Raw genomic sequence first — 57,671 nt, 5'->3', positions numbered from 1 at the left:
CCGAGCAGGAACACCCGCCGGTCGCGCCACCGCTCGGCGACGAGGTGGTGGAACGTGTAGACCACGGCACGCGTGACGGTGAAGCGGTCCGGGTCGACGTAGGGCGCGACGAGCCGGGCGACCGTCGCGGGGTCGGTCATGGCGGCCGGCTCCTCGCCCGGGCGCAGCATGAACTCCAGCCGGTAGGTGTCGAACGCGCCGGGGGAGACGAACGCGGGCCGCCGCCAGTCGCACACGAACGTCGTGTGCGGCACGCGCACCGCACCGGGCGCGACGTCGCCGGAGACCGCCAACCACGGTTCGGCGTAGGACGTGCCGGTGAGCGTGATGCCGGCCGCGACCCGGGTGGTGCTGCGGGCACCGTCGCACCCCAGCACGTACCTCGCGCGCACCGGGGTTTCCTCGCCGGTGTCGAGGTCGCGCAGGACGGCGGTGGCGGCCTCGTCGTCCTGGCTCAGCCGCACCAGCTCGACGCCGGTGCGCAGCGCCACGTGCGGGAACCGGTCGAGCCCGGCGCGCAGGGCCGCTTCGAGGCGTGGCTGGTCGAAGAAGTGCAGGGGACCGCTGCCCAGGCCGAAGTCGACCTCGTCCAGGGCGATGGTGGCGAACGCGCGGCCCTTGGCGTTGACGTACTCGGCCCGCCGCGGCGCGTGCATGTCCCCGGCGACCTCGTCGAGCAGACCCGCTTGCTGGTAGATCCGCAACGCCTCGTCGTCGCACGAGAACGCGCGCGGCTGCCGGTGCGGCGCGGTGTCGCGTTCGACCACCAGGGTTCGCACGCCCCTGGCCCCGAGCAGGTTGGCGGTGAGCGCGCCGACCGGCCCGCACCCGACTACGACGACGTCGAACTCCATGCGTCCTCCTCCTGGTGTCGGGTGACATGCCAGCGGAGCGCTGTTGGAGTTCTGTGGGATCAGCGTGGGAAGCGCGCCCTCACCAGGTGCGCGCCCTGCGCCTCGGCCAGCCGCGCACCGGTGTCCAGGTCGGCCGGGTCCTCGACGGCGAGGCCGCGCACGCGGTGCAGCTCGGCGGCGACGACCCGTTCGCCGACCTCGTCCGCGAGCGCGAGACCTTCGTCGGCCAACGCCGCCGCGGTGGTCCGGTCCCCGGCGACCAGATGCGCGTCCGCCATCGCGGCGAGGGTGATGGTGCGGGTCGAGCGCAGGCCGAGCCGGTGGACGCCTTCGCGGGCCGCCCGCAGCGCGGTGAGGCGGCTGTCGTCCCCGCCGCGCGCGGCGGCCCACTCGGCGACGAAGTCGGCGGTCGTGACGAAGTGCGGCATGTGCCGGCGCGCGCCGATCTCGCGGCACCGGCGGGCGGCTGCCCGGGCGGCGGCGACGTCGTGCTCCTGAAGCGCGGTCCACGCGGTGAACAACGCGGCGTTGGCCCGCCCGTACGGGTCGTCGGCGCGTTCGGCCCGGGCGCGCGCGGCGGCGAGGTCGGCGCGTGCCGCGTCCGCGTCACCGCGCAGGGAACGCACCAGGGCGCGGAAGTCGTGGGTCGCGAGCGTGGGCAGGCGACCGACCTGCCCGACGAGGTCGTGCGGGTCCAACCGGTCGATCGCGGCGGTCAGGTGGTCCTCGGCCTCGGCCAGGCGGCCGGTGAAGTAGCCGACCACGCCGAGCAGGTAGTGGCCCGCCGCGCCGATCACGCCGTCGGCCGCGGCGAGGCGTCCCGCCAGGTCTTCGGCGATGGCGAACTCGGCGCGGTTGCAGGCCAGTTCACCGAGCACCCACAGGGCGGGGCGCACGTCCGTGCCGGGCTCCACCAGCGCCAGCAGGTCGCGGGCGCGTGCCGCGGCGGAGTCGACCGCGTCGCTGCCGATGCCCACGGTGATCTGGAGCAACGACGTGCGGTGCAGTTGCACGGCCAGCGCCCGTTCGGGCTCGGTGAGCAGGGCGGCGGCCCGGTCCAGATGCGCCAGGGCGTCCTCGTAGGCGAGGCGGCGGGTGGCGTCGTCGGCGGCTTCGAGGGTCCAGCGCAGGTGGTCGTCCTCCCGCCCGCGCGCCTGTCCGTAGTGGTGGGCCAGTTCCGCCGGCGTGAGGGTGCCCCCGCCGGTGTCCGCGAGCCGGGCGTGCAGGTCCGCGCGACGGGTGGGGGACAGGTCGGCGTAGGCGGCCTCGGCGAACAGCGGGTGCCGCAACCGCACCACGCCGGCGGCGGGCTCGGTGACCAGGTGGGTGACCGGGCCGGTGAGCCGGACTTCGGCGGACGTCACGGCTTCGAGCAGGTCCACGTCCAGGTCCCGGCCCGCGACGCTCAGCACGTCCAGCCAGTCGCGGGTGCCCTCGTCGAGGGCGTGCAGCCGGCGGCGGACGGTGTCGCGCACGCTCGGGGGCGGCGCGCCGGTTCCTTCGGGGGAGGTCAGCAGCTCGGTGAGGAAGAACGGGTTGCCGCCGGTGCGGGTGAGCAGGTCGAGCACCAGCTCGGCGGGTGCGGGCGCGCCGGTGTGCTCGCGGACCAGCGCGGCGACCGCGTCGGCGTCCAGGCCCGCCGGTCTCAGCTGCCGGTGGCCGGGGCTGCGGGCCAGGTCGGCGAGCGTGGCCACCAGGGCCGGGTCGTGCTCGTACGGGCGCAGGGTGGCGATCACCAGGGCGCGGGAGGCGTGGACGGTGGTGGCCAGGTAGCGCAGCAGGAGCAGCGAGTCCGCGTCGGCGGCGTGCAGGTCGTCCAGCACGAGGACGAGGCCGCGGGGACGGGCGGCGGCGTGCACCAGCGCCGAGACGGCGTCGTAGGTGCGGAAGCGGGCGCCGGGGTCGATGTCGGTGCCGGTCGTGCGGCCGTCGCGGAAGCCCGCCAGCGCCGGGTCGTCCGCCTGCGGCGCGAGGGCGCGCACCACCTGGGTCCACAGCCAGAACGGCGGGGCGTGGCCGAGGTCCGGGCAGCGTCCCCACACGACCGGTACACCGGCGGCGGTGGCCCGCCGGGCGACGGCGCCGGCCAGGCTGGTCTTGCCGATGCCCGCTTCGCCGACGATCGCGACGAACCGGCCGCCGGTCCGGCCCGCCGCCCCGAGCAGGCCACCCAGGAGGTCGATCTCCTCCTCGCGGCCGACCAGGCCGGTCCCCACCTCCGGCGGCCGCTCGGGCGCGGCGGCGGCGATCGTCGGCACCGAGTGCGTCAGGACCCGCCGGTGCAGGTCGCGCAGCACTCCGCCCGGCTCCACGCCGTGCTCGTCGGCCAGCACCCGGCGGCCCTCGTCGTACACCGCCAGCGCCTCGGTCTGCCGACCCGCCCGGTACAGCGCCAGCATGAGCTGCGCGCGGGCGTTCTCCCGGTCGGGGTGGGCGGCCACGAACTGGCGCAGCTCCGGCAGCACGGCCAGGTGCCGACCGGCCGCCACCGCGGCGGTGAAGCGGCCTTCGCCGGCCGCCGTCCTGGCCTCCGCGAGCCGTGCCGCGTCCGGGCGCACGGCGCTCAGGTCGGCGGCGGCCACCTCACCGCGCCACAGGGCCAGCGCGTCGGCGTAGTGGCGCTCGGCCGCCTCCCACCCGCCCTCGGCGAGCGCCCGTGCGCCGTGACCGGCCAGGGTCGTGAAGCGGACGGCGTCCACGGCGTCCGGCGGCACGCTCAACTCGTAGCCACCGGTGTGACCGCGCACCAGCTCGGCCGGCGCACGCCGACCCCGCTCCGGTTCCAGGGCACGGCGCAGCACCGCGACGTACGAGCGCAGGGTGACCTGCGCACCGGACGGCGGCCGGCCGTCCCACAACGCGTCGACCAGCCACTCGGTGCTGACGAACCGGTTCGCGCGCAGCACCAGCAGCGTCACCAGGTCCCGCTGCCGGGGACCGCCCAGTGCCACCGGCTCACCGTCGCGTTCCACCCGCAACGGCCCCAGGACGCCGAACCGCACGGTGCCGAGCACCAGCAGAGGGTAACCGGGTGCGCCCGCCGTCCCGACGCGAACGACAATGTGGACATGACGACACCCCAGGTCGCCAGGCCCTCGATCCTCACCGTGGACGACGACCCGGGCGTGTCCCGGTCCGTGGCACGCGACCTGCGCCGCAAGTACGGCGAGAAGTACCGCATCGTGCGCGCCGAGTCGGGCCCGCAGGCGCTCGACGCGGTGCGCGAGATCAAGCTGCGCGGCGAGGAGGTGGCGGTGCTGCTGGCCGACTACCGCATGCCCGGCATGAGCGGCATCGAGTTCCTGGAAGCCGCGATGGACCTGTTCCCCGCCGCACGGCGGGTGCTGCTCACCGCGTACGCCGACACCGACGCGGCGATCCGCGCGATCAACGTCGTCGACCTCGACCACTACCTGCTCAAGCCGTGGGACCCGCCGGAGGAGAAGCTGTACCCGGTGCTGGACGACCTGCTGCGCGCCTGGTCGGCGGCCGACCGCGGGCCCGTCCGGCAGGTCCGGGTCGTCGGGCACCGCTGGTCGTCGCGGTCCTACGAGGTCCGCGACTTCCTGGCCCGCAACTCCGTCCCGTTCCGCTGGCACGCGCTGGACGACGGCGACGCCGAGGCGGGCCGGCTGCTCACCGCGTGCGGCGAGGACGGCGCGCGGCTGCCGGTGGTGGTCACCGCCGACGGCGAGACACTGGTCCAGCCGTCCGACGCCGAGCTGGCCGCCCGCGTCGGCCTGTCCACGCGGCCGTCCACCGACTTCTACGACCTGATCGTGGTCGGCGGCGGTCCGGCCGGGCTGGGCGCGGCGGTCTACGGCGGCTCGGAGGGGCTGCGCACGGTGCTCGTCGAGCGGCGCGCCACCGGCGGCCAGGCGGGCACCAGCAGCCGGATCGAGAACTACCTCGGCTTCCCCGACGGCGTGTCCGGCGAGCAGCTGACCGACCGGGCCCGCCGGCAGGCGCTGAAGTTCGACGTCGAGGTGCTGACCGCGTGCGACGTGGTCGGCCTGGAGGCGCGCGGCGCGGCCCGGGTGGTGCGGCTGGACGACGGCACCGAACTGGCCGCGCACACCGTCATCCTCGCCACCGGCGTGTCCTACCGGATGCTGGACGCGCCCGGCCTCGCCGAGCTGACCGGCCGGGGCGTGTTCTACGGCGCGGCCACCACCGAGGGGCCCGCCTGCGCCGGCGAGGACGTCTACCTGGTCGGCGGGGCGAACTCGGCGGGACAGGCGGCGCTGTACTTCGCCGCGCACGCCCGCCGCGTCGTGCTGGTCGTGCGCGGCGACTCGCTGGCCACGTCCATGTCGCACTACCTGGTCGAACAGCTCGCCCGGGTGGACAACATCGAGGTGCGCACGTGCACCGAGGTCGTCGACGGCACGGGGGAGCAGCACCTGGAGACCGTGACGCTGCGGCACAACAAGACCGGCGAGACCACGACCGTGCGCACGTCGTGGCTGTTCGCGTTCATCGGCGCCGCACCCCACACCGACTGGCTGGCGGGCACGCTGGACCAGGACGAACGCGGCTTCGTGCTGGCCGGGCCGGACCTGGTCGCCGACGGCGCGATGCCCGACGGCTGGGACCTCGACCGGCCGCCCTACCACCTGGAAACCAGCCTTCCGGGCGTGTTCGCGGCCGGTGACGTGCGCGCGGACTCGGTGAAGCGGGTCGCCTCGGCGGTCGGCGACGGCGCGATGGCCGTGTCGCTGGTCCACCGCTACCTGGAGAGGTCCTGACGTGGAGAACCTGGCGGTCGACGACCTGCGCGGGCTGTTCCTGTTCGAGCACCTGTCGGAGGCGCAACTGGAGTGGCTGGTCGCCCACGGCCAGGTGGAGACGCACGCGGCCGGCACGCAGGTGCTGCGCGAGGGACAGCCCGCGACCTGCTTCTTCGTGCTGCTGGACGGCACGGTCGCGCTCAGCCGCGTCATCGGCGGCCAACGCGTGGAGACCAACCGCACCGACCACCGCGGCGCGTACTTCGGCGCCACCCAGGCGTACCTGGGCGCCGACGCGGAGGCCAAGACCGCCTACCAGATGACCGCCGACGCGGTGACCGACGTGCGGCTGTACCAACTGCCCGCGCACGACTTCGGCGCGATGTTCCGCTCCTGGTTCCCGATGGCCATCCACCTGCTGGAAGGCCTGTTCTTCGGCATGCGCAACACCGAGCGGATCGTCAGCCAGCGGGAACGGCTGCTCGCGCTGGGCTCGCTGTCGGCCGGCCTGACCCACGAGCTGAACAACCCGGCCGCCGCCGCGGTGCGGGCCACCGGCGCGCTGCGGGAGCGGGTGGCCGGGATGCGGCACAAGCTCGCGCTGCTGGCGAGCGGGTCGATCGACCCGGCCACCCTGCCGGTGCTGGTGGAGCTGCAGGAGAGCGCGGTCGAGCAGGTGGCGAAGGCGCCCAAGCTCGGCCCGATGGAGACCGCCGACCTGGAGGACGAGGTCGCCGACTGGCTCGACGCGCACGGCGTCACCGGCGGCTGGGACCTGGCGCCCGTGCTGGTCGCGGGCGGGCTGGGCGTCGAGTGGCTGGACCGGGCGGCGGCGCTGTGCCCGCGGACCGCCACCGAGGCCGCCGTGCGCTGGCTGGCCTACACGGTCGAGACCGAGACGTTGATGAACGAGATCGAGGACGCCACCACCCGGGTGTCCACACTGGTCGGCGCGGCCAAGCAGTACTCGCAGGTCGACCGGGCGCCGTTCCAGGTGGTCGACGTGCACGACCTGCTCGACTCCACTCTGGTGATGCTGGGCGGCAAGCTCCGCGACGGCGTGCGCGTGGTCAAGGACTACGACCGGACGCTGCCGCCGCTGCCCGCCTACCCGGCCGAGCTCAACCAGGTGTGGACGAACCTGGTCGACAACGCGGTGGCCGCGATGGCCGGACTCGGCACGCTGACCGTGCGCACGTCCCGGGTCGCTGACGACCTGGTCGTGGAGGTCGGCGACACCGGAACCGGCATCCCGCCCGAGGTGAAGCGGCGCATCTTCGAGCCGTTCTTCACCACCAAGGCGGTCGGCGAGGGCACCGGGCTCGGCCTGGACATCTCGTGGCGGATCGTGGTCGAGCGCCACCACGGCGACATCCGGGTGGAATCCGAGCCCGGTGACACCCGCTTCCGGGTCCACCTGCCGCTGACGCCGCCGTCAGCAGTGCTTGCGCAGGACGGCGCCGGAGGTGCCGGCTAGCGAGACCTCGGTGACCGACGTGCCGCGCTCGGTGACGTGCCCGCCGTCCAGCGGCACGGTCACGGACCGGCTGTCGGTGCGGTTGGCGTTGACCACGACCGTGCCGCACGCGAAGTCGCGGACGAACAGGTTCGTGCCCACCGACCGGTACGGCCCGGACGGCGCGCCGAGGTCCCAGTCGTACTCGGCGTGCCACGGCGTCGGGTCGCCGTAGCCGTCCGTCTGCTCGATGCTCGCGATCGCGGCCAGGTCGCCCGCCGCCATCAGGTAGCTGGCCAGCGCGAACCGGTACGCCCGGTCACCGGCCTCGCTGTGGTGCGGCTGCACCAGGGTGATCTTGCCGCGGGCCTCGTTGTCGGCGATCTCGGCCACCTGCTTGCTCCACCCGTCGGCGTACTCCGACAACAGGTTGTCGTCGTCGAACGCCAGCCACCACTCGTCGAAGCCGCCGTCGAGGTACTCGGTGTAGGTGTTCCAGGCGTTCCCGTGCAGCCGGGCGTTGGACAGGTTCGCGACCGTCTTCAACCCGGCCGAGACGAACTCGTCGCGGGTATTGGCCAACATCGACACGTAGGCGTCCTGCAACGCCGAGTCGGTCGGGTACTTCGCCGGGCACACGCCGGGGTGGTAGGCGTCGCACGGGAACAGCGCGTTGTCCATCCACACGCCGTCGAACCCGGTGGCGACGCTGCTCTTGACCACGTTCGCGGCCCAGGCGTCCTGGTAGGCCGGGTTGCCGACGTCCATCTGCCAGTGCCCGGGATAGCCGTCGTACTCCATCCGGTTGCCGCCCTGGTCGAGCAGGAACCACTCGGGGTGGTCGCGCTCGGCCGTGCAGAAGCCGACGCCGGCGGGCAGGTCCGCGTCGTCGACGCCGTCGCGGCACGCGTACGAGCGGGTGGACGACAGGTCCTTGTAGACGAAGACCTGCACGGCGGGGTTCGCCGCCTTCAGCTTGGCGAGCAGGTCGCCCTGCCAGGCGTTGAGCACGATGTACGAGCGTCGGCGGGCCTCGGTGGCGAGCATCTCGTCGGTCACCGGTGTGTCGCTCATGTGCAACCAGAACGACTTCACCCGCCCACCTCCTCCCGCGTCCTCGCCGGTGCTCGCAGTGCCCGCGGGCGCGAGCAGCGCCGCCGCGGTGGCCACGGCGGCCAAGGTCGACAGCAGTATGCGGCCTCGGCCGCCGCGGGTGGGCCGGTGACGGCCGCGTTCATTCCGATGGGGGGACATGCCGGACTCCCGGTTTTACGGCAGGCGGCACCCACTGGGGATCACGACGGCAATGTCGCGCACAACGGGGAGAAAGGGGCGCGCCCGCCCTCGATTCGGTCGCGATGATCGCCTACCGGTCAGTAGGCGAATGCGCGACCGCAGTAAAACCGCTGGTCGTCCGGCAGGTCAAGTAACGTGCGCCACACTACGCACGAAATCGTCCGTCTCTATTGGTCGCGAGTATTCCGGTCAACTGGCGAGAAGATCATGGCGACGTCGTGCGCGCGGTCGCGGCGACCGGCGGCGCACCTCGGCGCACCCGACGATCGCCACACCCGCCAGCAGCGGAAGGACCACATCCCCCTCGACCGCCAGCGCGCACGTGAGTGCGATCCACAGCAGCAGCCTCATGGGAGAAGGTTAGAGAGACGCCGGTCACATTCGCACCTGATTTGGGCAAGACTTGAGGTAGGCGCCGGCCGTCGGGCGCGCTGCCGGTCGACCGGGTCGCCCAGGCTCCGGGCCGACGAGCCCTTCTGCGGCCGCGCTGTGGCGGTCAGGACGCGGCCGATCCGCCCGGTGCGCGCCATCGCCGCGTCGCGGCGACATCGGCGGGGCACCCGGCCGCACCGGCGGACCTCCCCGTGGCCCGACGGCCGCGCACCGGCACCGGTGTGCTGGGTCTCCCGTTGGCCTGCACGAACCTCACCGCGGGACGTCACGCCTCCGCGTTGCCGACACGTGGCGGCCCGGTCGGCCCGGGGCCGGGCGGGCACCCGTCCGGCAGCGGAGCGGCGGCGCCGGGGCCAACCCCCTTCCACGACGGGCACGGGGGCGGTGCGTACTCCGACGTCTCCTCGCCATGGCCGGGGTCGCCGTCGTCACGCTGATCGTCCACTGACGACACCCGGCCCGGAAGGCGCCGGACCGCCCGAGGAACGCGAGACGTGGTCCGAGTGGACGGTCGCCAGGACGTCCTCGACCAGCGGTTGCACCCACGTCGACGTTCTTCCGGCAGCGCGCGTCCGGTCACGGCGAGGCGACGAACCCGCCGATGCCGATCGTTTTGTCGGACCCGCTCGCTACCCTCCGCGCCACACCGTCGTGAACGACTCGCAGGAGGAACCGTGGGCTGGCTCGATGTCCGATCTCAATCCGGGCACGCTTCGGGGTACCAGGTGCGGCTCGGGGAGAACGGGCGCGTCCAGTGCCGCAACGGCAAGGGAAAGCTCCTGTCCTCGGTGCCCGCGTCGCTCAAGGACGACCCGGGCGTCGTCCAGTTGCGCCAGCTCGCCGAGTGGCTGGCCAGGCACCGGGCCGAGTGCCTGTCCGCCGTGGACGGCTGGATGGTGCGCTCGCTGCCCGTGCCGGCGGCGCTGATCGCCGAGGTCTGGGCGGACGCGGCGTGGGCCGAGGCGCTGCGCGACCTCGTCGTCACCGCCGACGACGGCACGGGCGCGGAGACCGGGTTCCTGCGCGACGCCGACCCCGAGCGCGGGCTCGGCGTGGTGACCCTCGACGGTGACACGCGGCGGCTCAAGCCCGAGGTGGTGTCCATCCCGCACCCGGTGCTGCTGGAGGACCTGGAGGAGCTGCGCGAGTTCGGCGCGGAGCTCGCCGTCGAGCAGAAGGTGCAGCAGCTGTTCCGGCAGACGCACACCCGCCCCGCCGGGCTCGCCGGCAAGACCTCGGTCGACGACTTCGCCGGCGGCAAGTTCGAGCAGCTCAACCACGCGCTCAGCCGCTGCCGCACGCTCGGCTACCCGGTGCGCGGGGGTGACGCGGTCTACGCCGCGTTCGAGGACGGCCGGGCCGTGGAGGCCCGGTACTGGCTCGGCTCGGACTACCCCGAGGGCGAGGCGTGGACGGGCGACCTGAGGTGGGCGCTGGCGGACGGAACCGCCCTGCCGCTCGCCGACGTCGGACCGGTCGCGTGGTCCGAGGGGATGCGCATGGCGGCGGCGATCCACGCCGGTCGCGTCGTCGAGGAAGCGGTGGTGGCCCCGTGAACGCCCTGAACCCGGAAGCGCCCAGCCCGAAAGCCCTGATCGCCGCGGGCGCGGTGCTGCCCGGCACCGCCGAGGTGGGAGACGACCGCGACACCGTCACCGCCCGCCACTACGCCCACCCCGGCCTGGACGACCGCGTCGTGGTGCGGCTCGTGCCCACCGTGCTGGGCCGCGCCGAAGACCTGACCTGCGAGTACCTCGGCTTCGACGCGCCGGCCCGGGTCGCCGACGTCGGCACCGGCAAGCGCAGCGCGATGGGCTTCCCCGCCTGGGCGCTCGTGCACGACCCCGCCAACGCCCACCACGCGCTCAACCTGGTCAAGGACGTCGAACGGCTGGCCCGCACCGCCAAGTCCAAGGCGGGCGCGGCGAAGGACGGCTTCACCCGGCTCGGCACCATGCTCGGCCGGTCCGCGCCGCACTTCCTGCCCACGTTCTACGAGCAGGCCGGGCGGATCTTCCTGGAGCACGGCAACACCACCTACGCGGCGAGCATGTTCGGCAAGGCGCGCGAGGCGGAGGAGGTGCACGACCTGGCGGTCGACCCCGAACGCACCCGCGAGGTGTTCCTCGAGTTCGCGTTCGCCGGCGCGTTGACCGCCAAGGCGCTGTCCGCGCACGCCAAGGGCCTGGCCCGCAAGCACGACCCGGAAGCGGCCTACGACCTGTTCTTCACCCTGTGCGTCGAGCGCACGCGGGGCGGCCTGCCGCCCTACACCGGGATGCCGGAGGACCTGCGGCGGTTGGCCAAGGTCGCCAAGCGCGACCTCGCGGCCGAGGACCGGCGGCTGCTGCGCGCGATCCTGGACACCTCCGCGATCAGCCGGGCGAGCGGCGCGTTCTGGAAGTCCTACCGCGCTTCGCTGGTGGCGCTGGCCACCGAGGACGCGCGGGTGCGCGGCCGGCTGCTGGCGTTCGTGCCCGACTCGGAGTCCGTGCTGGAGACGTGGCTGGAGATCCTGACCGCCTGCGGCGCCACGCGTGCCCTGATCGGGCCGGACGAGGTCGAGGCGAACCCGGCGGAGTGGCTGTCGTCGGTCCTGGCGGTGCGCGCGTCGGGGTGGCGCGGCACGGCGCGCTCGGTGCGGCTGCTGGAGCTGGTCGAGGCGATGGCGGACCGGCTCGTCGCCGACGCCGTGCCGGTGCGGGCGCTGCGCTACTGGCGCCAGGGCGACCTGGACGTGCTGGACCTGATGGTGTCGCGGAACGTGCCGCTGGCGGCCTCCGACCGGGACCAGCAGCTCGACGTCGGCGGCTGGCTGGCCGACGACGCACCCGGCGGGCGCGATCTCGCCGCGCTGGCCGCGTCCGAGCGGTTCGGCCGTTCGCTCGGCGAGGGCGTCGTCGCGCACGCCCGCTCCCACACCCGCTCGGGCGCGGTCGCCCTGGACGTGCTGTCGTCGGTGATGGCGGTGCCGGGCCTGCGCGGTGCGCTGAGCTCGTGGATCGGCTCGCACGTCGATCGCGTGGCGGTCACCGGCCTGCCGGACCTGGCCGACCACCTCGACAAGCTGAGCGTCCTGCGGGTGCCGGAGGCGTACGTGGACGTGCCGGAGGCGGCCGAGCGGCTGGCCGGCACCGACGTCGCCGCCGCGTTGCACACGACGCTGCGCGCGGGTCTGCTCGACGAACTGGGGTGGCCCGCCCTCGAGGAGGCCGTCGAACGCCTGGCGGACGCGGGCACGCCCAAGGACGACGGCGTGGTGGTGTGCGGCGAGGGGTGGCCCGCGCTCGTGCTGCGGCGCGGCGAGACGTTCGTGGTGATCGGCCCGGACGGCGTGCTCGCCGAGCACGTCTCCCGCATCCCGGCCGACGCCCGGCACCGCTGGGGTTTCGCGCCGAGCGCGTCCTGGTTCGACGGCGTCCTGCTGGTCCGCTGGCAGGGGCCGGACGGCGAGCTGGCGTACTGGAGCGACGCGCCGGACCAGGTCTTCGCGATGGGCGACAGCGACCGCAGCTACTACCGGCACAACACGCCGTCGGCGTCGATCGCGCAGGCCGACGGCGGCCGGACCGCCGGCGCGCGGGTCGTGCACCGCGGTGACACGGTCGTGCCGACCCCCGGTGAGGTGCACGGCGACGGCACCACGCTGTGGGCCGGCCTGTGGCACGACCACGCGTGGCGCTGGTTCGAGGTCGACCCGGCCACCGGTCAGCGCGGTCGGGCGAGCCTGCCGCGGTTCGTGGAGGACTTCGCCGCCGACGGCACGACGCTGGTCCTCGGCAGCTGCGACCTCCGGCCCGCGGTGGCCGGGACGGTGGGCAGCCCGCTCGGCGCGGCGGACGGCCTGCACGGCTGGCGGGTGCGCCGGGAAGCGGACGGCTCGCACGTCGGCGAAGGCGTCGACGGTCGCCGCGCGCGGCTGGCCGCCTGCCCGACCGGTGTGCTGCGGCTGCCCGGCGGCGCGGAGGTCGTGCTGACCGGCGGGCGCGAGTCGATGGTGCTGTTCGACCGGGACGGCACCCGGCTGGCCGCCGTGTCGTCCGCCGCCCAGCACCCGCCGTACGCGACGGGCACTCCGTTCGTGCCGCCGCTGGACTGGTGGCACCTCCTGCGGCCGCGCGACGAGGCCGGGTCGGCGGCGCTGCGCGGCGTGACGCGGGAGGCGGTGGAGCGGATGCTCGCCGCCGCACGCGCGGAAACGGGGGAGAAGCGCACGGTGCGCGAGCGGCTCAAGGCGCTGGTGCGCGGCGAGCGCGACGGCCTCGCCGGCGTCGTCACCGCCGCCCTGCCCGGCCTCACCCACCCCGCGCTGGTCTCCGGCGTGGTGGACCTCGTCCGCCGCGCCGCCGTGCTGGAGCGCTCCTTCCGGGGTTACGCCGACCTCGCCGCGGCGGCCCGCGAGGTCGACCCGGTCCTGGCCCCCACCGGCCCGGAGGTCACCGAGGACGAGGTCAACGCCGCGCTGAACTGGTTCGGCGGTTACCGGTCCTACAACTCGCGCGGCCCGGTGCCGACGGCGCTGCCCGCGCTGCTGGCCGCGCTCACCGAGGCGGTCCTGCGGCCCGAGGGCCGGTCCCTGCCGGTGTCGAACGCGCCGCGCTGGTTCGACGTGCTGCCGCACCTGCCCGCCCTGGCCCACCGCGCCGCGTCCCCGCTCACCCCGGACGACCAGCGGGCCGCGCTGGCGCTCGTGCTGCGGTCGATCGCGGACTGCGGCCTGGCCGACGCCGCCGGGCACTGGCGCACCGTCGCCGTGACCGTCCACAAGGGAGAGGCGAACCCCAAGGACCGGGTCACGCCGGTCGGCGACGGGTTCATCGCCCTGTTCGAGACGCGGTGGCGCCACGAGCCGGGCAGCCGGTTCGACGGCGTGCAGTTCAGCCGCACGCCGGGCGCGTTCGAGCTGCCGAAGGACTGGACCCTCGAGCGGTCGCAGGAAGTGCGCACGCCGTTCGGGCCGCATCGGGTGGCCCGGTTCCTGGAGGTGCTCGCCGAGCGCGGGCCCGCGCCGTGGTTCCCCGAGGCGGTGCCCGCGCTGGTGGAGCTCACCGGCCTGGGCACGGCCGAGGCGACCCTGCTGCTGGCCGGCATGCCCGGCGTTGACCGTCGGGACGCGAACTTCCTGGCCACCGCCGACCGCCGGCTGCTCGGCCTGTCCGCGGCGGGCGCCAAGGCGGCCAAGGAGCGGTTCCGCCGACAGGACGACGGCTTCCGGCTGCGGCTGGTCGCCGCCGCCGTGCCCGCCGACCCGGCGGAGCTGTGGACGACCGGGCCGAACGTGGCCGCGGTCGCCGAGGTGTGGACCGCCGAGTACGGCCACCGGGCCGCGGTGCCCGACGACGTGCTGGTGGACGCGGCGAAGCTGCTGAACCTGCAGAACGCGGGCGAGTACGTGACCGGCGTGGTCAACCCGGACTCCACCCCGTGGCTCGCCGTCGACGCCGACCTGACGTTCACCGGCTCGGGGTTGCAGGCCCGCAACCGGGACGGCTTCGACCGCACGGCGCTGTGGGCCGTGCCGCAGGCGTTGCTGTGGCTGGCCCACCGGCTCCCGGCGGGCTCGCCGCTGCGCGCCCGGCTGCCCGAGGCGTTGGCGATGGCGCGGCAGCGGGTCGCGCACCCCGGCTTCGCGGTGGACCTCGGCCGGTGGGTCGCGGCGGAGAGGCTCGCCGCGCTGCTCGGCGCCGACCTGCCCGAGGACGGCGGGCGCTACCAGTACGGCGAGTGGCTGGAGCTGGCCCGCGCGGGCGACGCGCACTTCCACCTGGTGCTGCGGCCCGGCCAGGTGGGGCCGGCCGACCGGGACCTGATGGAGGCCGTGACGGCGTTGAGCGGCCGGCAGGACGTGCTGCGGATGCTGGACCGGCTGGCCGACGACCGCCTCACCGCCGTGTGCGCGGTCCCGGCGCCGGAGGGCGTCGACCCGGCCGCCTACCACCAGGACCCGACCCTGTCCGTGCCCGAGCTGGTGGCGCAGGTCGCGACGCGGTTCGACCTGACCGAGGACGCGGCCGCGCTGTACCTGCAACTGCTGGCGCTGCCCGACCCCACCGACGCGAACGTGGCCCGGTGGACCGGGTGGAAGCCCGCCCGGCTGCGCCAGGCCCGCGCCGCGCTCGCCGAGACCGACCTGGTGCTCACCGCGAAGCGGGCCCGGGCCGGGCGGTCGCTGTTCCTGCCCGGCGGGTGGTTGGCGCTGGCCGCGCCGCACGTGCCGCTGGAGTCGTGGAAGGCACCGATGTTCGACCACACCCCCGACCAACCCGGCGTGATCGTGCCGCGGGAACCCGTGGCCGACCTGTTCGCCCGCGCCTGGCAACGGGTGCTCGACGGCGACGCGCCCGCCTACGAAGAGCTCAAGACCGGAGGACGCAGGTGACCGCACCCAGGCAGGTCGAACCGGCCGAGGACGCCCACCGCGAGGAGTTGGCGTTCCTGGCCGCCTACGACAGCGGCCCCCGCCCGCCGGGGTGGCGGCTCACGCCGCGGGCCGTCGTCACGTTCGTGATGGGCAGCGGTGAGCCGTTGGCGCTGCCCAAGGGCGTGTCGGTGGACGGCGTGCCGTCCCGGCTGGTCATCACCCCGAAGTTCGTCGGCGAACGGGCGCTGGTCGAGCGGGCCGTGGTGACGCTGGCCGGTGAGCGCGGGCTGCTGCTGGTCGGCGAACCCGGCACGGCCAAGTCGATGCTGTCCGAACTGCTGGCCGCCGCCGTGTCCGGCAGCAGCCAACTGGTCGTGCAGGGCACCGCGGGCACGACCGAGGACCAGTTGCGCTACGGCTGGAACTACGCGTTGCTGCTGGCCGAAGGCCCGAGCCCGCGTGCGCTCGTGCCGTCACCCGTGCTGACCGCGATGCGCGGCGGCGGCGTGGTGCGGGTCGAGGAGGTCACCCGCTGCCTGCCGGAGGTGCAGGACGCGCTGGTGTCCATCCTGTCCGACCGGCGCATCGCGGTGCCGGAGCTGTCCGCGCCCGAACTCGCGGGCCCGGACGGCGCGACCGTGCACGCCGCGCCCGGCTTCACCGTGATCGCCACGGCGAACCTCCGGGACCGGGGCGTGTCGGAGATGTCGGCGGCGTTGAAGCGGCGGTTCAACTTCGAAACCGTCGGGCCGATCGGCGACCTGGCCGCGGAGACGGAGCTGGTGCGACGGCAGGCCGTCGCCGCGCTGGACCGGGTCAGCGCGCCGTTCGCGGTCGACGACGTGGTGCTGGAGGTGCTCGTCACGGCGTTCCGCGACCTGCGCAACGGCGTGTCGGAGGAGGGCTGGGCGGTCGAGCGGCCGTCCACGGTGATGAGCACGGCGGAAGCGGTGTCGGTCGCGACCTCGCTGGGCTTGGCGGGCGCGTACTTCCCCGGCGATCGGGACCCCCTGTCGCTGCTGCCCGGCCACCTGCTCGGCGTCGTGCGCAAGGACGACCCGAGCGACGCGGCCCGGCTGCTGGGCTACTGGGACGGCGCGGTCCGGCGGCGGGCCGAGTCCGGCGCGCGCACCTGGCGGCGGCTGTGGGAACTCCGTGACGTCCTCGATGCGTGAGCCGGCCGACCACCGGCACCCGTACCTGATCGGGGTCCGGCACCACTCGCCGGCGCTCGCGGCGGTGGTGCCGGCCCTGCTGGACGAGTTCGCACCCGAGGTGCTGCTGGTGGAGCTGCCGCAGGAGCTGGGGGAGTGGCTGCCGTTCCTGGCCGACCCCGACCTGGTCACGCCGGTCGCGCTGTCCGGCGCGTCTCCCGGTGGTGAGCTGGCGTTCTACCCGTTCGCGGACTTCTCGCCGGAGCTGGCCGCGATCCGCTGGGCCCGCCGCAACGGCGTCGAGGTGCGGCCGTGCGACCTGCCGTTGGCGTTGCGGGGCGAGGGGCACCGGGCGCGGGAGCGGAGCGCGTCGCCGTTGACCGACGCGTTGCGCGGCGCGACGACCGGCCGTGACGGCGACGACCTGTGGGACCGGCTGGTCGAGGCCGCCGCGCCCGGCCAGACACCGGAAGCGGTGCGGCGCGCGGCGTTGCTGGTCGGCTGGGCGTTCCGCCAGGACGCCGTCGTCGACCCGTACGACCTGCGCCGCGAGGCGTGGATGCGGCGGGCCGTGCGGGACGTGGGCGACCGGCGGTGCGCGGCGGTCGTGGGGTCGTTCCACGCGGCCGCGTTGCTGGACGGCCCGGTGGACTCCGCGGAGCCGGGGTCCGCCGACGTCGTCACGTCGTTGGTGCCGTACGGGTTCGCGTTGCTGGACGAGAGGTCCGGCTACCCGGCGGGCATCCGCGACCCCGAGTGGCAGCAGGCCGTGCTGGAGGCGGCGGGCGACCCGGGCGCGGTGGAGGCCGCAGCCGCGTCGTTGATCGTGCGGATCTGCGCGCGGGTGCGGGAACTGGGCCACCCGGCCGGTCCCGGTGAGGCGCGGGAGGTGTTGCGGCTGGCGGTCGACCTGGCCCGGCTGCGCGGCCTGCCCGCGCCCGGCCGCGGCGAGCTGGTGGAGGCGGTGCAGACCGTGCTGACCCACGCCGAGCCGCTGGGCCGCGGCCGGGTGGTCGCGCGGGCCGCCGGTGACGTGCTGGTCGGGCGGCGGACCGGGGTGCTCGCGCCCGGCACGCCCCGGTCGGGCCTCGCGCCCGCGGTGGAGTCGCTGGTCGCCGCGCTGCGGCTGCCAGGCCCGGACTCGCCGGAGCCGGTGTCGCTGCGGCTGGACCCGTTGCGGTCGGAGCTCGACGCGCGGCGCGAGGTGGCGTTGCGGCGGCTCACCGTGCTGGGCGTGACCTACGCCGAGGAGACCGCGACCACGGGCGTCGGCGGGGGTGACGCGCTCACCACCCGGTGGACGGTGGCCTGGACACCGGCGACGGCGGCCACGTTGCCGGTGGCGGGGATGTGGGGCGCGACGGTGGAGCTGGCCGCGTTCGGCCGGCTGCGCGCGCGTCGCGGTGAGCGCGAGCAGACTCCCGGTGCGGTGCTGCGGGACCTGGTGGACGCGTCGCTGTGCGGGCTGCCCGCGATGGTGGACGTGCTGCTGGGTGACGCGGCGACCGTGCTGCCGTCGTCGGCGACGTTGCGGGAGCTGCTGGCGGCGCTGGACCTGCTCGACCGGTTGCGCGCCGGTCACGTGCCCGGGACTCCCGGTGACGTGCTCGACGGGCACCCGTTGCTGGCGCGGGAGCTGGAGACGGCGGCCGTGGCGCAGCTCGACGGGCTCGCCGGGTCGGACGACGTGGCGGACGCGCGGGCATTGGTGGAGCTGGGGATGCGGCCGGAGGTGCACGGGTTGCGCCTCACGGCGTGCCTGCGGACGTTGGCCGACTCGGGCGCGCCGCTGATCGCCGGCGCGGCGGGTGCCGCGCGGGTGCTGCTCGGGTTGACGCCGGCTCCGGTGCTGGGTGAGCGCGTGGCGTCCTGGGTGGACGGTGCGACGACACCGGAGGCCCGGGGCGTGCTGCGGCGGGGGTTGACCGGCGTGCTGGCGGCGGCCGGGCCGTTGCTGGAGACGCCGGAGGCGCTGACGCCGTTCCTGGACCGGGTGGAGGGCTTGGGCGACCGGGACTTCCTCGACCGGCTGCCCGCGTTGCGGGGCGCGTTCACGTCGGTGGGTCCGGCGGCTCGAGCCCGGGTGCTGGCGGTGGTGGAGGAGCGGACGGGCGAACGGGTGGACGCGGTGGGTGCGCCGGACCCGGAGCTGCTGGCGGGCTGGCTGGACGCCGAACACGCCGCGGTGGAAGTCCTGCGAGCCCACGGCCTGCGGTCCGCGCGTGGTGACCGGTCCGCCGTGCCGGCGGCGGACGGCCGGGACGGGTTGTCGGCCGGCGGCGCTGAGGCGTCGGCGGGCCCGGTGGCGACCGGCGTCGGGACAGCGGGTGAGTCCGCTGCCGGTGGCGGGATGTCCCGCGAGTCCGCGGGGTCGGCCGGCGGAACGGCGGGCGGTGGTGCGGTGGCGGTGCGCGCCGGTGGGCCGTCGGTGCCCGGCGGACCGGGCGCGTCGGGCCGGCGCGGGTTGTCCGATGCCGGTGCGTTGACCGCCGAGGTCCGATGGCGGCTTGTGCTCGGGGCCCGCGGCGAGCGTCCCGCGGGGGCCGGGCGGTTCGCGGCGGCGTTGGACGAGCTGTACGGGCGCGACGGTGGTGAAGGTGCGGCGCGGGGTGAGCTCGGCGCCGATCGGTCGTCCCCGTTCCCCGACGTGCGCGAGTGGTCGGAGGAGTTGCGCGACCTGTTCGGCGAGGGCGTCCGCGAGGAAGTCCTGGCCGCGGCGGCGGAAGGTGGGCGGTTGGAGGCAGCGCTGGAGATCGACCCCGGGTCGGTCCGGCCGTCGGTCGACCTGCTGCGGAACGTGCTGTCGTTGGCGGGCGGGCTGTCGGAGTCGGCGCTGGCGCGGCTGAGGCCGTTGGTGGCGCGGCTGGTGCGCGAGCTGACCGAGCAGTTGGCCAACCGGGTGAAGCCCGCGTTGACCGGCATCCAGCTGCCGCGGCCGACGCGGCGGCCGGGTGGCCGGCTGGACCTGCCGCGCACGCTGCGGGCGAACCTCGCCACCGCCCGTCGTGACGCCGAAGGTCGGGTGGTGGTCGTGCCGGAACGGCCGGTGTTCCGCACCCGCGGGCGCAAGGCGAACGACTGGCGGCTGGTGCTGGTGGTGGACGTGTCCGGCTCGATGGAGGCGTCCACGGTGTGGTCGGCGCTGACGGCGTCGGTGTTCGCGGGCGTGTCCGCGCTGTCCACGCACTTCCTCGCGTTCTCCACCGAGGTGGTGGACCTGACCGACCGGGTGGCCGACCCGTTGTCGTTGCTGCTGGAGGTCCGGGTGGGTGGCGGTACCCACATCGCGGGAGCGTTGCGCCACGCCCGTTCCCTCGTGACCGTGCCGGAGAGGACGATGGTCGTACTGGTCAGCGATTTCGAGGAGGGCGGTCCGGTCGGACCGCTCGTCGCGCAGGTGCGGGAGCTGGTCACGTCCGGCGTGACGGTGCTCGGCTGCGCGAGCCTCGACGACCGCGGCGTCGCCCGCTACTCCACGTCGGTAGCGGGCGCGCTGGTCGCGGCGGGCATGCCGGTCGCCGCGCTCAGCCCGCGTGAACTGGCCCGCTGGGTGGGGGAGAAGGTGCGCGGATGACCGTGCCACCGGTGTTCCCCGCGGTGGTGGGTGACGTGCTCGACACCCTGCCGCCCCGGCTGCGCAAGCGGGTCGACGCGTCCCTCGGACGCGTGGCCGAGTGGACCGTGACGGTGGACGCCGACACGGCGGGCGTCACGCTCGACGCCGAGACCACGCTCACCTGGACGTTGCGCCAAGGCACGCTCACGGCGGCCGACGACCTGGTGTGCAGTTGCCTGCTCGCGCCGAAGTGCCTGCACCGCGGCATCGCCGTGGCCGCGGCGGAGGTCGCGGACGGCGTGCCGGAGCCGGTCCCCGACCGGCAGCCGACCGCCGATGCCGTCCCGGCGGCCGACGCGGCCGACGCGGCCGACGCGGCGGACGAGACGCCGTCCGATGGCGAGCGCGCGGCGGCGGCGGTGCTGTGGCACGCGTGTGCGACGGTGCTGCGAGCCGGCGCGACCGGCAGCGGCGCGGTGGTGCGGGCCGGGTTGCTGCGCGCCGTCCACACCGCACGGGTCGCGGGCCTGCACCGGGCCGCCGCGAACGGCCTGCGCATCGCCGCCACGCTCGCCGCCGCACGGGCGGGCGACCCGTCGTTCGACCGGGAGGTGCTGACCGCCGAACTGGTCGAGCTGATGCTGCTGTGCCACGACCTGCGCACGTCCACCGGCCCGGTGGCCGAGCTGCGCGGCACGGCCCGCCGCGAGTACCGCCCCATCGGCTCGCTGCGCCTGTACGGCCTGTGCACGGAGGTCGTGGTCGCCGCGTCGGGCTACGCCGGTGTCGTCACGCACCTGGTGGACGACGGCGGCGCGCTGTGGACCGTGCCCGCGATCATGCCGGGTGGCGCGGAACGGGTCGCCGCCGCCGCGAGCGGCCCGGTGGTGATCGGCGAGTCCGGGCTGAGCCAGCGCGCGCTGGGCCGCGGCGGTCTGCTGCTGTCGGGCGGCACGGCGTCGCCGGACCACCGGCTCGGCGCCGGCAAGGCCGTCCGCGCGGTGGCCGCGTCCGCCGCGTCGTGGGGCGAGCCGCCGTTGGCGGGACTGTGGGCGCAACCGCTGCCCGACCAGGTCACGCGCGCCTTCCACGCGCGCACCAGACCCGACTCGCACCGGGCGGCCGGCGCGGACCTGCTGTTCGTGGCGGGAATCGTGCTGGGCGCTGCGGGCGACGCGCTGCGACTGGCCGTCGGCGAGGCGCACGTGGACCTGGTCGGCGAACGCGACCGGGCGCGGGAGAACCTGCGGGTCCTCGCGACCGCACCGGGCCTGCGGTTGCGTGCCGTGGCACGCCTGCTGCCCGACTGTCCCGGCACCGCCGTCGCGCTGGCCGTCGAGGGTGACCTGGACCTGCCCGACGAGCTGCGCCACCACGTCGACCTCGGCCTGGACCAGCTCCAGCGCTCGCACGTCGCCGGTGACGGCACGCGGGAACTGCCGCCGCGACCCGAACCGACCGATCGCGTCCCGCGCCCGGTCCGCCCGCTGGAGAACGTGGTGCACCGCATCGCGCTCGGTGGCCGGGCCGTGGCGGCCGTCGCCTCCGCCGAACGGGAGGTGGCCGCCTTCGCCCGCAACGGCCTCACCACCACCGCGAGCCTGCTGGCCGACCTGGCTGACGCCTCGCGCGACCGCGGCCGGGACGCGTTCGGCCGGGTGGTCCGCGACGAGGGCGACGACTTCCCGTTCGCGTGGCTGCGCGCCGGTCTGCACGTCCGCGAGTTCACCCGCGCCACCGCCCGCCGCGCGTGGCTGGCCGCGGTCGAGCACGGGTGAGCCACGTGCGGCCACCATGACCGCCACGCGGACCACGCCCGAGCACGAGACCGGGGCCGACCGCTCGGACACCGCCGCACGACGCCCGACGGGGTGCGCCGGATCGCCCGCCGGGCGTTCCGCGGCTCGGCGGTGCCGACGTCGTGTCGGGTCACGCTTCGGACAGGCGACGCCGGGTGCGCGGCCCGATCGCGCGCCGAGAGGTGACGGGCGCACGCATACCACCTCGGCGAGCCGGCGCCGAGGAACCGTCGGTGGCGCGTGTCGTCGCGTACGTCGAGGTCCAGCCGGGCGGTCAGTGGTGCTCGTAGGCGAAGTTCGTCCCGGTCACGGCACGTTCCGCGGTGATCACCGTGTCGCCGACGAGCAGCGCGCGGTCGTCCACCAGGGGGGTGCCGTCCTCGCTCCGGCTGAGCCGGATGCTCAGCAGGGCCGGTGAACCCGGTTCGCGCTTGAGCGCACGAGCCTGCGCCGCGGACAGCGCCACGGCCCGGATCGTCTCGCTCGCCTCGCGCACCGGCTGTCCCATGTCCTGCAGCAGCAGGTACAGCGACCGGCGGCGCAGGTCGTCCGGGTCGATCCGCGCCCCGATGGCCTCCGGCAGGTACGACGTCTGCAGCAGCAGCGGAACCGACCGGGTGCTGCGCAGCCGCTTGACCGCCAGCGCCCGGCCGTCCGCGCCGACACCCAACCGGGCGCTCACGTCCTCCGGCGGCACGACGACCTGAGCGTCCAGCACCTCGGTCTCCAGCTCGATACCCTGCTCGATCAGGTCCTGCGACAGGCTCCGCAACCCGGTGAGGTCGTAGGCGAACGCGGGCTGCCGCACGAACGTGCCGACACCGTGCCGGGTCTCCAGCAGCCCGTCGGCCTCCAGCGCCTGGATCGCCTGCCGGACGGTCATCAACGAGACGGCGAACTCGTCGGCCAGCTCGCGCTGCGCGGGCAGCGGCGTGTCCGCCGGGTAGCGGCCGGTGGTGATCCGGTCGGCGAGCACCCGGTAGATCGCCAGGTACTTGGGCACCCGCGACTCGTACTCGCGGCCCGTGCGCCGCCCGTCGTTCACCGGTGGACCCTCCGACCGTCAGCCCCCGACCGGGGAGTGCTGCACGGAGGATAGCGCCCGGCGGAACGTGGCCACCTCCTCCACGACCTGGGCGACGGGCGCGCCGTCGACCAGCATCCGCATCAGCACCGAAGCGATCACGATGCCGTCCGCGTCCGCGCACGCCTCCACCGCGTGCTGCACCGTGGAGATGCCGAAACCGGTCACCACGGGCAGCTCGGTCATGCCCTTCACCCGCCGCGCGGTCTCACGGGCCGTCTGGGCGAGGTCGGCCCGTTCACCGGTGATCTGCATGGAGCTCATGCAGTACACGAACCCGGACGACGCCCGCGCGATTTCACGGCACCGGTCGTCACCGCACGCGGGCGCGACCAGCAGCACCGCGTCCACCCCGGCCTCCGCCGCACGGGCCCGGTACTCCGCCGACTCCTCCAACGGCAGGTCCGGCACGATCACACCCCGCACACCCACCGCCGCGAGGTGGTCGACGAACCCGCCGACGCCGCGTTCCGGCGCCAACGTCATAGCCACGTTCGCGTACGTCATGACGACCAGCGGCACGTCCAGGTCGAGCCCGGCCAGTTCGTCCAGCAGCGGTCCCGGCCGACCGCCCCGACCGGCGGACAGCGCGGAGGCCCGCTGCACCGTCGGCCCGTCCAGCATCGGGTCGGAGAACGGCAGGCCGATCTCCACCGCGTCCGCCCCGGCCTCCACCACGCCCCGGACCAGGTCGAGCCAGTCCGGCACGACCCCCGCCATCACGTACGGGATCAACAGCCGACGCCCGTCGGCCCGCAAGCCCAGTCCCACGCTCATCCCAGGTGCTCCCTGATCTGCTGGATGTCCTTGTCACCGCGGCCGGACAACGTGACCAGCACCGTCGACCCGGCCGCCAGCTCACCGGTCGCGGCGGCGTCCACCACCCACGCCAGGGCGTGCGCCGACTCGAGCGCCGGCAGGATGCCCTCGGTGCGGGTGAGGAGCTTCAACGCCCGCAACGCCTGCTCGTCGGTCACGCTCGTGTACCGCACGCGCCCGGTCTCGGCGAGGTGCACGTGCTCCGGTCCGACACCCGGGTAGTCGAGCCCGGCCGAGATCGAGTGTGCTTCGAGCACCTGGCTGTCCTCGTCCTGCAGGAAGTGGGACATGAACCCGTGCAGGACGCCGAGCTTGCCCTTGTCGACCGCCGCGCCGCCGGCCGCCTCCACGCCGACCAGCCGGGCCGGAGTGTCCACGAACCCCGCGAACGTCCCCGCCGCGTTCGACCCGCCGCCCACGCAGGCCACCACCACGTCCGGCACCTCCGCGCACTGGGCGCGGGCCTCGTCACCGATGACCCGTTGGAACTCCCGCACCATCCACGGGTACGGGTGCGGGCCCATCGTGGAGCCGATGCAGTAGTGCGCGTGCTCCGTCTCGTTCACCCACGCGCGCAGCGCGCCGTTGGTGGCCTCCTTCAACGTGCCGACACCGTTCGCCGACGTCACCGGCACCACTTCCGCGCCCAGCAGCTCCATCCGGAAGACGTTCACCGCCTGCCGCCGCACGTCGGTGTGTCCCATGTAGACGGTGCAGGCCAGGCCGAGCAGCGCGGCCGCGGTCGCCGTCGCCACGCCGTGCTGGCCGGCCCCGGTCTCCGCGATCAGCTTGCGCTTGCCCATGCGCCGGGCCAGCAGCGCCTGGCCCAGCACATTGTTGATCTTGTGCGACCCGGTGTGCGCGAGGTCCTCCCGCTTCAACAACACCCGCACGCCCAACCGCTCCGACAACCGCACGCACTCCGTCAACGGCGTGGGCCGCCCCACGTAGGTCGCCAGCAGCCGCCGGTACTCCGCCGTGAACGCGGTATCGGCCCACGCCTCGCGGAACGCCACCTCCACCGCCTCGGCCGCCGGTACCAGCGCCTCGGGCAGGTAGCGCCCGCCGAACCTCCCGAACCGACCGGCCGCGTCGGGTGCGCGCATCACGCCGGTGACCTCGTCAGTGAACACATCTAGAACTCTAGAACTCCGCGTGTCGGACGTCAAACGGCTTGCAGACGACAACAAGTGGCCAGGGGCGCCGGGAGCCGCTTGCCCGGAATACCGGTGCCCGGGGAGTCGACGTCGGCCTCGCCGTCGATTGACGACGACCTGCACGACCGACCGCGGCTGTCCATGGGAACGCGGCACGTGCCGGCCCCGCGATCGAGCCGAGCACTCCCGTCCGCGTGGGTGGGGTGAGCCGGATCCGGTCCGCTCCGGCACTGCCGTCGCGCACGATAAGTCCACTGTGGACTTCGGGGAGCGCTCGTCCGGACGTCGGGCGCGATGGTGGTAAGAAGGTTCGGCTACTCGTGCCGGCAGAGGGAGATGGAGGCACCATGGCGGACGCCTTGACGACCTGGTTCACCGAGAGCCCGTTCTCACGGGACCTCGGCGTCGTTCGTCGAGCGGACGGGCGGGTCGCGATCAGCTCGAACCGCGCCCAGGTGGCGGGCGACGTGCTGCACGGCGGCGCCGTCGCGGCACTGGCGGCGCTCGCGGCCCAGGGCACGGACCCGGAGGTCCGGTCGACGAACACCTCGCTCCAGATCGACTACGTCCGAGCCGCGCGCGGCGACGGCTTCAGCGCGACCGCGTCGACCGTGCGCCGCGTCCGGGAGTTGGGTTTCCACCGCACGACCGTGCACGACGCGGACGGGCAGGTGGTCGCCGTAGCCGGCGGCACCCTCTCCGCCGAGCGCGCGGGTCGCGGCAACGCGTCCCCCGCCACGCCCCTGGCCCCCGATCCCGGCGACTTCTCCCGTGCGCTGGGCACGATGCCGTTCCTGCTGGACCGCGGCCTGCGGGTAGGGGGAGTGGGCCGCGGCGAGTTCGAGGTGACCATGCCGCCTGCCGAGCGGAACCTGGACGCGAACGGCCGCATCCACGTGGGCGCGGTGCTGACCCTGATCGACGTGGCCGGCACGAGCGTGCCGTGGACGCTGGCCCGTCCGTCGGGCACCGGGGCCACCGTCTCCCTCCAAGCGCGGTTCCTCGGAGAGGTGCCGGCCGGTGGCCTCACGGCTCGCGCCCGCGTTCGCGCCCACGACGACCGGGTGCACTGGAGCGATATCGAGGTGTTCGCCGCCGAAGAGCGTGAACTGTGCGCGCTCGGCTCGGTGGTCTACCGCTTCGCCTGAGCCTGTCCGGCCGGTCAAAACAATTGCTCGGCCGTTGACATGTCCGAACGGCCGTCGATACCATTACCTGTATAGGTAGTGGTGTGGCAGCGATGTCTTTGATCGGGGGGCGAATGTGCGTGTAGAGGTGGGTTCACATAAGGTCTGATCGTGCGCGCGGTAAGGTGTGCGCACGGAGATGTGCTGCTGTTTGCGCTGGTCACACGCGTGTTCTTATGAGTGGTGCGGGAGTGTGGGCCTGCGCTGGATAAACGATGAAATCGTTGTGTTTGATTGTTTTCGCGCATCGCGCAAAACCGCTTGCCGATATCCTTCGGGCTGCGGTCGACGGTGACTGAGCGGATGGCGGCGGCCCTCTGGGACGGTGTTCGGGGTCATGCTGTCCGATTGTCCGTGAAACGCACGCGAGTGAGGAGACCGTGGTCGTGTACGAAACTTTGAAGAACATTCTCGTCGAGACTTTGAAGATCGCGCCGGAGCAGGTCACTCCGGAGGCGACCAAGGACGACCTGGAACTCGACTCGCTGGCCGTGGTCGAGTTGTCCATGGTCCTGGGCAAGGAGCACGGCCTGCACATCAGCGACGAGGAGCTGCAGGACGTGGAGACGGTGGGCGACATCGTGGCGCTCATGGAGGAGCGGCGCGGGGCCGGCCGGTGAGCGGGCTCGACATCGCCGTCACCGGGCTGGGCCTGGTGACGCCGGGCGGGGTGGGCGTCGAGGCGAGCTGGGCCGCGGTGCGTGCGGGCCGCTCGACCGCGGCCCACGACCCGGCGCTCGCCGCGAACGAGGTGTCGATCTCCTGCCGCGTCCCGGACTTCGACGCCGACGCGCTTCTCGGCGCCCGTCGGGCGGTGCGGCTCGACCGGTTCGCGCAGCTCGCGCTCGTCGCGGCCCGCGAGGCGGTCGCGGACGCGGGCTTCGGTGCCGACGCCTGGGACCCGATGCGGGTGGGCGTGGTGATCGGCACCGCGTCCGGCGGTGGCGAGACCTTCGAGCGGCAGCACGGTGTGCTGGTCCGCGAGGGCGCCGCGGGCGTGTCGCCGCTGCTGCTGCCGATGCACCTGCCGAACATGGTGGCGGGGCAGGTCGCGATGGACCTCGGCGTGCTGGGTCCGAATCTGGTGGTGTCGACCGCCTGCGCGTCCGGCGCCACCGCCATCGGCACGGCGTGCGACCTGCTCACCGCGGGGCGGTGCGACGTGGTGCTGGCGGGCGGTGCCGAGGCGCTGCTCAACCCGCTGACCATGGCGGGATTCGCCCGCATGGGAGCGTTGTCCACCACGGAGGACCCGGCCGCGGCGTCGCGCCCGTTCGACGCCGGGCGGGACGGGTTCGTCGCCGGTGAAGGCGCGGCCGTGCTGGTGCTGCAACGCGCCCGGGACGCGCGGGCCGAGGGCAGGCGCGTGCGGGCGCGGATCGTCGGCTACGGGGCGAGCGCCGACGCGCACCACATCACGAACCCGCATCCGCGGGGACGCGGTGTGCGGACGGCGTTGCTCGGGGCGTTGGTCGACGCGGACGCCGCACCCGGCGACGTCGACCACGTCAACGCGCACGGCACGTCGACGCCCCTGAACGACCTGGTGGAAGGGCGGTTGCTGGCCGAGCTGCTGCCCGGCAAACCGCTGGTCACCTCGACCAAGGGCGTGACCGGGCACCTGCTGGGCGCTGCGGGCGCGGCCGAGGCGGCCTTCTCGGTGCTCTCGGTCGAGCACGGCCTCGTTCCGCCGACCGCGAACCTCGACACGCTCGACCCGCGGTTGGAGATCGACGTGGCGACCGCGGAGGTCCCGCGCGCGCTCGACCTCGTGCTGAGCAACTCGTTCGGATTCGGTGGGCAGAACGCGGTGCTCGCCATCGCGAAGCCGTGAGCGGCTCGTGCTGAAGGGGGACGACAGGATGATCACGACATGGTCGACCGCACCGCGCGGGGAGACGGCCCGATGACCGGAGCGGTGGTGCTCGGCGTGGGCGGCAGCCTGCCGGGCCGGGTGGTCACCAACGACGACCTGGCCACCCGGCTCGACACGTCGGACGAGTGGATCCGGTCGCGCACCGGCATCGGTGCCCGGCGGTGGGTCGAGCCTGGCACGGCCACGTCGGACCTCGCGGTCGACGCCGGCGCACGGGCCCTGCGCTCGGCGGGTGTGTCCACTGTGGACGCGGTGATCGTGGCCACCACGACACCCGACCGGCTGTGCCCCGCGGTGGCCCCCGAGGTGGCGGCCAGGCTGGGCCTGGTGGGCACGCCGGCCCACGACGTGGCCGCGGTGTGCACCGGGTTCCTCTACGGCTTGGCCAACGGCGTGGGCCTGATCGCCAGCGGCGCGGCGCGCACCGTGCTGCTGATCGCGGCGGAGACCTTCTCCACCATCCTCGACCCGCAGGACCGGGGCACGGCCGTGATCTTCGGCGACGGTGCGGGGGCGGTGGTGCTCGGCGCGGCCGGACCAGGAGCGCCGGGCGCGGTGGGCCCGTGCGTGCTCGGCAGCGACGGCATCGGCGCCGACCTGATCCAGATCCCGGCCGGCGGGTCGCGGCAGCGGTCCTCCGGCCTGGCCGCCGCCCCTGGCGAGCACTACTTCAAGATGCGCGGCAAGGAGGTCTTCCGGCAGGCCGTCGAGCGCATGGCGGAGGTTTCCCTCGACGCGCTGGCCCGTGCGGGGCTGACCGTCGGCGACATCGACCACCTCGCGCCGCACCAGGCCAACATGCGCATCTGCGCGGCGGTGGCGCACCGCCTGGGGGTGCCCGAGGACAGGGTGCTGGCCAACCTCGACGAGGTCGGCAACACCGCCGCCGCGTCGATCCCGGTGTTGCTGGCGCAGGCGGCGGCCGACGGCCGGGTGAAGGCGGGCGACCAGGTCTTGGCGGTGGCCTTCGGCGGCGGGTTGACCTGGGGTGCGGTCACCCTGGCGTGGCCGGACGCCGTCGCGAGCTTCGGCACGTTCGTGCCGGCGGGGAGCTGACCGGTGGCCGATCGTGCGCAGCGGGCCCGCGGCTTCCTGGACCGGCGCGGCCCGGCCGTCGAAGTGGTCGAGCGCACCGGGTCGACCACCGTCGCGAGGACGGTGGTCGACCCGGCCGACCCGGTGTTCGCCGGGCACTACCCGGGTTTCCCGATCCTCCCGGGCGTGTCGTTGGTCGAGTTCGCCCACCGCGCGGCTCACGCGACCCTCCCGGGTCCGGACGGGGCCGCCGCGCGGTGGGCCGCCGTCGAGCAGGCGAGGTTCCTGGCTCCCGTGCCGCCGGGCGCGGAGCTGACCGCGCGACTGGAGTGGCGACCCGGCGCCGACGCCTCGACCCTGCGCTGCGACGTGGCGATCGCCGGCCCGGAAGGCCCGGTCGCCCGCGTGAGGCTGCGGTACGAGGTCGGGCACGGGTCGACGGAGAGGACGACGACGTGAGCGCCGCCGATGTGATCCGGATCCTCCCGCACCGCCACCCGGTCCTGCTGGTGGACCGGGTGGTGGAGGTCGTGCCGGGGAAGTCGCTGACGGCGGTCAAGGCGGTCAGTGTCAACGAACCCTGCTACACCGACCTCGCGCCGGGTGACCCGGTCGACTACCCGTCGACCCTGCTGGTCGAGTCGTGGTGCCAGGCCGCCGTGCTGCTGGCGCGCTGGGGTGAGCCGGACCCGGCTGCCACGACGGGGGCCGTGGTCCTGTTCGGCGCCATCGCTGACGTCGGGTTCCACCACCCGGTCACGCCCGGCTGCGTCGTCCGGCACGAAGTGCGGCTGCTGTCGGCCGCGGGACCGACCACCGTGTTCGGCGGGCGGTCGGTGGTGGACGAGCAGGTGGTGATGACGGTCGGCCGGGTGGTGACGACCTCGCGCGCCGCCACCGAGCTGCGCGCCTGACCTCATCGGGGCGCGGCGGTCCGGCCCGACCACGGGCGCGCCGACTCCAGCCGCGCCGCCAAGGCGATCAGCGTGGCGTCCTCGCCGTGCCGGCCCGTGAGCATCACGCCGATCGGCAGGCCCTCGTCGTTCCAGCAGCCCGGCACGTTGACGCTCGGCAGGCCGCAGATGTTCGCCAGGGCCGTGTACGGCATGAACGCGGCCATCCGCCCGAACTCGGCCGCCGGATCGGCGTCGTCGCGCAACGAGCCGAGGATGCCGGGCGGTTCGGCCAGCGTCGGGCTCAGCACCACGTCGTAGTGGCCGTACAGCTCGCGCGCGAGGCGTCTGCCGGCCAGCCGGAACGCCCCGACCGCCCGCGCCAGCCGCACCCCGGTCACCCCGCCGGACAGCTCCCGCAGGTAGCGGGTGAACGGCATGGTCGCGTCCTCGTCCGCCACCGGCGGCAGCGCGGCGACGACCGCCAGCACCGCGCCGAACGCCTCCACCAGCGCGTAGTCCGCGGGAACCACCACCTCGTCGACGTGGTGGCCCAGCTGCTCCAGCAGCTCACCGGTCGTGCGGTGCGCGGCCACGCAGTCGGGGTGCGGTTCGACATCCGGCACCATCGGCGTGGCCATGGCGGCGATCCGCAGCCGACCGGGGTCGCGGCGGGCGTGGTCGAGCAACGAGCCCGCCCGCGGGCCGCCGGGTGCCGCGCCCGCCAGCACGTCGAGCAGCGCCGCGGCGTCCCCGACGGTGCGCGCGAGCGGTCCGTCGACGGACAGGCCGAACGGGTCCGGGCCGGTGCCGTCGTCCACCAGCCCGCGGCTGGGCTTGACACCGACCAGGCCGCACGCCGAGGCCGGGATGCGGATCGAGCCGCCCAGGTCGGTGCCGTGCGCGAGCGGCGCCAGGCCCGCCGCCACGGCGGCCGCCGACCCGCCGCTGGAGCCGCCCGGCGTGCGCCGGGGGTCCCACGGGTTGCGCGTCGGCGGCGCGATGGCGTTCTCGGTGTAGCAGGGCAGGGCGAACTCGCCCAGGTTCGTCTTGCCGAGCAGCGCCATGCCGGACCGGCGCAACCTCACCACCACGTCGTCGTCGTGCTCGGCCACGCGATCGGCGTGCGCGGCCGACCCGGAGGTGAAGCGCACGCCCGCCACCGCCACGTTGTCCTTGACCGCGATCGGCACGCCGTGCAGGGGGGACACGTCCTCGCCGTCGCGCAGGGCCACCAGCGCCGCGGCGGCCTCGGCCCGCGCCCGGTCGGCGGTGACGGCGAGGTAGGCGCCGACCTCACCGTCGAGCCGATCGATGCGGTCCAGGTGGTGCTCGACGAGCTCGAAGGGCGTGAGCTGTCCGTCGCGCACCGCCCGGGCCTGCTCCAGCGCGGTCAACTCGTGCGGTTGCGTCATGGTGCGTCCCCCTCCGGGGTCAGGTCGAGGTGGCCGCCGCCCGCCTGCGCGCCCGCACGAGCGCCAAGAGCCCGAGCAGGAGGTTGGCCGCGGCGACCGCGGTCGCGAAGCCGAAGCCGAAGCGGAAGCCGGCGGTCAGCGAGTCGGCGACGGGTCGTCCCGACTCCGCGAGGTCGGCGGTCCGCGTCGCCGCGACCGTCACCAGGGTGGCCACGCCGAGTGCCGCACCGGTCTGGCTGAACGTGTTGAGCAGGCCCGAAGCCACGCCGGAGTCGGCGGGCGGCGCGGCCGACACGCCCAGCGCGGTCAGCGAGACGAAGCAGCACGGCAGGCCGAAACCCATGATCGCCAGCCCGGGCAGCAGGTCGACCGGGAAGCTGCCGTCCACGGGCAGCCGCACCAGGAGCGCCGTGCCGACCATTACCAGGGCGCTGCCCACCACGTACGCACCCGGCGCGCCGACGCGCCCGATCAACCGCGGCAGCACGGCGACCACGGCCAGCGCGGGCAGCCCCATCGCCAGCATTCCCAGCCCGGCCTCGAACGCCGTGAAGCCCAGCACCCGCTGCTGGTAGACGCTGACCATGTAGAACACCGAGATCTGCCCGGCCCAGGTCAGCGACAACCCGACGCCGCCCACGAGCAGTCCGGCACGGCGGAAGAGCCGCGGCGGCATCAACGGGTCGCGGACCCGCGACTCGACCAGCGCCAAGACGGCGAACAGCAGCAGCGCACCCGCGATCGGGCCCAGCGTCGCGACCGAGGACCACCCGTGCTCGGTCGTACCGATCATGCCGTGGATCAGCAGCAGCAGCGCGGCGGTCGCGATGAGCGCGCCGCCGGCGTCGAAGGAGCGGCGGGGCGCCGCACTCCGGGCCGGGTCCGCGGGGATCAGGACCAGGGCCGCGACGAACGCGGCCAGCGCGATCGGCAGGTTGACGTAGAAGGCCCAGCTCCAGCTCAACGTCGCGACGACCAGGCCGCCGAAGACCACGCCGAACGTGCCGCCGAGCACCGCCAACCCGCCCCACGCCGACAGCGCCGTCCGCCGCTCCCGCGGGTCGGTGAAGGTCGTCACCACGATCGACAGCGCGGAGGGGGAGAGGACCGCGGCGCCCGCGCCCTGGAAGGCTCGCGCGACGATCAACGCGGTCGGCGAGTCGGCCAGGCCGCACGCCAGGGAGGACACCGCGAACACGGTGAGCCCGACGAGGAACACCCGCCGCCTGCCCAGCAGGTCGGCGCACCGGCCGCCGAACAGCAGCAGTCCCGCGAACGTCAGCAGGTAGACGTCCACGACCCACTGCTGGTCGCTGGTCGACGCGCCGAGGTCGGCGCCGATGGACGGCAGCGCCACGTTCACCACGGTCGAGTCGAGCAGGACCACGAACTGGGCGGCCGCGACCACGGCCAGGATCGCCCAGCGGCGTGGGTGGGCGGCTGATCCCGGCGGCGCGGTCGTGGCTGAGTTCTGCGGGTCGGTCACGGTTCCCCCTTCGGGTCGGCGCGCCGCCCGCCGACACCCCGGCGGAATAGGTGCGCGCGCACTTATCCGAGGGGGACCCTAGATGTGTGCGCGCGCACCGATCAACTCCTAGACTCCTCCGGGTGGACGACACTGCCGCCGACGACGCCTGGTGGGTGCTGACCCGCCTGCAGCACGACATCGCCACCGAGTTGGACGAGGTGCTGGTGCGCGCACACGGCCTGTCGCTGAGCTGGCTGGAGGTGCTGCGCGCCATCGCGACGGGGGCGAAGCCCAGCCGCGTCCTCGACATCTCCGCGGCGGTGGCGCTCAGCGCGTCGAGGGTGTGCCGGGTGCTGCACACGATGGAGGAACGCGGTCTGGTGATCCGGACCTCCTCGCCGTCGGACGCCAGGGCGACCGAGGTCCGGCTGACCGAGGAGGGGTTCGAGCTGCGCCGCCGGGCGCAGGAGGACTTCGCCTCGGCGCTGCAACGTGCCTTGACCAGCCGCCTGTCCGCCGACGACGTCCGGGCGCTGACCGGCGTCGGGCGCCGAGCCGCGACCGCCGCGCGGACGTGAACCCGTCGCCGTCCTCCGGGGGAGTGCGGGTGCCCGGCCGGGACCGCGACGGCGAGTGGGCCCGCCGCGGTCCCGGCCACCCCGAGCCGATCGAGCACCCCACCGAGCCCGCCCGCGCAGGCCGTTCCGCCCGATGACCGCACCCGACTCCTCCTCGCCGCCGGGCCCCACGCCCGCGCCCCGGTCACGAGGGCTGCCGGGCCAGTGCCTTGGCCAGCCGCCGCCGCGCCACCGCCATGCGCCACGCCTCGATCGGCCACCGGGCACGCGTCCGCCACGCCTCCGGCGGCAGCCTGACCGCGCGGTGCAGGTCGAACACCACCTCGTCGTTGACGCGTTCGCCGGCCATCAGCCGGGCCACCACGTGTGCGCTGAAGGCACCGAACATCAGTGCCGCGTACACCAGCTGCGGCACGCTGTAGTCCGGGTTGCGCAGGTTCGGGCTCACGTCGGCGAGCATTTCCGGTGGGATGCGGCGCATGGGGATCATGCGCAGGATCAGCTCCCACACGTTCAGCGTGTCCACGTCCGAACGCGTGATGCGCCCGCCGAACTCCGCGGTCACCTCCCGGTAGTCGTAGCACTGCAGGTACTGCACGCCGGCCATGTCCCACCCGGTGATCAGCGGCACCCGGCGGCGCAGCGCCCACTCGTGCAGCAGGAACTTCGCCTGCAGACCGGACGGCGTGGTCACGTCCACCCCGTCGACGATCGCCCCGCACGTCGCGGTCAGTTCGTCGACGTTGTCCCGCGTGACGCCCTCGGGGAACACCCGCACGCGGGCGTGCGGGTTGATCTCCAGGATCCGCTCGCCCGCCACCTCCGCCTTGTTCCGGTCCAGGTCGCGCACGGTCGCCGGTTGGCGGTTGAGGTTGTTCAGCTCGAACAGGCCGGGGTCCGCCAGCAGGAACCGCTGGGCGCCGAGCCGGGTGAGCGGCTGCACCGCCGCGCCGCCCACCGAGCCGCACCCGGCGACGAGCACCGTCCCGTGCCGCAGCGCCGCCTGCTGGGCCGGGCTGACCAGGCCCGCGTTGCGCCTGGTGAGCTCGGCGTAGAAGTCCTCGGGTGACAGGTCGCCGACCGTGGTGGTGGCGACCGCATCGGATGTCATCGGACTGCTCCCCCCTTCGCCGCCGCGGCCGCACGCCTGCGCTGCCACAGCTTGCTGATCAACGCTCGCACCGGCTCCTCGCCGGGGTGGTACGACAGGTGCTCCTCGATGGTTCGCACGTCGTCCGCATAGGACGGCGGGACGGCGCCGACGAACGGCTTGGCCAGGTTCTCCTGCGCGTAGATCGGCCAGTTCGGGTCGGTGCGCGGCAGGGACGGCGACGTGCCGTGCACCACCTCCAGATCGAGACCCATCAGCTCCAGGTGCCGCATCGCGACCCGCTCCTTGGCGTCGCCCACCACCAGCACCCGCCGATCCGGTCCCCCCAACCGCAGCAGGGTTCGACCGAACCCCAGCACCACGTGCCACGGCACCCTGGTCGCGGCCGGGCCGGGTGGCATGGCTTGGTCGCGCAGGAAGCGCTTGACCTCGAACACGTGGTGGACGGTCCAGCCGGGAGCGGCCCGCGCGGCGAGCAGGTCCACCCGGTGGGCGGCCTCCGTGGGGAACCGCTCGCGGTCCGCGGAGTCCAACGGCAGGGGCCGCACGTCCTTCGAACCGCTCAGCCCGACGTACCCGCGGACCTTGCCGGTGGCGGAGCACAGGGTCACGGTGTGCGTGTTCTCACCGCCGGCCCGCGAGCGCAGCTCCTCGTGGAACAGGGCCCGCCGGAACACGATCTCCGGGCTGATCCAGCCCAGCCGCACGTACTGGGCGAGCCGGAAACCCAGCAGGCAGCGCAGGTACCGGTCGGGTAGCTGCGACTCCCGCACCGAGAGGGTGACGAGCCCGTCTCCCGGGTCGAACACGTGGATCGGCTCGCCGTCCACCGAGTCGCGCAGCCTGCCGATCGTCATCCGGTCGTGGAGCTTGATGATGTCCTCGACGTAGCGCTCGGCGACGCGTGCGGTCACAGCTCATCCGCGCGGTAGAGGCAGTCGGTGATCGCCAGCGCCAGCACCTCCGGCGTGCCCTCGTAGATCCGGGCACCGTAGGCGTCGCGCAACATCTTCTCCACGCCGTGGTCACGCAGGTAGCCGCGGGCGCCGACGAGGCTCACGGCGGCGTCGGCCACCTCGATGGCGACCCGGTCGGCGAAGAACTTGGCCGCGGCGGGCTCGTACTCGGGCGCGGGCAGCTCGTTGTCGACCTTGTTGGCCGCGTACATGTACAGCAGTCGGGCGGCGTCGATCTTCGCGGCCATCTCGGCGAGCTTGGCCGCCGTGAACTGGTGCTCCCGCAGCGGTTTGCCGCCCTGGACGCGCTCGCCGCACCAGGCGCGCGCCTTCTCGAACGCGCCGCGGGCCACGCCGGTGGAGATGCCCGCGACCGAGGCGCGGGCCATGTTGCTCTGCGCCATGTTGATCGCCATGCCGCCCAGCTCGCCGCCCACCACGTTCTCCACCGGTACGACGACGTCGGTGAACGTCAGCTCGCTGCCCAAGCACGCCCGGTAGCCCATCTTGTCCGCCACCGGGCCGCGTTCCACCCCCGGCTGGTCCAGGTCCACGATGAACGATGTCAGCCCGGTCGCGCCGGGGTGGCCCTCCAGGTTGGCGAACACCGAGGCGAAGGCGGCGAACCTGGCGTTGGTGATGAACTTCTTGCGACCGTTGAGCACGTAGTGGTCGCCCTCGCGCCGCGCCGTCATCACGTCGCGCGCGTGCACCGCGTTGGCCGGGATGATCAGGTCGCAGCCGGCCTCCTCCTCGGTGACCGCGTTGCACGCCAGCACCGGCTCGTCACCCGCGAACCGCGGCAAGTACCGGGATTGCAGGTGCGGGTCGCCGGAGTACAGGATCGGCGTCTGACCGAGCATCGTGGCGCCGAAGACCAGGGCGACACCGGGGTCCGCCGCGGCCAGCTCCTCCATGGCCACGGAGATGCCGAGCATCCCCAGGCCCAGCCCGCCGAACTGCTGGGGGATCGCCACCCTGGCCAGCCCCAGCGAGTACCCCTCGCGGACCAGGTCCCAGTCGAAGTCGTCGGCGGCGGCCTGGTCGAGCTGCCGCGCGCGCGGCAGCACCACGTCCTGGGCGAAGGCGCGGACGGTGCTCTGGAACGCGCTGATCTCGTGGGGCAGGCGGTCGAAGTTCAGCTCGAAGTCCGGTGTGCGGGCGTGGGCCGTCGTGGTGCTCATGCTTTCCTCCCCAGTGGTGGCTTGCTCAGTGGCTGCCGGCGGCACGGGCGGGCTCGCCGGTGAGGCCGGCGTCGCGGGCGACGGCCGGGTAGTGCTCGAACACCGGCACGAGCGCGGGCATGACCTCCAGGACCTTCGACACCTTGCCGAGGATCTTCATCCGACCCGTGGTGACCAGGGCGGGGAAGGTGGTCAGCCCGAGCCAGAGCGCGTGGGCGTCGTCGCAGGACGACTTGACCACCAGCGTCGCGTGACCGGGCGCTTCGTCCCCGGTGAGCAGCTCGTCAGCGCTCACGAAGGCCCGGCAACCGGGATCGCGGTGCTCGAACAGCATGGTGATGCCCGCCTCGCGCAGGCCGCGGGTGAACCGGTCGTCCTGCCGCGCCGCGGCGAACAACGACCCGAACACCTCGGTCGCGGCTTCGGAGCTCGGGAAAACAGACATGGTCGTCCCCCAATTGGTGGTTGGCACGTGGTCGGTGCTCGGTCGAGCGGACGTCGCGACGGGTTCGTGGGCGTCGAAGCCGTATCCGCGCGGCGTGGCGCGTGCTCGACCGGGCGGCCGGGCGGCCCGGCTGCCCCCGGTGAAGCATCGCCGACCGCGTGCGCCGCCCGCATCACGAGAATCGGTGATGCGGGCGGCGTTTCACCCCGGACGTCGGCTCGGCACCCCGGGAGCAGCGGTTCCGCGCCGGCACCCGGTCGGCCCGACCGGTCCGCGAGTGGTGTCGAACGGCGGCTCATCACGTGCTTCACGGCACCCGGAGGTGGGGACATCACGTGAATGCGTGAGGTGTGGACGCGGCGGTAGACGACCGATAGCGGTGACTCCGCGCCGTTTCAACCGATCGGTTCGGCCCTTTCCACGAACGGACCGGGCACGCAAGACCGAATATGCGGCAGGTTCGGTCGGGTTTTACATTGTCCCTGGCAACGATTCTCGGATAGAGTGGTGAGTGGTCGCTCAGGGGGCGGTGCGTGCACTGATCAGGCGACCGTCGTGCCGTGATTTTCGATCTCGGAATGCATTCCTTCCGGGTGGGAATAGTGCGACTCCGCTACACCTGGGGGGTTCATGCTGTGTGTCGAAACGGTGAAGGCCGCGGACCTGTCTCTATTGGGCCGTGAGGAATCGACGGACCGGCTGCGGCGGGCACTGGCCGAACTGGGGACCGGCAGGGGCGGCTGCGTGGTGGTGGAGGGCTCCGCCGGGATCGGCAAGACCAAGTTCCTCGAGCACGTGGCCGATCAGGCACAGCGGCAGGGCGTCCGGGTGCAGCGGGGGCGTGCCACCGAACTGGACTCCTCGCTGCCGCTCGCCGCGCTGTGCGGCATGTTCCGCACCGCGGGGGCAACCGGGGTCGGGCCGCTGTTCCGGGTCCGGCGGGACAGAGAGCCGCACGACCTCGTGGAGGAAGTCGTCGCGCGGATCGCCGACTGGGCGGGCGGGCGGCCAGCGCTGGTCGCGGTGGACGACGCCCACTGGGTCGACGAGGTGACCGCGCACGTGCTGCGCGCCGTCATCCGGGACACCCGGTCGCGGCCGGTGCTGTGGGTGCTGACCCGGTGCCCGGTGGGCGGTGCGGTGCCCGCCAAGGCGATGCTCGACCTGATCGTGCGCGAGGGCGCCGAACTGCTCGTCCTGCCGCCGCTGTCGAGGGCCGTGGTCAGGCGGATGTGCGCCCAGCTGCTGCGGGCCGAGCCCGACGAGGCCGTGCTGATGATGGCCGAGCGCTGCGGCGGGAGCCCGTACCTGCTGGAGAAGCTGCTCACCGCGGCGCTGAAGGCCGAGGTCGTCCGGGTCGAGGGCGGTCGGGCGTTCATGGTGGAGTTCGCCCTGCCGGGCGACTTCGTGGACGCCGTCGAGCGGTACCTGGAACCGCTGTCGGAGCGGGCCCGGCGGATCCTCACCGTCGCCTCGGTGCTCAACCGCCCGTTCACCCTGCACGAGGTCGCCAAGCTCAGCGGTTGCGGGATACCGGGGTCGCTGCCGGTGGTCAAGGAGGTCATCGACGCCTCGGTGCTGGCCGGCGACGGCGCCCGGCTGGCGTTCCGGCACGAACTCGTCCGGGAGGCTCTCTACGAGGGGTTGCCGGCGGCGTTGCGCGCGGCCCTGCACCGCGAGGCGGCGGGGCTGGGACGCAGCGAAGGCGTGTCGCCGGTGGAGTCGATCGAGCACCTGATCCGCAGTGGTCAGGCCGAGGCCGAGGCCCTGGGCGTGCTGCTGCGCCAGGCGGTGGAGGAGACGGCCGACCACGACCCGGTCCCGCGCGACCGCGCGTTCGCACCGGGCCGCCCCGCCGAACCGGTGCGGGGCGCCGTGCCCGGCTCAGGTCGTGTGCCGGCCGCACGTGCCCCGGTCGAGGCGTCGCGACCGCAGCCGTCGAACGACGTGTCGGCGGAACTGCTCGCCACCAAGGCGCAGAACCTGGTGCGCCTGTACGAGTTCGCCGCCGGCGAGCAGCTCGCGCCCACCGCGGACGGCACGGGCGAGCGGATGACCAGGGCCGCGCAGCTGTGCACGCGTGCGGCGCTGGCCGACGTGGCTCGCGGCCGCGGCAGGCTCGACCTGTCCCTGGTCCTGGCCCGCGAGGCCGTGCAGCTCGCCGAGCGGATCGGACGGGAGAGCCTGGCGCACCACCCGCGGCTGCAGTTCTGCCGGACCGCGACCGCGCTGGACCTGTTCGACGAGGCCCGGGCCGTGGCCGAGCAGGGACGGCGGGTCGCGAGCGCGATCGGCGGCGCGTGGTCGCACCCGCAGTACCACCTGGTGCTGGCCGAGCTGCACTTGGCGGCCGGTCGGCTGGACGACGCGCGGTCGACGGCGGAGGCCGGGCTGGCGACCTCCGCCGACCGGAGGGCGCCCCAGGCGGTCATGCCGCTGCTGGCCCTGCTCGCGAGGTTGGCGCTGCGCTGCGACGCGCCGGAGACCGCGGCCGACCTCCTGCACGAGGCCGACCGGGTGGCCGCCCGACAGGGTGAGCACGGGTACGAACTGGCCTTCGCACGGGCCGAGTACTGGGCCGCGCTCGACCGGGCGGTGGACGGGTTCGAGGCGGTGGAGGCGATGTACCCGTCCCTGGTCGCCTGGCCGTTGCCGCTCGTGCAGGAGCCGCTGGTGGCGATGCGGCTGCTGGACCTGGCGAGGCGGGCGCGCCGGCCGGAGGAGGCGTGGTCGGTCGTGACCGCGGTCAAGGCCGTGGCGGCGCGCAATCCCCGGTCGCGGTCGCTGAACGGGGTCGCCGCGCACGTCGACGCCCTGCACCGGGGCGACACGGCGGCGTTGCGGCAGGCGGTCCACCTCCTCCGGGACACCCCGAGGCCGCTGGTGCTGGCGGCGGCGCTGGAGGACTTGGCGCTCGCGGAACGGGACGACGGCAGGCACGAACCGGCCGCGCGACTGCTGGCCGAGGCGGAGGAGCTGCACCGCCACGCCGCCTCGGCGCGCGACCGGGAACGGGTGGCGGCGCTGAGGCGCGGCTTGGCCGGCCCACCCGCCGGCGGGACAGCCGACACCACGGCGTGGGACAGCCTCACGCCGTCCGAGCTGAGGGTCGTCCGGTTCGTCGCTCAAGGCCTGACGAACCGGGAAGTGGCCCAACGACTCTCGGTGTCCCGGCACACCGTCGACAGCCACCTGCGGCACACCTTCACCAAATTGGGGGTGGGGAACAGGGTGGAGCTGACGCGCGCTTTCCTCGCTCGCGAAGGCGCGATCCCGAACGGTGCGGTGACGTCACACTAGTGCCGGCGGCCTTTCGACCGCTCACCACTGTCCTGGAACGGCCGTGCGGAATCGAATGTTCGATCTCGTGGATGACGGCGACGTAAAGGAAGAGGAGATTCCACCACTGCGTATTCCACCGCCGGTGAATCCCGATCTCCCGGGTTGGGCACGGTGTGGCCGGAGGCGGTGGGGCGGTCAGCCGGCGCGCAGGGCCAGGACGGTCGGCACCGCGGCTGGTTCGCCGCGGCGGCTGCGCCGCGGGCCCGGAGTCGGGGCCGCCGACGAGGCGGTCGTGGACGACCAGGCCGACGCCGGCGCCGATGTGAGCACGGCGAAGCCGTCGACGTCGCGGACGTCGCCGAACCGGTGCTCGGCCTCCAGCAGGACGCGCGCGAACCCGTGGACCACGCCGCCGATGCCGACCGGGGCGACCGGTCGTCCTGGGTCGTCCAGTGACACGACCGGTTCGGCGTCGCAGGGCCGCTGAGCCCGGCCGGACCGGGGGCCGCCCCGTCCGGCGTCCGTGGCGGCCGGGTTACCGCGCGGGCGTGGAGATCCGTCGGGGGGACCCGGCCGACCTGACCGCGATCGTGGCCATGCCGGAGGCGCGGTGGCGTGGCTGGACGCCTCCGGTCGCACGGGCAGTGGGGGAGTGAGCCGTTCTCCGACCAGCCCGGTCGGGTCGAGGGCATCGCGGAGAAGATCCGCGTGGGCACGGCGTGGATCGCCGAGGTCGACGGCGTGCCGGCGGGTGCATGACACTCGCGCACCGACCGCCCCGGTACGTCGAACCGGCCGCCGAGCCGGAGGCGTACGTGACGCTGCTCGTCACGGCGCGGTCGCACGCGGGGCTGGGCGTCGGCAGCGCTCTCCCGGCGCACGCCCGCGACGAGACCCGCCGGGCGGGCGTCGAGCCGCTCCGGGTCGACTGCTACGCCGGTTCGGGCGGCGCGCTGGTCGACTGCTACCGGCGCAACGCGTTCGAGCCGACCGAGCCGTTCACCGTCGGCTCGTGGCCGGGGCAGGTGTTGGCCCAACGGGTCCGCACTTCGCCGGAGTAGCCACCCGACGGGTGGACGGGCCGCCCCGTTCGGCCCTGCGTCACCCTCGCGGGAAACCGCCGTTCTGCGTTTTCCCGACCCGTTCCCACCCGTTCCGGCGCATTCGGCGACAATCCGCCTCACCCCATCAGGGCGTTGGCCCCCGGTTTCCGGCCTAGTACGGTTCGGTCTACCGAGGGTGGCCACCTCCGCTGTCAAGCAGTCCGCGGCACGTCCGCGGCATTCGATCCGGTGTGAGGTGGTCTCCGATGACGTTGGACGCGCTCGAACTGCTCAAACAAGGTTTGCCGGACAGTTCCGCGCCGCGCCGGCGGGTCGTCGTGGTCGGTGCCGGGATGGCCGGGCTGACCTCGGCGATGCTGCTGAAGGAAGCGGGCCACGAGGTGACGATCCTCGAGGGCCAGAACCGGCTGGGCGGGCGCATCCTGACCCACCGCGATTTCGCGGGCGACATGTACGGCGAGTTCGGCGCGATGCGGTTCCCGCAGCAGCACCCGCTGGTCTCGTGGCTGATCGAGGAGAAGTTCAAGCTCCCCACCAAACCCTTTCCCATGTACGACGAGGACACTTTCGTGTACTTGCAGGGAAAGGGCGTGCGGCGCCGCGACTTCACCGCCGACCAGTTCTCGTTCGACCTGCTGTCCGGTGAGGCGGACAAGGCGCCGCACGACCTGCTGCGGCACACCGTGCAGCCGTTGATCGACATCATGGAGCAGGAGGACGAGGCGAAGGCCTGGCACCGGCTGCTCACCGACTACGACCGGTACACGCTGCTCGGCTACCTCAAGGAACGCGGCCTGAGCGACGGCGCGCTGTCCATGCTCGGGCCGTTGTTCAACCTGGAAGGCCGCTACCACTTCTCGCTGGTCGAGTGGTTCTCCCACTTCTACGAGGACGTGTTCGGCCACCTCGTCTACATCGTGGACGGCGCGGACTCGCTGCCCCGGGCGTTCGAGCCGACCCTGATGGACGACATCCGGTTCGGCGCGCTCGTGCACGGCATCGACCAGGACGATTCCGGAGTGCGCGTGCACTACCGCGCCGGCCGCCGCACGCAGACGGTCGCGGCCGACGAGGTGATCGTGACCGTGCCGTTCGCGAGCCTGCGGCACATGGAGATCCAAGGGCTGGACCCGGACAAGTGGTACGCCATCCGCAACACCTACTACGGCCGGGCGCACAAGCTCTTCATGCAGTTCAGCGAGCGGTGGTGGGAGAGCGCGTACGGCATCACGCACGGCCTCACCGTGACCGACCTGGCGATCCGCAACATCGTCTACCCGCCCGCGGGCCAGGACACCCGGTTCGGCAAGGGCGTGATGATCGCGTCGTACTGCTGGGAGCAGGACAGCATGCCGTACACCCCGCTGGCCGGCGAGGAGAGCGTGATGCAGGCGCTGGAGGACCTGGTCAAGATCCACCCCGAGGCGCGTGACACGTTCGAGTTCGGCGTCTACAAGGACTGGGCGCTGGACTGGTTCGCGTGCGGCATCGGCCCGCTGTTCCGGGCGTTCGAGATGAGCGAGACGTTCTACGAGGACGTGATCCGACCGGTGAACCGGGTGTGGTTCGCCAACGACGCCTGCGACCGGCGGCACCGGCGGTGGGTGGAAGGTGCGCTCAAGGCGGCGGTGAAGAACGCCTACGCGATCCACGAGGGGCTGCGCGACGAGATGCCCTGGAAGGACTGAGCGTCAGCGCGGCGAGGCGGACGCCAGCGGCACCGGTGTCTCCTGACCGGCCCACGTGCCGGTCAGGACGGCGCCGGTGAGCTCGGCGCCCGGGTCGAGCCGACGCAGCACGGTCAACTCGGCGGTCTGCGTGACGATCAGCGTCCGCTCGCCCTCGGTCACGCGCTCGACCGCACTCGCGGCGGCGACCTCCGCGCCACCGTCCCCGGTCACCGCGATGCCCATGGTGAGCTCCCGCCGCTGGAGCCGGCCGTCGACCTGCCAGAACTCCTCGACCTGCCCCTGCCCGGTGAGGATCGCCTCGGCGAGCACCGCCGCGTACACCGGGTCGCCGACCGCGTCGTACACCCAGCGCTTGCCCAGCGTCGAGTGCTCGGAGGTGCCGATCAGCCACTGCTCGGCCCCGTCCAGCGGCGCGTCGCGGTAGGTCAGCGGCACCTGGTGCACCGGCCCGTCGCCGACCTGGACCAGCATCGTCTCGATCCCGACCGCGCCGGCCGGGTCGTCGAAGCGGTAGCCCGCCACCCGCCGCACCTCGCCGGTCGGGCCGGTGTGCCAGCCGCGGCCGGGCAGCCAGCCGGCCAGCAGCTCGGCCTTGGTCGGGGTCAGCGTGGCTTGGTGGATCAGGGCCATGCCGCCATGGTAAACGACCAAGATCAGCGCGTGACCTGCGCGGCGTCGTGCAGCGCGTGGGCGACGCGGTCCGGCGGCCAGCCCAGCTCGGCGGCGAGCTGGTCGGCGGCCTCGGGGGTGACGGCGCGGACGAGCGCGGCCAGCACGGTGACGACGTCGCCGCCGACCGAGGTCGGCCCGCCGGACATGTCGTCGCTGAGCCGAGCGAAGAACCGGCGCATGTGGTCCAGTCTGGCGCCGGCGGGCGTGGCCGGGTCGAGCACGTCGACGCCGCGCTGGGCCGTGTCGGCGAGCAGCGCGTTGGTCCGCGCGCTGGTCAGCCACGTCCGCAGCCACATGTCGTCGTCGATGGAGTACGTCTCCCGCCGTCGGGTACCGCGTTCGCGGCGCAGCAGTTCCAGCCCTTCGAGGTAGCCGACCGCCTTGGACACCGACGCCGGGCTCACCCGCAACCGGCCGGCCAGCTCGGCCGCGGTGAGCGCGCCGCTGTCGGTCGTGACGAGGCTCGCCAGCACCCGTGCGGCCATCCGCGGCAACCCCATCCCGACCATCGCCGCGGCGAACTCCTCCGCGAACGCGAGCACCGCGCGCGGGTCACGGCCCTCCGCGCCGACGACGACCGGCGGTTCGGGGTGCGTGGCGGACCTGCGCCGCCGGGCACGTCTGCGGGTCGCCTGGTGGGCGCGGTCGGCCCGGTAGTCGCGGGCCCCGCCGTTGCGGCCGACCTCGCGGGTGATGGTGGACGTCGGTCGGCCCAGCCGTCGCGCGATCTCGGCGTAGCCCAGCCCCCGGGCCAGGCCCGACGCGATGTCACGGCGGTCCTCGTCGGTCAGCCTGCCTCCCGGCACGTTCCCGCCCTCCCGTCGTCGGCGCGGTCCAGTGTGCGTTCACGGGCAGTACATTGCAACGGAGTCGGTCGATTCATTGCGTTTCCCGGCAACACGATTGCAACTCTTTCGACTTCCTAGCCAGGTGAAAGCGCCTGGAGTCAGCCCACTCTCGTTGCTGCATGAAAAAACGCAACGTAGCTTTCACACCCCATGAAGATCGAAGGGGGAGGAATGACGAGCGAGCAAGTCGTGCTCGACGTCGAAGGCCTGCGCATGCGCTACGGCACGACCGACGTCCTGCACGACGTCACGTTCCACGCCCGCCACGGCGAGGTGCTCGCCCTGCTCGGCCCGAACGGTGCGGGCAAGACGACCACCATCGAGATCCTGGAGGGCTTCCGGATGCGGTCGGCGGGCCGCGTGTCGGTGCTCGGCGCGGACCCGGCCCACGCCGACGAGGGGTGGCGCGCCCGCGTCGGCGTCGTCCTGCAGTCGTGGCGCGACCACGGCAAGTGGCGCGTCCGCGAGCTGCTGCACCACCTGGGCACCTACTACGCCTGCTACGCCACCGACCGGATCGCGCGACCGTGGGACCCGGACGAGCTGGTCGCGGCCGTCGGCCTGGCCGCGCAAGCCGACCGGAAGGTCAGGACGCTGTCCGGCGGTCAGCGGCGCAGGCTGGACGTCGCGGTGGGCATCGTCGGCCGCCCGGAACTGCTGTTCCTGGACGAGCCGACCACCGGCTTCGACCCGGTGGCCCGGCGCGAGTTCCACGAGCTGGTGCGCCGGCTCGCCGCGCAGGACGCCACCACGATCCTGCTCACCACCCACGACCTGGACGAAGCCGAGAAGCTCGCCGACCGGATCGTGGTGCTCGACGGCGGCCGGATCGTCGCCGACGGCACGGCCGAGGAGCTGGCCCAGCGGATCGCGGGCGAGGACGAGGTCCGCTGGACCCACGCCGGACGGTCGCACGTGCGGCACGTGCGGGAGTCCACGAAGTTCGTGCACGACCTGTTCCGCCGCCACGGTGACGGCATCACCGACCTGGAGGTCCGCCGGGCCTCCCTGGAGGACACCTACCTGTCGCTGGTGCGCCGGGTCGAGGCGGGAGGGGTGGCCGGGTGAACCCCACCACGACGGCATCGCGTGCCGGTTGGCGGAGGGGCCTGATCGAGCTCCGGCAGTCGCTGACCAACGGCGCGGACCTGTGGAACCACGCGTTCTGGCCCGTGCTGATGCTGGTCGTCACGTACTTCCTGCGTGACGTGTCGTTCGGCGGGACCGGCTTCTCGGTCGGCGCGCTCGCGCTGCCGAGCATCCTGGGCATGAACGCCGCGATGGCCATGGTCACCATGAGCCAACTGCTCGCCGCCGAACGCGAGGACGGCACGCTCCTGCGCGCCAAGGCCACGCCCAACGGGATGCTGGGCTACCTGGTCGGCAAGATCGTCTTCGTGGCCGGTGGCCTGCTCGTGGACCTGGCGATCTTCCTGGTGCCGGGGGTGTTCCTGGTCTCCGGCCTGGTCACCGGCAGCGTGGACGCGTGGCTGACGCTGGCGTGGGTGCTGGCGCTGGGCATGCTCGCGGCCCTGCCGATCGGCGCGGTGCTGGGTTCGGTGTTCGCCGGCGCCCGCGGGCAGGGCCTGCTGATGCTCCCGATCCTCGGCATGATCGCTGTCTCGGGCATCTTCTACCCGGTCACGGCCCTGCCGGGCTGGGTGCAGTGGGTCGCCCAGGTCTTCCCGGTCTACTGGCTCGGCCTGGGCATGCGCTCGGCGCTGCTGCCCGACGCCGCCGTCACCGTGGAGATCGGGGAGTCCTGGCGGCACCTGGAGACCGTCGGCGTGCTCACCGCGTGGGCGGTCCTCGGCCTGGTCCTGGCGCCGGTCGTGCTGCGGCGGATGGCGCGGCGGGAGTCCGGGTCGAGCGTGGCCGAGCGCCGGGAGAAGTCACTCCAACGGGTCCGGTAGGCGGACAGGCCGCGACAGGGCGCAACGAAAGAGCCCCCAAGCGCGACCAAACAGAGGAGAGCGACGTGCCCGGATCGGAGGGCGTGACCATGACCGTCTTCGTCAGCTACACCCGTGCCGACGAGAGCCTGGTGCGCGCCCTCCGACAGGACCTCGACCGGATGGGGCACCAGGTCTGGCTCGACCACGAGATCCACGGCGGTGAGCTGTGGTGGCGCGAGATCATCCGCACGATCCAGGCGGCGCGGGTGTTCGTGTTCGCGCTGTCCGAGGCGTCCTGGAAGTCGGTGCCCTGCCACACGGAGTTCGAGTACGCGCAGCAGCTCGGCGTGCCCGTGCTCCCGGTGCAGGTCGGGCCGCTGGACCACCTCCGCATCCCGATCATGGAACGCCAGCTGGTCGACTACCGGGAGCGCAGCGCCGACGCGGTCGTGGCGCTGGCGGGCGCGCTCACGGAGCTGACCGCCCGGCCGCGCGTGCTGCCGAACCCCCTGCCACCCCCGCCGAAGGTGCCGTTCGAGTACCTGTACCGGATCGCCGAGCTCCTCGGCCCCGCGCCGATCCCGCCGGAACGGCAGGAGACCATCATCGGCCAGTTGCGCCGGCACCTGCGCACCGAGCGCGACGAGGTCGCCCGCGCCGACATCGTCAAGCTGCTGCGCGAGTTCCGCGAGCGCGGCGAGATCACCAACCTCAACTCGCGGGAGATCGACGAGATCCTGGCCAACGTCGGGCCGGGCGCGGGCGAAGACCTGCCCGAGGGCGCCACCTGGCTGTCGGCGGCCGACGACTGGGAGAAGAACCCGGTGGTGATCGGTCCGCCGCCCCCGCCGGAGGAGGAACCGGTCCAGCCGCCGAGCGGAGGTCCCGGGACGACACCGACCTGGCTGCGGGACGTGATTGCGGCCGAGGGACAACCGACCGTCGCGCAACCGAAGCCCGCCACGCCGCCGCCGAGCAGGCAGTGGTGGCAGGGCGGCGACTCGGCGTCCACGCGGTCGTCAGCCGAACGGCCGGCGGCGCCGCGGCCCGAACCGCGTCCACCGGAAGGGCTGAAAGCCGCCGTCCCGGAGGAACAGGCCGTGCCGGAACCGCCCGCGCGGAAGTGGAGCGCCCGCCGGTTGGGCCGCCTGAGCGTGCTGTTCTTCGCGCTCGCGGTCGTGTACCTGGTGGCCGCGCTGAACGTGCCCGCGATCGGCGTCGTCGCCGTGCCGATGCTGATCGCGGGAGTGGTGTTCGCCGTGCAGGCCCGACGGCGGCAGGAGCGATGACCTAACCCGCTCCGCGCCGCCGCACCCACCAGACGGTGGACGCGACCAGGGCCGCCACCACGACGCCCAGCGCCGCGCCCGCCTCGGAGTCCGCCAAGAGCCCGAAGACCAGCAGCGCGACGAAAGCCGCGACCACGAGCACGCCCGCCGGCACGGGCCGCTCGCGCGCAGGCTGCTCGACGGGCGCGGTCGGCGCGGACGGTTCAGCCGCGGCCCACCAGTTCCCTTCCCGCGTCACGACCGGGCGGGCGACCGGCGGCCGCGGCGCGGGAACGGGCACCGGCTCCACCACCACGGGGGTCCGCTCCCACCACGGCGTGAACCGGGGCGCGAGCAGGTCGTCCAGGCCCGAACTCGCGACCCACCCCGGGGTGCAGCACTGCTTGAGCCGCCCGGCCACCTCGGTCACGTGCGGGTCGCCGATCACCGCCAGGTGCGCCCACGCGGGCGTGTCGAACGGTGGCCGGAAGTCCTCCCGCCGCAACAGCAGGTTCTCGCCGGTGTAGCAGGTGCGCCACCCCGTGGGATCCCTCGCCAGCGCCAGCAGGGACAGGTAGATGACCAGCCCGGAGAACGTGTCCATCCACCGGCCCCAGGGCCGCTGTTCCGGTTGGTAGTTGCGGTGCCCGGTCTCGCCGGGCGCGAGCGCGCCGGAGAGCCGGGCGATCCACGAGCAGTCGAAGTCCACCAGCCGCAGGTCCCCGTCCCGGCTCACCAGGACGTTGCCGTGCTGGAGGTCGCCGTGCGCGAACTCGGCCCGCTGGATCCGTGCCACCAGGTCCCGCCACGTCACCGCGAGCGCGGCCAACGACGCGGTGTCCCGGCGCTCCACCAACTCGTCCACGTGCCGGTTCAACGTGTGCCCCTCCACCCACTGCATCCGCACCACCGGCCACGAGCGCCCGTTGACGCGGACACCGCCGTCCACCCACCGGGGCAGGGCGACCACGTTTTCCAGGCCGTGCGACGTGAAGTGCTCGTGCAACGCGCCGTAACGCTCAGAGCTCGACACGTCGTCCCGGGTGAAGAACCGCAACGCCTGCGGCTCGCCGTCCGCGACCGCCTTGAACACGACGGCGCTCGTGCCGGCCGCCGGCATCGGCACCCCGTACAGCGGGTGCGCGACGAGCTCCAGCCCGCGCAGCTCGTCGGCGACGAAGCAGTCCGGGCGCTGCACGGCCTTCATGTACTCGTCGGGCGTCGGGTACCGGGTCACAGGCACACCACCAGGTGCGTCGCGGGAGCCCGGGTGAACCGCACCCGCACCAGGGTGACGTCGTCGTTGACCATCTCCCGCGCCGCCCGCCGACCGCGGACCAGTTCCCGGAACGCCTCGGGGTGGTCCAAGCGCGCCAACGCCGTCCACAACGCGGGCCCGTCACGCAGGTCGGCCGCGGCGACCCACTGGGCGAACGCGTCCGTGGCCAGGTAGAGCAGGTCGCCGTCGGCGAGGTCGCCGTTCGCGAACACCGCCCGGTCGACCATGTCGTCCAGCGCGGCGGACCCGGTCGGCAGACCGTCCGGGTTGGACCCGAACCCATCCGGCGCGATGGGTGGGAACTGCGCCACGACCCGGTGCCCGCGGACGTGGAACAGCACCGCGTCACCCAGCGCGACGGCCGTCCAGCGCGGTCGCCGTCCGGCCAGGTCGTGCAACTCGCAGCCCAGGAACGTGGCGAACGAACCGACCGTGGCCTGCTTGAGCCGTTGCAGGTCGGTCGCGCCGGCCAGCCGGGGGTCGTCGTGCCACCGCGCCTGCATGTCCGACGCCCACCGGCGCAACGCCGCCGCGGTCAGGTCCGGCGCCGCGCCCTGGTCGCCGACGAAGCCCGCGACCAGTTGCTGGGCCCACCGGGCCGAGCCGAAGCCCTGCGTGGCGCCGTCGGCCACGGCGAACCGCGGTCCGCGCCCGGCGCCGTCGGCGGGGGCCGCCGCCGCGCCGTCCTCCCACTCGGCCTCGGCGTTGCCGTGCTTGGGCGCGTAGAAGACGACCTGGCGGGTGTGGCTCACGGCGCTACCTCGCGCGGTCCGGGACCCTGGTGCCGATCTGCAGCACCCGCAGCAGGGTCGAGCGGCCGACGTTGAACGCGAGGCCGCGCGCGCCGGGCCGGACGTCGTAGCCGTCGACCCGGGCGTTGTCGACCATAGGCGGCGGCAGCGGGCTGCTCAGCTCGAACAGGTCGGGGCCGGGGGACGGCAGGCCGTTCGGGTCGGACGGGAACACGATCTCGTCGACCTCGAACGGCGAGAGGAAGACGTTGAAGAACAACGTCGCGCCGTCGTCGGTCTCGATCGACGTCAGCCGCCGCACCCAGTCCCGGAGGGTCGCGCCGTCGTACGGGCTGTCGGTCACCATGCCGTCGGTGATGTTGACGACGATGGGCGGGAACGAGTCCGGGTGCGCGGCGGCCCAGTCGAACACGTGCGCGCCGGCGACCGCGATGGCCTGGCACATCGGCGTGCGGTAGCCGTGCACCGGGTCCACCCAGACCGGCATGCGCGCGCTCACCGGCATCACGTCGATGGACGGCTCCTCCCGCACCGCAACGGGGTGCTCGGCCAGCTCGGGCAGCGGCACGAGACCGCGACCGGCCAGCGCGCCGCCGAACGCCGACTCCACGCCCTCGCCAGGTTCGGTCACGCGTGCGCCGTAGCTGAAGATGCCCACGTCGAAGTAGTGCCGCACCGGGGCGTTGACCTCGGTGGTCGCCTTGATGCACATGTCCAGCAGGATGTTGTTCACCGCCAGCGCCGCACCCTCCGCGAGCGACGCGCCGGTGCGGCCCCAGGCGAGCTTCATCGAGTCCGAGCGGTCCAGCAGGATGACCACGCACCCCGGCTCGGACCGGGACACGGACTGCCGGTACTTCTCCACATCACACCCCCTCGTCGTCGGTCGTCACGTCATCCGGTGAGGTTGCGGCGGACCACCGTCGTCGGCCACGGTGCGCCCGCGCGCCACTCCCACCGGTGCCCGCACCTCGGGTTTCGGCAGCGGAACGCGTAGGTGTCGGCGCCCTGCTCGAGGTCGAGGCGGAAGTCGCCGCAGCGCGGGCACTGCGCGACCACCGCGCTGTCCACGTCGTAGCCGTCGCGCGACGGCCGCGGTTCGGCCGAGGCCGGTGGCGGGGCGGTCGCGGGGCGCGCGGGCGTTTCGGACCACCAGGTCCGGTTCGCCGCAGCGGGTTCCGGTTCCGCCAGGGCGCGCACCGGTTCCCGCGGCGCGGCAGGCGCCGGTTCCCGTTGCGCGGCGGGCACCCGGTGCGGCGTCGGACGCCGGTCGACGGTCAGCAGCCCGAGCGCGACGACGACCCCGAAGAGCCCGCCGACGACCACCACGGTCACCGCGCGCTTGAAGTCCAGGTCGAGCAGGTGGAGGCCGACCAGCCCGCCCAGGGCCGCGCACAGTGCGGTCAGCGCGGTCACCACCGCGTTCCCGGTGGTCATCGGGGAGCCTCCGACCGGGTGACGGGCAGCTCGACCAGACCCTCGGCGGCGACCTCCGGCCAGCACGTGAGGTCGCCGAGCCGGCGCGCCGGTGCCGGCGCCGACCAGCCCTGCGGCAGCCGCACGCAGATCGTGAGCGGCCCGTCCGCCGGAACGCCGTCGATCCGGCCCTCGGCGTTCACCGTGAGGGCCGATCCGGTCCCGGCGAACACCTCGACCCGGGCGTTGTCCAGCGAGGCCCGGTCCTGACCGTGCGCCACGAACCGGATGTCGACCGACCGGGTGGGCGCGGCGGGTTCGCCCACGACCGCGCCGAGCAGCAGGACGGCCAGGAACGAGACGACCAGCGCGTAGACCGGTGCCAGCCACCGGCTGCGCAGGGCGTCCGGCAACGCGGCCCGGTTTCCGCTGGTGCCTCCCGACGTGTGCACCTCGACCTCCGTGCGGAGTGTGGCGTGTACTCCGGGTATCGCGAAGGATCATGCGGCCGTGTCGGTGTGTCCCCCGGACGGGCGAACGGTCAAGGGAGGTTGCCGGTCGCGGCCAGGAACAGCGCGACGGCCGGGAGGAAGTTGTTCACCTGGTGGGCGACCACGCTCGCGAGCAGGTTGCCGGTGAGCAACCGGGCCAGGCCGATGGGGATCGACAGCACCAGCAGCAGCGGTGTGCGCAGCAGTTCCAAGTGCGCGACCGAGAACACGAGGCTGGTCGCCACGAACACGACCCAGCGGTTCCAGCCCAGGTGCTCGAACGCGCGCCACAGCACGCCGCGGAACAGCACCTCCTCGGCCAGCGGCGCGATGAGCCACACGGCGAGGAACGCGACCACGGCCGCCACGGGCGTCAGCTCCCGCCCGGCGAACGCGTCACCGACCGCCGAGGAGGCCTGGTCCTCGCCCACCCACGCGGCCCACACCGCCGCCGCGGGCAGCGTCAACGCCAACCCGCCCACGCCCAGGGCCAAGCCGATGGCGATGTCCTTGACGTTCCACCGGACCGCCAGCTCCCGCCACACCCGGCCGGCCCTCGGCCCGGCGCCGACCCGCCCGGTCCCGATCGCCGCCACCACCGCGGCCAACGACGTGGGCGCGACCAGCAACGCGAGCAGCCGGCCGTCCTCCAGCAGCGCGGTCTCCGCCGAGCCGTACGACAGCAGCACCAGCACCGACACGACCAGCATCGTGAGCTGCCCGACGAGGAACACGGCCACCAACGAGATCCCGGCCCGCCGTTGCCGGGCCGGCGCCGGCTCGTCCGGCGGCACGGCCCGGTGGTCGTCGTGCGGCACCGACCCGATCTGCTCTTCGCTCACAACCGTGGATAACCCGGCCCGCCGACGAGGTCAACCCGACACCGCGGGCACGCGACGGATCGAGACCAACGCGCGGCTCAGGCCGGACCCCGGCCGCCCGTCGACCGGCGGTGGCGCCAGCGCTGCTCGCCGTCGTCGCGGAACTCGCCCGTGGCGCGCATCCCGATCCGCCGCGCGACCGCCTCGCTGGACAGGTGCTCGGGCGCGATGTGCGCGTGCACGTCCACCGCACCGTGCTCGACCAGCCACCCCACCACCGCCTCGGTGGCCTCGGTGGCGTAGCCGTGACCCTGGAACGGGACGCCCACGACCCACGCCACCTCGGCGACGAGCCCCTGCGCACCGGCCGTGACCGTCGCCTGCACGGTGCCGACGGCCTTGTCGTCGGAGGTCCGGCGCACGACCCAGTTGAGCCGGCCCTCGCGGCCGTCGTCGGAGGAGGGCCGCTCCCACCGCCGGTACCGCGCCGCGAGTTCGGCGGCGGTGGGCGGTGCGCCGCCGATGACCGCGTAGAGCGCGGGGTCGCTCAGCACCGCCGCCATCTCCTCGGCGTCCGCGGCCCGCACGGGCTCGACGCGCAACCGTGCCGCGCGCACCACGGCGTCCTGCGGCCACCGGGCCGGCACCACCATCGGTCGACCCACGTGTCGCCCCCCAACGTCACGTGCACAGTAGTCACTCCGCACCGGCCGGCCACCACGAGATTCCGACGTGCGGCAATCGTCACGCCGAGGGGGCATGATCGGGAGGTGGTCACCTCACGGCGTGCCCGGCACGAGCGGCTGTCGGCGCGGTTGGCATCACTCGACGACCGCGCCCTCGCGGCCCTCGTCGGCACGCGCGAGGACGTCGGCGTGGGCGGTGGCTCCTCGGTGGTCGACGTCGGGGGCGCACCGGTGTTCGTCAAGCGCATCCCGCTCACCGACCGGGAACTCGCCCGGCCGCACGCCACGGCGAACCTGTTCGACCTGCCCGTGCACTGCCAGTACGGCATCGGCGGCCCGTCGTTCAACGCCTGGCGCGAGTTGGCCGCGAACCGGGTCGTCACCGACGCGGTGCTCGCGGGCGGCACGGCGGCGTTCCCCTTGCTGCACCACTGGCGGGTGCTGCCCGGCCGCGCGCGCGTCGCGGCCGAGCACGCCGACGTGGACGCCACCGTCGCCTTGATGGGCGGCAGCCCGGCCGTCCGCGCCCGGCTCGAAGCGCTGGCCGCCGCGTCGCACAGCCTCGTGCTGTTCTGCGAGCACATCCCGCACCCGGCGGCGGACTGGCTGGCCGAGGACCCGGCGGCCAAGGCCGAGGAGGTCGAACGGCAGTTGACCGGGATCGCCGCCTTCCTGCGCGACCGCGACCTGCTGCACATGGACGGGCACTTCGGCAACCTGCGCACCGACGGCGAACGGCTGTACCTGACCGATTTCGGGCTCGTCACGTCACCGGCGTTCGACCTGTCGGCGGACGAACACGACTTCGTCCACCGCAACGCCGCCCACGACGCCGACTACGCCGCCATGCGCCTGGTGAACTGGCTGGTGACCGAGGTGTGCGGCGTCACCGTGCCGCCGGGCGACGTCCCCACCGCCCGCAACGCCTTCGTCCACCGGTGCGCCGCCGGTGGCGTCCCGGCCGACGTGCCGCCCGCCGTGGCCGCGATCCTGGCCCGTCACGCGCCCGCCGCCGCCCGGCTGAACGACTTCTACTGGCGGTTGTTCGACGGCGAGTTCGACGCCGGGTACCCGGTCGGTCACGGTGACCGCATGCCTCGCAGGTAGGACACGGCCGCCCACGGGCGGCGGCCGAACGCGAGCACCTTCCCCGTGGCGACGGCCCGCGCGAGACGGGTGCGGCGGAAGATCGTGAGCATCATCGTGGCCGGGTCGAACCGGACCTGCGCGTCACGGCGCCGCCCGTCGGCGGGCTCGACCTGTAATCGGCCGTTGTCACTGGTCAGCACGACGGGCGTGGTGTGCTTCGAGCGGAATTCGAGGGTCACGCGGCCGTCCCCGCCGCCGCCCGCGAGCAGCCGGCCGGACCGGCCGCCGAGCATGGGCATGAGGAACAGGTCGAACGTGAGCGCGGCCTCGTGGGGTGTGATCGGCCACGGCACGTCCAGCGCGCGGGCGATGTCCAGGCCGTGGATCAGGATCTCGTTGAGCTGGTGGGCCACGTGCGCGGCGGCGGGCAGCCGGGCGCTGCCGAGCCACGGCCGCAGCTCGCGCGGGTCGACGTCCTTCGCCCGGGCCAGCAGCAGGTCGACCTCTTCGAGCAGGGTGTTCGACACCACGTCCAGCGCGCGTTCGGGGAAGTGCTCCAGGGTCAGCGCGTTGAGCCGCGCGAACCCGCCCAGGCTCGACTCCTGCCAGCCCCGGTCCAGGTCGGGCTCGTCGAGCGGGGCCAGGTCACCGCTGATCAGGCCGGCGTTGAGCCGCGCCACGACGGCGACGTGCGCGGCGGTGTCGGCCACCGACCAGTCACCGATCGCGCGGCGGTCCGGCGTGCGGCAGTCCAGGAGCATGCGGGTGAACCGCTGCGCGGCCGCGGCGAGGGCGTCCCGCGCGTCCTGCCACCGCTCGTCGGTGATGTGCAGCTCCACGAGTCGCCTCCCGCGCCGTCCGACGTCACTTCACCGAACGTAGTGAGCGGGCTGATGGGCGAACTACCGCTCAAGTGCTCTAAAACGGCGACGGCCGGGTTCGCCGAGCGGCGCCGACGCCAAGCTCACCGGGTCGGCAGTTCACCCGTGCTGGTGAGCCGCTCGGCCAGGGCGCGCAGCTTCAGGTTGGCCTGCTGGCTGGCCCGCACGAGCACGGCGAACGCCTGGTCGGCGGTGAGCTTGTGGCGTTCCATCAGGATGCCCTTGGCCTGCCCGATCAGGTCGCGCGTCTGCACGGCCTCGGCCAGGTGCTCGCGCTCCTGTGCGGTGGCCAGCGCGACGGCCGCGTGCCCGGCGAACAGCAGGCCCACGTGCTCGGACTCGTCGTTGAACGCGTGCGTGTCCGGCGAGTACAGGTTCAGCGCCCCGAGGTCGTCGCCGGACATGTACAGCCGGAACGACAGCATGCTCGCCACGTCCAGCTTGATCACCCGCTTGGCGAACACCGGCCAGCGCTTCTCCTCGCCCAGGTCCGGCGCGCTGACGATCTTCTGCTGGTAGAGCGCGGTCAGGCACGGCCCCTGGCCGGTGTCGTACTGGATCTGGTCCACGTCGTGCGGCACGTCGCCGGTCGCCGCGACGGTCCGCACGTCGCGCTTGCCGATGATCGTCATGATCCCGGCGTGCCACGCGCCGGGGATGGTGCCCACCGCCGCGCGCACGATCTCGTCCAGCGTGTCCTGCGCGTTGCCCTGCCGGTGCAGGGCGCGTGCGACCTCGTTCAGGCGCGCCGCCAGGTCATCGCTGGTCGTGTCCTCGGCCACGGGCCACCTCCGCTGGAAGTCGTCGGTCAACACAACCACACCAAGTCCCGGTGTGCCCCGTCACGCCTTCGCGCACACCATGGGGTCGCGTGGAATACGAGCCGGAAGCGTTCCGTTGAACCGGGTGTCGGCCCTGCCCGAGGTGCGCGGGGCGAAGTCGTCCGAAGCCGCTGCGTCGGCGGATGACCTCCAGCGATTCCCCTGGTAATCACGCACGGCCAGCCGTGCGCGAGTGCGATCCGGCAAGGAGACGACATGTCGTTGACGGTGCAGATGCCCCGCCAGACCCGCCCCACCCGCGAGGCCGAGCCCGCCGCGACCACTCGGCAGAGTTCCCGCGAGACCGACCCGGTCGGCCGGTACCTTCGCGAGCTCACGTCGACGCCCCTGCTCACCGCGGACGAAGAGGTCGTCCTGGCCAAGCGCATCGAGGCGGGCGTGTACGCCGCCGAACTGGTGCGCCGGGCCGAAGCGGGCGAAGGGCCGCCGGTCGACGCGCGGCGTCACCGTGCGCTGCGCACCGTGGTGCACGAGGGCGCGCGGGCGAAGGACCACATGATCCGGGCGAACCTGCGCCTGGTGGTGTCGGTGGCCAAGAAGCACGCGTTCCGCGGCCTGCCGCTGCTCGACGTCGTGCAGGAGGGCAACCTCGGCCTGATCCGCGCCGTGGAGAAGTGGGACTACGTGAAGGGCTTCAAGTTCTCCACCTACGCCGTGTGGTGGATCCGCCAGGCCATCGAACGCGGCCTGGCCGAGCAGACCCGCAGCATCCGGCTGCCGATGCACGTGCACGAGGAGGTCGGCAAGCTGCGCAAGGCCGAACAGCGGCTGCGGCTGGAGACCGACCGCGAGCCGACCGCCGAGGAGATCGCCGAGGTCGTCAAGATGCCGGTGACCAGGGTGGTCGACCTCTTGGCCGCGAGCCGTGCCGCGCTGAGCCTGGAGACCCCGATCGGTGACGACGGCGGCGCGTCCGTGGCCGACCTGATCGAGGACGCGGAGGCGGTGGACGCCCAGGAAGCGGTCGAGCAGCAGGAGCTCGCCGAGCAGTTGCGGGCCCTGGTCGGCACGCTGCCCGAGCGCCAGGCCCGGATCGTCACCCAGCGTTACGGCCTGTCCGACGGGCGTGCGCGCAGCCTGCAGGAGCTGTCCGAGGAGCTCGGCCTGACCCGCGAGCGCGTCCGCCAGCTGGAGAAGGAGTCCCTGCGCCTGCTGCGCGACCCCGAGCGCAACCGGGCCCTGCTCGCCCTGGCCGGGTGAGCCCGCCCGCGGCCAGGTTTTGCGGCCCGAGCCCCCTGGTAGCAGTCTCGGTGGTCCCACACCGCGAGGAGTGCCCGCCATGACTGAGCCCGCCCACCGCCTGACCACCACCGTGCTGGACCGGGGCGTCCTCCTGGTGGCCGTGTCCGGCGCCCTCGACGCCGCCACCCACCGGCCGGTAGTGTCCGAACTCGACGCCGTGTTCGAGGCACGCCCGCCGGGGGTGGTGCTGGACCTGAGCGCGGTGGAGTTCATGGGCTCGGTCGGCATCGCGATGCTGGTCAACTCGCACCACCGGGCCCTCCGGCTGCGGATCCCGTTCGCCGTGGTGGCCGACAGCCGCGCGGTGCTGCGGCCGTTGCAGATCAGCCAGGTCGACTCGACCCTGCCGCTGCACGCGTCCGTGGACGAGGCCGTGGCGGCGCTGCGGCTGGTGTCGACCTGACCGCACGCCGTGCGCGCACCAGCCGGAACAGGCCGAACGCCGCCAGGACGCCGAGGAGGGCGAGCACGAGCGGTCGCAGCGTGCGGGTCCACGGCCAGGCCGGGCCGCTGAGCGCGAGGTGGTCGACCGGGTACTCCAGCACCCTGGCCGTCCACGTAGCCGTGGCCACGTCCGTGGTGCGCGCCAGGTCGCGCAGCACGCCGTCGAACGGGAAACCGCCCTCCCGGTGCGGGTAGACCGGG

50 protein-coding genes (2 of these 50 only partly in view) are annotated in these 57,671 nt (G+C 73.8%); 24 read left to right on the top strand and 26 right to left on the bottom strand.

Features of this window, described 5'->3' with window-relative positions; all coding sequences use genetic code 11:
* Both FHX81_RS03430 and FHX81_RS03425 read right to left on the bottom strand, forming a co-directional pair.
* Positions 1-854 carry the 5' portion of a bifunctional 3-(3-hydroxy-phenyl)propionate/3-hydroxycinnamic acid hydroxylase gene (locus FHX81_RS03430; RefSeq protein ID WP_141975162.1) on the bottom strand. Its footprint begins 616 nt before the window's first position, so the window shows 854 of its 1,470 coding nt (coding positions 1-854); it begins with the start codon at positions 852-854; its stop codon lies off the left edge, out of view.
* Between the two features lie 59 nt (positions 855-913).
* A complete protein-coding gene (locus FHX81_RS03425; RefSeq protein ID WP_246107607.1) occupies positions 914-3,868 on the bottom strand; it encodes an ATP-binding protein in 2,955 nt (984 codons plus the stop codon).
* Positions 3,869-3,922: 54 nt separating this feature from the next.
* On the opposite strand from FHX81_RS03425, the gene FHX81_RS03420 reads away from it, so the two are divergent.
* Entirely contained in the window at positions 3,923-5,602 is a 1,680-nt protein-coding gene (locus FHX81_RS03420) for an NAD(P)/FAD-dependent oxidoreductase (protein ID WP_141975161.1), read from the top strand.
* A 1-nt stretch (position 5,603) separates the two neighbouring features.
* Positions 5,604-7,061, top strand: a complete 1,458-nt coding sequence (locus FHX81_RS03415; protein ID WP_425473800.1) for an ATP-binding protein — start codon at positions 5,604-5,606, stop codon at positions 7,059-7,061.
* On the opposite strand, the gene FHX81_RS03410 is transcribed toward FHX81_RS03415, so the two are convergent.
* Together FHX81_RS03410 and FHX81_RS40280 are read right to left on the bottom strand one after the other, a co-directional pair.
* Complete coding sequence (locus FHX81_RS03410; RefSeq protein WP_170231914.1) at positions 7,020-8,210, bottom strand: putative glycoside hydrolase; 1,191 nt, start codon at positions 8,208-8,210, stop codon at positions 7,020-7,022. The genes FHX81_RS03415 and FHX81_RS03410 overlap by 42 nt on opposite strands.
* A 315-nt stretch (positions 8,211-8,525) precedes the next feature.
* Positions 8,526-8,687 carry a hypothetical protein gene (locus FHX81_RS40280; RefSeq protein ID WP_170231913.1) on the bottom strand — a complete coding sequence of 54 codons (162 nt, stop codon included), beginning with the start codon at positions 8,685-8,687 and terminating at the stop codon, positions 8,526-8,528.
* A gap of 716 nt (positions 8,688-9,403) precedes the next feature.
* Here FHX81_RS40280 and FHX81_RS03405 point away from each other — a divergent pair.
* The 5 genes from FHX81_RS03405 to FHX81_RS03385 are packed head-to-tail and all read left to right on the top strand — an operon-like array spanning position 9,404 to position 21,578.
* The gene (locus FHX81_RS03405) at positions 9,404-10,285 is read left to right on the top strand and encodes a DUF4132 domain-containing protein (protein ID WP_141975159.1); all 882 of its coding nucleotides are present in this window, start codon (positions 9,404-9,406) and stop codon (positions 10,283-10,285) included.
* Positions 10,282-15,108, top strand: coding sequence for a hypothetical protein (locus FHX81_RS03400; protein ID WP_246107606.1), 4,827 nt, complete (start codon positions 10,282-10,284; stop codon positions 15,106-15,108). Before FHX81_RS03405 ends, FHX81_RS03400 begins: the two co-directional genes overlap by 4 nt.
* A complete protein-coding gene (locus tag FHX81_RS03395; RefSeq protein ID WP_141975158.1) occupies positions 15,105-16,265 on the top strand; it encodes an ATP-binding protein in 1,161 nt (386 codons plus the stop codon). Before FHX81_RS03400 ends, FHX81_RS03395 begins: the two co-directional genes overlap by 4 nt.
* Positions 16,258-19,818: a DUF5682 family protein gene (locus tag FHX81_RS03390; protein WP_141975157.1), complete on the top strand. Its 3,561-nt coding sequence runs from the start codon at positions 16,258-16,260 to the stop codon at positions 19,816-19,818. The genes FHX81_RS03395 and FHX81_RS03390 overlap by 8 nt, the downstream gene beginning before the upstream one ends.
* Complete coding sequence (locus tag FHX81_RS03385; RefSeq protein ID WP_141975156.1) at positions 19,815-21,578, top strand: hypothetical protein; 1,764 nt, start codon at positions 19,815-19,817, stop codon at positions 21,576-21,578. Before FHX81_RS03390 ends, FHX81_RS03385 begins: the two co-directional genes overlap by 4 nt.
* Positions 21,579-21,873: 295 nt before the next feature.
* On the opposite strand, the gene FHX81_RS03380 is transcribed toward FHX81_RS03385, so the two are convergent.
* The 3 genes from FHX81_RS03380 to trpB are packed head-to-tail and all read right to left on the bottom strand — an operon-like array spanning position 21,874 to position 24,635.
* Positions 21,874-22,644: a GntR family transcriptional regulator gene (locus FHX81_RS03380; RefSeq protein ID WP_141975155.1), complete on the bottom strand. Its 771-nt coding sequence runs from the start codon at positions 22,642-22,644 to the stop codon at positions 21,874-21,876.
* Positions 22,645-22,662: 18 nt separating this feature from the next.
* Positions 22,663-23,460, bottom strand: coding sequence for a tryptophan synthase subunit alpha (gene trpA, locus FHX81_RS03375; protein WP_141975154.1), 798 nt, complete (start codon positions 23,458-23,460; stop codon positions 22,663-22,665).
* Positions 23,457-24,635: a tryptophan synthase subunit beta gene (gene trpB / locus FHX81_RS03370; protein WP_425473799.1), complete on the bottom strand. Its 1,179-nt coding sequence runs from the start codon at positions 24,633-24,635 to the stop codon at positions 23,457-23,459. The genes trpA and trpB overlap by 4 nt, the downstream gene beginning before the upstream one ends.
* Before the next feature lie 371 nt (positions 24,636-25,006).
* Between trpB and FHX81_RS03365 the strand changes: the two genes are divergently transcribed.
* From FHX81_RS03365 to FHX81_RS03340, 6 genes are all read left to right on the top strand, one after another.
* A complete protein-coding gene (locus FHX81_RS03365; RefSeq protein WP_141975153.1) occupies positions 25,007-25,807 on the top strand; it encodes a PaaI family thioesterase in 801 nt (266 codons plus the stop codon).
* A gap of 425 nt (positions 25,808-26,232) precedes the next feature.
* Positions 26,233-26,466, top strand: coding sequence for an acyl carrier protein (locus FHX81_RS03360; RefSeq protein ID WP_141975152.1), 234 nt, complete (start codon positions 26,233-26,235; stop codon positions 26,464-26,466).
* Positions 26,463-27,680: a beta-ketoacyl-[acyl-carrier-protein] synthase family protein gene (locus FHX81_RS03355; protein WP_141975151.1), complete on the top strand. Its 1,218-nt coding sequence runs from the start codon at positions 26,463-26,465 to the stop codon at positions 27,678-27,680. The genes FHX81_RS03360 and FHX81_RS03355 overlap by 4 nt, the downstream gene beginning before the upstream one ends.
* 39 nt (positions 27,681-27,719) lie before the next feature.
* Positions 27,720-28,778 carry a beta-ketoacyl-ACP synthase III gene (locus FHX81_RS03350; protein WP_246107605.1) on the top strand — a complete coding sequence of 353 codons (1,059 nt, stop codon included), beginning with the start codon at positions 27,720-27,722 and terminating at the stop codon, positions 28,776-28,778.
* A gap of 3 nt (positions 28,779-28,781) precedes the next feature.
* Positions 28,782-29,216, top strand: coding sequence for a 3-hydroxyacyl-ACP dehydratase FabZ family protein (locus FHX81_RS03345; protein WP_211363361.1), 435 nt, complete (start codon positions 28,782-28,784; stop codon positions 29,214-29,216).
* Positions 29,213-29,671, top strand: a complete 459-nt coding sequence (locus FHX81_RS03340) for a 3-hydroxyacyl-ACP dehydratase FabZ family protein (RefSeq protein ID WP_141975150.1) — start codon at positions 29,213-29,215, stop codon at positions 29,669-29,671. The genes FHX81_RS03345 and FHX81_RS03340 overlap by 4 nt, the downstream gene beginning before the upstream one ends.
* Positions 29,672-29,673: 2 nt before the next feature.
* Here FHX81_RS03340 and FHX81_RS03335 read toward each other — a convergent pair whose 3' ends face one another.
* A complete protein-coding gene (locus FHX81_RS03335; protein WP_141975149.1) occupies positions 29,674-31,065 on the bottom strand; it encodes an amidase in 1,392 nt (463 codons plus the stop codon).
* Positions 31,066-31,084: 19 nt separating this feature from the next.
* The gene (locus FHX81_RS03330) at positions 31,085-32,551 is read right to left on the bottom strand and encodes an MFS transporter (RefSeq protein ID WP_170231912.1); all 1,467 of its coding nucleotides are present in this window, start codon (positions 32,549-32,551) and stop codon (positions 31,085-31,087) included.
* A 122-nt stretch (positions 32,552-32,673) separates the two neighbouring features.
* Here FHX81_RS03330 and FHX81_RS03325 point away from each other — a divergent pair, with 122 nt between their 5' ends.
* Positions 32,674-33,111, top strand: a complete 438-nt coding sequence (locus FHX81_RS03325; protein ID WP_170231911.1) for a MarR family winged helix-turn-helix transcriptional regulator — start codon at positions 32,674-32,676, stop codon at positions 33,109-33,111.
* Positions 33,112-33,295: 184 nt separating this feature from the next.
* On the opposite strand, the gene FHX81_RS03320 is transcribed toward FHX81_RS03325, so the two are convergent.
* Genes FHX81_RS03320 through FHX81_RS03305 form a run of 4 tightly spaced genes read right to left on the bottom strand, consistent with a single transcriptional unit; the run spans position 33,296 to position 36,807 of the window.
* Positions 33,296-34,222, bottom strand: a complete 927-nt coding sequence (locus FHX81_RS03320) for a HesA/MoeB/ThiF family protein (RefSeq protein WP_141975146.1) — start codon at positions 34,220-34,222, stop codon at positions 33,296-33,298.
* Entirely contained in the window at positions 34,219-35,136 is a 918-nt protein-coding gene (locus tag FHX81_RS03315; protein WP_141975145.1) for a hypothetical protein, read from the bottom strand. The genes FHX81_RS03320 and FHX81_RS03315 overlap by 4 nt, the downstream gene beginning before the upstream one ends.
* Positions 35,133-36,362, bottom strand: a complete 1,230-nt coding sequence (locus FHX81_RS03310; RefSeq protein WP_141975144.1) for an acyl-CoA dehydrogenase family protein — start codon at positions 36,360-36,362, stop codon at positions 35,133-35,135. Before FHX81_RS03310 ends, FHX81_RS03315 begins: the two co-directional genes overlap by 4 nt.
* A gap of 25 nt (positions 36,363-36,387) precedes the next feature.
* Positions 36,388-36,807: a hypothetical protein gene (locus tag FHX81_RS03305; RefSeq protein WP_141975143.1), complete on the bottom strand. Its 420-nt coding sequence runs from the start codon at positions 36,805-36,807 to the stop codon at positions 36,388-36,390.
* 630 nt (positions 36,808-37,437) lie between these two features.
* Between FHX81_RS03305 and FHX81_RS03300 the strand changes: the two genes are divergently transcribed.
* Positions 37,438-40,107: an ATP-binding protein gene (locus FHX81_RS03300; RefSeq protein ID WP_141975142.1), complete on the top strand. Its 2,670-nt coding sequence runs from the start codon at positions 37,438-37,440 to the stop codon at positions 40,105-40,107.
* Between the two features lie 177 nt (positions 40,108-40,284).
* On the opposite strand, the gene FHX81_RS03295 is transcribed toward FHX81_RS03300, so the two are convergent.
* Positions 40,285-40,548, bottom strand: coding sequence for a hypothetical protein (locus FHX81_RS03295; RefSeq protein ID WP_141975141.1), 264 nt, complete (start codon positions 40,546-40,548; stop codon positions 40,285-40,287).
* 156 nt (positions 40,549-40,704) lie between these two features.
* On the opposite strand from FHX81_RS03295, the gene FHX81_RS41770 reads away from it, so the two are divergent.
* From FHX81_RS41770 to FHX81_RS03285, 3 genes are all read left to right on the top strand, one after another.
* The gene (locus FHX81_RS41770; RefSeq protein ID WP_246107604.1) at positions 40,705-40,848 is read left to right on the top strand and encodes a hypothetical protein; all 144 of its coding nucleotides are present in this window, start codon (positions 40,705-40,707) and stop codon (positions 40,846-40,848) included.
* Positions 40,845-41,150, top strand: a complete 306-nt coding sequence (locus tag FHX81_RS41765) for a GNAT family N-acetyltransferase (RefSeq protein ID WP_246107603.1) — start codon at positions 40,845-40,847, stop codon at positions 41,148-41,150. Before FHX81_RS41770 ends, FHX81_RS41765 begins: the two co-directional genes overlap by 4 nt.
* 248 nt (positions 41,151-41,398) lie before the next feature.
* Complete coding sequence (locus FHX81_RS03285) at positions 41,399-42,841, top strand: flavin monoamine oxidase family protein (RefSeq protein ID WP_141975140.1); 1,443 nt, start codon at positions 41,399-41,401, stop codon at positions 42,839-42,841.
* 3 nt (positions 42,842-42,844) lie between these two features.
* On the opposite strand, the gene FHX81_RS03280 is transcribed toward FHX81_RS03285, so the two are convergent.
* Both FHX81_RS03280 and FHX81_RS03275 read right to left on the bottom strand, forming a co-directional pair.
* Entirely contained in the window at positions 42,845-43,474 is a 630-nt protein-coding gene (locus FHX81_RS03280; RefSeq protein WP_141975139.1) for a CG0192-related protein, read from the bottom strand.
* Between the two features lie 23 nt (positions 43,475-43,497).
* Positions 43,498-44,322, bottom strand: a complete 825-nt coding sequence (locus FHX81_RS03275) for a helix-turn-helix domain-containing protein (RefSeq protein WP_141975138.1) — start codon at positions 44,320-44,322, stop codon at positions 43,498-43,500.
* 213 nt (positions 44,323-44,535) lie between these two features.
* On the opposite strand from FHX81_RS03275, the gene FHX81_RS03270 reads away from it, so the two are divergent.
* The 3 genes from FHX81_RS03270 (at position 44,536) to FHX81_RS03260 (ending at position 47,548) form a co-directional block, all read left to right on the top strand.
* On the top strand, positions 44,536-45,432 hold the full coding sequence (locus FHX81_RS03270; RefSeq protein WP_141975137.1) for an ABC transporter ATP-binding protein: 897 nt from the start codon (positions 44,536-44,538) through the stop codon (positions 45,430-45,432).
* On the top strand, positions 45,429-46,277 hold the full coding sequence (locus FHX81_RS03265) for an ABC transporter permease (protein ID WP_211363360.1): 849 nt from the start codon (positions 45,429-45,431) through the stop codon (positions 46,275-46,277). Before FHX81_RS03270 ends, FHX81_RS03265 begins: the two co-directional genes overlap by 4 nt.
* A 65-nt stretch (positions 46,278-46,342) precedes the next feature.
* Positions 46,343-47,548, top strand: coding sequence for a toll/interleukin-1 receptor domain-containing protein (locus FHX81_RS03260; RefSeq protein WP_141975136.1), 1,206 nt, complete (start codon positions 46,343-46,345; stop codon positions 47,546-47,548).
* 1 nt (position 47,549) lies between these two features.
* Here the strand turns inward: FHX81_RS03260 and FHX81_RS03255 are convergent, their stop codons facing one another.
* The 7 genes from FHX81_RS03255 to FHX81_RS03225 all read right to left on the bottom strand — a co-directional run bounded on the left by FHX81_RS03255 (position 47,550) and on the right by FHX81_RS03225 (position 52,951).
* Complete coding sequence (locus FHX81_RS03255) at positions 47,550-48,764, bottom strand: protein kinase family protein (protein ID WP_141975135.1); 1,215 nt, start codon at positions 48,762-48,764, stop codon at positions 47,550-47,552.
* Complete coding sequence (locus tag FHX81_RS03250; RefSeq protein WP_141975134.1) at positions 48,761-49,558, bottom strand: protein phosphatase 2C domain-containing protein; 798 nt, start codon at positions 49,556-49,558, stop codon at positions 48,761-48,763. Before FHX81_RS03250 ends, FHX81_RS03255 begins: the two co-directional genes overlap by 4 nt.
* Positions 49,559-49,562: 4 nt before the next feature.
* Entirely contained in the window at positions 49,563-50,423 is an 861-nt protein-coding gene (locus FHX81_RS03245; RefSeq protein WP_141975133.1) for a VWA domain-containing protein, read from the bottom strand.
* A gap of 29 nt (positions 50,424-50,452) precedes the next feature.
* Entirely contained in the window at positions 50,453-50,995 is a 543-nt protein-coding gene (locus tag FHX81_RS03240) for a hypothetical protein (protein ID WP_141975132.1), read from the bottom strand.
* On the bottom strand, positions 50,992-51,426 hold the full coding sequence (locus FHX81_RS03235; protein WP_141975131.1) for a hypothetical protein: 435 nt from the start codon (positions 51,424-51,426) through the stop codon (positions 50,992-50,994). Before FHX81_RS03235 ends, FHX81_RS03240 begins: the two co-directional genes overlap by 4 nt.
* An 89-nt stretch (positions 51,427-51,515) precedes the next feature.
* Positions 51,516-52,307, bottom strand: coding sequence for a CPBP family intramembrane glutamic endopeptidase (locus FHX81_RS03230; RefSeq protein WP_246107602.1), 792 nt, complete (start codon positions 52,305-52,307; stop codon positions 51,516-51,518).
* Between the two features lie 77 nt (positions 52,308-52,384).
* Positions 52,385-52,951: a GNAT family N-acetyltransferase gene (locus FHX81_RS03225; protein WP_211363359.1), complete on the bottom strand. Its 567-nt coding sequence runs from the start codon at positions 52,949-52,951 to the stop codon at positions 52,385-52,387.
* Between the two features lie 105 nt (positions 52,952-53,056).
* Between FHX81_RS03225 and FHX81_RS03220 the strand changes: the two genes are divergently transcribed.
* A complete protein-coding gene (locus FHX81_RS03220; protein WP_141975130.1) occupies positions 53,057-54,079 on the top strand; it encodes a serine/threonine protein phosphatase in 1,023 nt (340 codons plus the stop codon).
* On the opposite strand, the gene FHX81_RS03215 is transcribed toward FHX81_RS03220, so the two are convergent.
* Together FHX81_RS03215 and FHX81_RS03210 are read right to left on the bottom strand one after the other, a co-directional pair.
* Positions 54,052-54,900, bottom strand: coding sequence for a maleylpyruvate isomerase N-terminal domain-containing protein (locus tag FHX81_RS03215; RefSeq protein ID WP_141975129.1), 849 nt, complete (start codon positions 54,898-54,900; stop codon positions 54,052-54,054). The two genes, FHX81_RS03220 and FHX81_RS03215, sit on opposite strands and share 28 nt — an antisense overlap.
* Positions 54,901-55,025: 125 nt before the next feature.
* Entirely contained in the window at positions 55,026-55,763 is a 738-nt protein-coding gene (locus FHX81_RS03210; RefSeq protein ID WP_141975128.1) for a GAF and ANTAR domain-containing protein, read from the bottom strand.
* Positions 55,764-55,979: 216 nt separating this feature from the next.
* On the opposite strand from FHX81_RS03210, the gene FHX81_RS03205 reads away from it, so the two are divergent.
* Positions 55,980-56,984, top strand: a complete 1,005-nt coding sequence (locus FHX81_RS03205) for a sigma-70 family RNA polymerase sigma factor (RefSeq protein WP_141975127.1) — start codon at positions 55,980-55,982, stop codon at positions 56,982-56,984.
* A gap of 79 nt (positions 56,985-57,063) precedes the next feature.
* Positions 57,064-57,429: an STAS domain-containing protein gene (locus FHX81_RS03200; protein ID WP_141975126.1), complete on the top strand. Its 366-nt coding sequence runs from the start codon at positions 57,064-57,066 to the stop codon at positions 57,427-57,429.
* Here FHX81_RS03200 and FHX81_RS03195 read toward each other — a convergent pair.
* Positions 57,350-57,671 carry the final stretch of a DJ-1/PfpI family protein gene (locus FHX81_RS03195; RefSeq protein WP_246107601.1) on the bottom strand. Its footprint extends 863 nt past the window's final position, so only the last 322 of its 1,185 coding nucleotides appear in the window; the start codon falls outside the window, past its right edge — the gene reads right to left on this strand; its stop codon occupies positions 57,350-57,352. The two genes, FHX81_RS03200 and FHX81_RS03195, sit on opposite strands and share 80 nt — an antisense overlap.

This window comes from Saccharothrix saharensis (assembly GCF_006716745.1).
Lineage (GTDB): Bacteria > Actinomycetota > Actinomycetes > Mycobacteriales > Pseudonocardiaceae > Actinosynnema > Actinosynnema saharense.
The sequence above is the reverse complement of the archived record's forward strand: the minus strand, read 5'-3'. Positions and strand labels throughout refer to the sequence as shown.

What these genes read in the sequence shown, in the direction of transcription:
- FHX81_RS03305 (WP_141975143.1), bottom strand. Translation starts at nt 36,807, where the DNA reads ATGTCTGTTTTCCCGAGCTCCGAAGCCGCGACCGAGGTGTTCGGGTCG.
- FHX81_RS03335 (WP_141975149.1), bottom strand. Translation starts at nt 31,065, where the DNA reads ATGACGCAACCGCACGAGTTGACCGCGCTGGAGCAGGCCCGGGCGGTG.
- trpA (WP_141975154.1), bottom strand. Translation starts at nt 23,460, where the DNA reads ATGAGCGTGGGACTGGGCTTGCGGGCCGACGGGCGTCGGCTGTTGATC.
- FHX81_RS03385 (WP_141975156.1), top strand. Translation starts at nt 19,815, where the DNA reads ATGACCGTGCCACCGGTGTTCCCCGCGGTGGTGGGTGACGTGCTCGAC.
- FHX81_RS03390 (WP_141975157.1), top strand. Translation starts at nt 16,258, where the DNA reads ATGCGTGAGCCGGCCGACCACCGGCACCCGTACCTGATCGGGGTCCGG.
- FHX81_RS03365 (WP_141975153.1), top strand. Translation starts at nt 25,007, where the DNA reads ATGGCGGACGCCTTGACGACCTGGTTCACCGAGAGCCCGTTCTCACGG.
- FHX81_RS03270 (WP_141975137.1), top strand. Translation starts at nt 44,536, where the DNA reads ATGACGAGCGAGCAAGTCGTGCTCGACGTCGAAGGCCTGCGCATGCGC.
- FHX81_RS03240 (WP_141975132.1), bottom strand. Translation starts at nt 50,995, where the DNA reads ATGACCACCGGGAACGCGGTGGTGACCGCGCTGACCGCACTGTGCGCG.
- FHX81_RS03285 (WP_141975140.1), top strand. Translation starts at nt 41,399, where the DNA reads ATGACGTTGGACGCGCTCGAACTGCTCAAACAAGGTTTGCCGGACAGT.
- FHX81_RS03200 (WP_141975126.1), top strand. Translation starts at nt 57,064, where the DNA reads ATGACTGAGCCCGCCCACCGCCTGACCACCACCGTGCTGGACCGGGGC.
- FHX81_RS03350 (WP_246107605.1), top strand. Translation starts at nt 27,720, where the DNA reads ATGGTCGACCGCACCGCGCGGGGAGACGGCCCGATGACCGGAGCGGTG.
- FHX81_RS40280 (WP_170231913.1), bottom strand. Translation starts at nt 8,687, where the DNA reads ATGAGGCTGCTGCTGTGGATCGCACTCACGTGCGCGCTGGCGGTCGAG.
- FHX81_RS03280 (WP_141975139.1), bottom strand. Translation starts at nt 43,474, where the DNA reads ATGGCCCTGATCCACCAAGCCACGCTGACCCCGACCAAGGCCGAGCTG.
- FHX81_RS03310 (WP_141975144.1), bottom strand. Translation starts at nt 36,362, where the DNA reads ATGAGCACCACGACGGCCCACGCCCGCACACCGGACTTCGAGCTGAAC.
- FHX81_RS03320 (WP_141975146.1), bottom strand. Translation starts at nt 34,222, where the DNA reads ATGACATCCGATGCGGTCGCCACCACCACGGTCGGCGACCTGTCACCC.
- FHX81_RS03205 (WP_141975127.1), top strand. Translation starts at nt 55,980, where the DNA reads ATGTCGTTGACGGTGCAGATGCCCCGCCAGACCCGCCCCACCCGCGAG.
- FHX81_RS41765 (WP_246107603.1), top strand. Translation starts at nt 40,845, where the DNA reads ATGACACTCGCGCACCGACCGCCCCGGTACGTCGAACCGGCCGCCGAG.
- FHX81_RS03300 (WP_141975142.1), top strand. Translation starts at nt 37,438, where the DNA reads ATGCTGTGTGTCGAAACGGTGAAGGCCGCGGACCTGTCTCTATTGGGC.
- FHX81_RS03420 (WP_141975161.1), top strand. Translation starts at nt 3,923, where the DNA reads ATGACGACACCCCAGGTCGCCAGGCCCTCGATCCTCACCGTGGACGAC.